Source organism: Enterococcus sp. 6D12_DIV0197 (assembly GCF_002174385.1).
In the GTDB taxonomy this organism is placed as follows: domain Bacteria; phylum Bacillota; class Bacilli; order Lactobacillales; family Enterococcaceae; genus Enterococcus_D; species Enterococcus_D casseliflavus.
The window spans coordinates 1,103,511-1,161,181 of the sequence record NZ_NIBN01000001.1; the positions used below are offsets into that span (position 1 = coordinate 1,103,511).

50 protein-coding genes and 1 tRNA gene (1 of these 51 only partly in view) are annotated in these 57,671 nt (G+C 40.9%); 39 read left to right on the forward strand and 12 right to left on the reverse strand.

Annotated elements, in window-relative coordinates:
* Window positions 1-1,120 precede the first annotated feature (1,120 nt).
* Window positions 1,121-1,193: transfer RNA gene (locus A5867_RS05235), tRNA-Lys, on the reverse strand.
* Between the two features lie 269 nt (window positions 1,194-1,462).
* Between A5867_RS05235 and A5867_RS05240 the strand changes: the two genes are divergently transcribed.
* From A5867_RS05240 to A5867_RS05285, 10 genes are all read left to right on the forward strand, one after another.
* A complete protein-coding gene (locus A5867_RS05240; protein ID WP_087627028.1) occupies window positions 1,463-2,029 on the forward strand; it encodes a DUF1836 domain-containing protein in 567 nt (188 codons plus the stop codon).
* Window positions 2,022-2,882: a DegV family protein gene (locus A5867_RS05245; RefSeq protein ID WP_005225280.1), complete on the forward strand. Its 861-nt coding sequence runs from the start codon at window positions 2,022-2,024 to the stop codon at window positions 2,880-2,882. The genes A5867_RS05240 and A5867_RS05245 overlap by 8 nt, the downstream gene beginning before the upstream one ends.
* A gap of 132 nt (window positions 2,883-3,014) precedes the next feature.
* Window positions 3,015-3,719, forward strand: a complete 705-nt coding sequence (yycF, locus tag A5867_RS05250; RefSeq protein ID WP_010747607.1) for a response regulator YycF — start codon at window positions 3,015-3,017, stop codon at window positions 3,717-3,719.
* A gap of 3 nt (window positions 3,720-3,722) precedes the next feature.
* Entirely contained in the window at window positions 3,723-5,564 is a 1,842-nt protein-coding gene (walK, locus tag A5867_RS05255; RefSeq protein WP_005225283.1) for a cell wall metabolism sensor histidine kinase WalK, read from the forward strand.
* Complete coding sequence (gene yycH / locus A5867_RS05260; RefSeq protein WP_087627029.1) at window positions 5,561-6,871, forward strand: two-component system activity regulator YycH; 1,311 nt, start codon at window positions 5,561-5,563, stop codon at window positions 6,869-6,871. Before walK ends, yycH begins: the two co-directional genes overlap by 4 nt.
* Entirely contained in the window at window positions 6,872-7,726 is an 855-nt protein-coding gene (locus A5867_RS05265; RefSeq protein WP_005225285.1) for a two-component system regulatory protein YycI, read from the forward strand.
* A 55-nt stretch (window positions 7,727-7,781) separates the two neighbouring features.
* Window positions 7,782-8,588 carry an MBL fold metallo-hydrolase gene (locus A5867_RS05270; protein ID WP_005231151.1) on the forward strand — a complete coding sequence of 269 codons (807 nt, stop codon included), beginning with the start codon at window positions 7,782-7,784 and terminating at the stop codon, window positions 8,586-8,588.
* Between the two features lie 42 nt (window positions 8,589-8,630).
* A complete protein-coding gene (locus A5867_RS05275; RefSeq protein WP_087627030.1) occupies window positions 8,631-9,368 on the forward strand; it encodes a MurR/RpiR family transcriptional regulator in 738 nt (245 codons plus the stop codon).
* A gap of 155 nt (window positions 9,369-9,523) precedes the next feature.
* Window positions 9,524-10,816, forward strand: coding sequence for a PTS sugar transporter subunit IIC (locus A5867_RS05280; protein WP_005225288.1), 1,293 nt, complete (start codon window positions 9,524-9,526; stop codon window positions 10,814-10,816).
* A 25-nt stretch (window positions 10,817-10,841) separates the two neighbouring features.
* Window positions 10,842-12,272 (forward strand): 6-phospho-beta-glucosidase, encoded by a 1,431-nt coding sequence (locus A5867_RS05285; RefSeq protein ID WP_087627031.1) that lies wholly within the window; start codon window positions 10,842-10,844, stop codon window positions 12,270-12,272.
* A 42-nt stretch (window positions 12,273-12,314) separates the two neighbouring features.
* On the opposite strand, the gene A5867_RS05290 is transcribed toward A5867_RS05285, so the two are convergent.
* A complete protein-coding gene (locus tag A5867_RS05290) occupies window positions 12,315-12,959 on the reverse strand; it encodes a CPBP family intramembrane glutamic endopeptidase (RefSeq protein WP_005225290.1) in 645 nt (214 codons plus the stop codon).
* 217 nt (window positions 12,960-13,176) lie between these two features.
* On the opposite strand from A5867_RS05290, the gene groES reads away from it, so the two are divergent.
* Entirely contained in the window at window positions 13,177-13,461 is a 285-nt protein-coding gene (groES, locus tag A5867_RS05295; RefSeq protein WP_005225291.1) for a co-chaperone GroES, read from the forward strand.
* A 32-nt stretch (window positions 13,462-13,493) separates the two neighbouring features.
* Entirely contained in the window at window positions 13,494-15,122 is a 1,629-nt protein-coding gene (groL, locus tag A5867_RS05300; protein WP_087627032.1) for a chaperonin GroEL, read from the forward strand.
* 206 nt (window positions 15,123-15,328) lie between these two features.
* On the opposite strand, the gene A5867_RS18070 is transcribed toward groL, so the two are convergent.
* The gene (locus A5867_RS18070) at window positions 15,329-15,526 is read right to left on the reverse strand and encodes a hypothetical protein (RefSeq protein WP_016610551.1); all 198 of its coding nucleotides are present in this window, start codon (window positions 15,524-15,526) and stop codon (window positions 15,329-15,331) included.
* Between the two features lie 399 nt (window positions 15,527-15,925).
* On the opposite strand from A5867_RS18070, the gene A5867_RS05310 reads away from it, so the two are divergent.
* The 3 genes from A5867_RS05310 (at window position 15,926) to A5867_RS05320 (ending at window position 18,593) form a co-directional block, all read left to right on the forward strand.
* On the forward strand, window positions 15,926-16,672 hold the full coding sequence (locus tag A5867_RS05310) for a YcjF family protein (protein ID WP_005225303.1): 747 nt from the start codon (window positions 15,926-15,928) through the stop codon (window positions 16,670-16,672).
* 95 nt (window positions 16,673-16,767) lie between these two features.
* Window positions 16,768-17,274, forward strand: coding sequence for a hypothetical protein (locus tag A5867_RS05315; RefSeq protein WP_060792899.1), 507 nt, complete (start codon window positions 16,768-16,770; stop codon window positions 17,272-17,274).
* A complete protein-coding gene (locus A5867_RS05320; RefSeq protein ID WP_087627033.1) occupies window positions 17,274-18,593 on the forward strand; it encodes a glycosyltransferase family 2 protein in 1,320 nt (439 codons plus the stop codon). The genes A5867_RS05315 and A5867_RS05320 overlap by 1 nt, the downstream gene beginning before the upstream one ends.
* A gap of 64 nt (window positions 18,594-18,657) precedes the next feature.
* Here A5867_RS05320 and A5867_RS05325 read toward each other — a convergent pair whose 3' ends face one another.
* The gene (locus A5867_RS05325; RefSeq protein WP_034868333.1) at window positions 18,658-19,356 is read right to left on the reverse strand and encodes a GntR family transcriptional regulator; all 699 of its coding nucleotides are present in this window, start codon (window positions 19,354-19,356) and stop codon (window positions 18,658-18,660) included.
* Window positions 19,357-19,555: 199 nt separating this feature from the next.
* On the opposite strand from A5867_RS05325, the gene A5867_RS05330 reads away from it, so the two are divergent.
* From A5867_RS05330 to A5867_RS05345, 4 genes are all read left to right on the forward strand, one after another.
* Window positions 19,556-20,935 (forward strand): glycoside hydrolase family 1 protein, encoded by a 1,380-nt coding sequence (locus tag A5867_RS05330; protein WP_087627034.1) that lies wholly within the window; start codon window positions 19,556-19,558, stop codon window positions 20,933-20,935.
* An 11-nt stretch (window positions 20,936-20,946) separates the two neighbouring features.
* Window positions 20,947-22,260 carry a PTS transporter subunit EIIC gene (locus A5867_RS05335; protein WP_087627035.1) on the forward strand — a complete coding sequence of 438 codons (1,314 nt, stop codon included), beginning with the start codon at window positions 20,947-20,949 and terminating at the stop codon, window positions 22,258-22,260.
* A gap of 152 nt (window positions 22,261-22,412) precedes the next feature.
* Window positions 22,413-22,712 carry a MazG-like family protein gene (locus A5867_RS05340; protein WP_016610558.1) on the forward strand — a complete coding sequence of 100 codons (300 nt, stop codon included), beginning with the start codon at window positions 22,413-22,415 and terminating at the stop codon, window positions 22,710-22,712.
* Between the two features lie 72 nt (window positions 22,713-22,784).
* Window positions 22,785-23,243 (forward strand): GNAT family N-acetyltransferase, encoded by a 459-nt coding sequence (locus tag A5867_RS05345; protein ID WP_087627036.1) that lies wholly within the window; start codon window positions 22,785-22,787, stop codon window positions 23,241-23,243.
* A 255-nt stretch (window positions 23,244-23,498) separates the two neighbouring features.
* Here A5867_RS05345 and A5867_RS05350 read toward each other — a convergent pair whose 3' ends face one another.
* Entirely contained in the window at window positions 23,499-24,338 is an 840-nt protein-coding gene (locus A5867_RS05350; RefSeq protein ID WP_074932463.1) for an AraC family transcriptional regulator, read from the reverse strand.
* 114 nt (window positions 24,339-24,452) lie between these two features.
* Between A5867_RS05350 and A5867_RS05355 the strand changes: the two genes are divergently transcribed.
* Window positions 24,453-25,334, forward strand: coding sequence for an EamA family transporter (locus tag A5867_RS05355; RefSeq protein WP_016610561.1), 882 nt, complete (start codon window positions 24,453-24,455; stop codon window positions 25,332-25,334).
* A gap of 150 nt (window positions 25,335-25,484) precedes the next feature.
* Here the strand turns inward: A5867_RS05355 and A5867_RS05360 are convergent, their stop codons facing one another.
* Together A5867_RS05360 and A5867_RS05365 are read right to left on the reverse strand one after the other, a co-directional pair.
* On the reverse strand, window positions 25,485-28,106 hold the full coding sequence (locus tag A5867_RS05360; protein ID WP_087627037.1) for a PRD domain-containing protein: 2,622 nt from the start codon (window positions 28,104-28,106) through the stop codon (window positions 25,485-25,487).
* Between the two features lie 71 nt (window positions 28,107-28,177).
* Window positions 28,178-28,597 carry a DUF3284 domain-containing protein gene (locus tag A5867_RS05365; protein ID WP_087627038.1) on the reverse strand — a complete coding sequence of 140 codons (420 nt, stop codon included), beginning with the start codon at window positions 28,595-28,597 and terminating at the stop codon, window positions 28,178-28,180.
* 305 nt (window positions 28,598-28,902) lie between these two features.
* Here A5867_RS05365 and A5867_RS05370 point away from each other — a divergent pair, with 305 nt between their 5' ends.
* From A5867_RS05370 to A5867_RS05385, 4 genes are read left to right on the forward strand one after another with little or no spacing between them, the layout of a single operon-like run.
* Complete coding sequence (locus tag A5867_RS05370) at window positions 28,903-29,214, forward strand: PTS lactose/cellobiose transporter subunit IIA (RefSeq protein ID WP_005225315.1); 312 nt, start codon at window positions 28,903-28,905, stop codon at window positions 29,212-29,214.
* Window positions 29,215-29,234: 20 nt separating this feature from the next.
* Window positions 29,235-29,543, forward strand: a complete 309-nt coding sequence (locus tag A5867_RS05375) for a PTS sugar transporter subunit IIB (protein ID WP_005225316.1) — start codon at window positions 29,235-29,237, stop codon at window positions 29,541-29,543.
* Between the two features lie 32 nt (window positions 29,544-29,575).
* Window positions 29,576-30,892, forward strand: a complete 1,317-nt coding sequence (locus tag A5867_RS05380) for a PTS transporter subunit EIIC (RefSeq protein WP_170927502.1) — start codon at window positions 29,576-29,578, stop codon at window positions 30,890-30,892.
* A 13-nt stretch (window positions 30,893-30,905) separates the two neighbouring features.
* On the forward strand, window positions 30,906-32,351 hold the full coding sequence (locus tag A5867_RS05385; RefSeq protein WP_087627040.1) for a glycoside hydrolase family 1 protein: 1,446 nt from the start codon (window positions 30,906-30,908) through the stop codon (window positions 32,349-32,351).
* 214 nt (window positions 32,352-32,565) lie between these two features.
* Here the strand turns inward: A5867_RS05385 and A5867_RS17910 are convergent, their stop codons facing one another.
* Window positions 32,566-32,706, reverse strand: a complete 141-nt coding sequence (locus tag A5867_RS17910; protein ID WP_005237363.1) for a hypothetical protein — start codon at window positions 32,704-32,706, stop codon at window positions 32,566-32,568.
* A 610-nt stretch (window positions 32,707-33,316) separates the two neighbouring features.
* Between A5867_RS17910 and A5867_RS05390 the strand changes: the two genes are divergently transcribed.
* Both A5867_RS05390 and A5867_RS05395 read left to right on the forward strand, forming a co-directional pair.
* Window positions 33,317-34,960, forward strand: a complete 1,644-nt coding sequence (locus tag A5867_RS05390) for an SH3 domain-containing protein (protein WP_087627041.1) — start codon at window positions 33,317-33,319, stop codon at window positions 34,958-34,960.
* A 244-nt stretch (window positions 34,961-35,204) separates the two neighbouring features.
* Window positions 35,205-36,977, forward strand: a complete 1,773-nt coding sequence (locus tag A5867_RS05395; RefSeq protein ID WP_087627042.1) for an oleate hydratase — start codon at window positions 35,205-35,207, stop codon at window positions 36,975-36,977.
* Between the two features lie 86 nt (window positions 36,978-37,063).
* Here A5867_RS05395 and A5867_RS05400 read toward each other — a convergent pair whose 3' ends face one another.
* Window positions 37,064-37,852 (reverse strand): MerR family transcriptional regulator, encoded by a 789-nt coding sequence (locus A5867_RS05400; protein WP_087627043.1) that lies wholly within the window; start codon window positions 37,850-37,852, stop codon window positions 37,064-37,066.
* Window positions 37,853-37,925: 73 nt separating this feature from the next.
* On the opposite strand from A5867_RS05400, the gene A5867_RS05405 reads away from it, so the two are divergent.
* The 4 genes from A5867_RS05405 (at window position 37,926) to A5867_RS05420 (ending at window position 42,494) form a co-directional block, all read left to right on the forward strand.
* On the forward strand, window positions 37,926-38,549 hold the full coding sequence (locus tag A5867_RS05405; RefSeq protein WP_087627044.1) for a GNAT family N-acetyltransferase: 624 nt from the start codon (window positions 37,926-37,928) through the stop codon (window positions 38,547-38,549).
* Between the two features lie 156 nt (window positions 38,550-38,705).
* On the forward strand, window positions 38,706-39,545 hold the full coding sequence (locus A5867_RS05410; RefSeq protein ID WP_170927503.1) for a Cof-type HAD-IIB family hydrolase: 840 nt from the start codon (window positions 38,706-38,708) through the stop codon (window positions 39,543-39,545).
* Window positions 39,546-39,653: 108 nt separating this feature from the next.
* Window positions 39,654-40,601 (forward strand): hypothetical protein, encoded by a 948-nt coding sequence (locus A5867_RS05415; protein ID WP_087627046.1) that lies wholly within the window; start codon window positions 39,654-39,656, stop codon window positions 40,599-40,601.
* Window positions 40,602-40,829: 228 nt separating this feature from the next.
* Entirely contained in the window at window positions 40,830-42,494 is a 1,665-nt protein-coding gene (locus A5867_RS05420) for a peptide ABC transporter substrate-binding protein (RefSeq protein ID WP_087627047.1), read from the forward strand.
* A 193-nt stretch (window positions 42,495-42,687) separates the two neighbouring features.
* Here A5867_RS05420 and A5867_RS05425 read toward each other — a convergent pair whose 3' ends face one another.
* Window positions 42,688-43,272 (reverse strand): polymer-forming cytoskeletal protein, encoded by a 585-nt coding sequence (locus A5867_RS05425; RefSeq protein WP_042890028.1) that lies wholly within the window; start codon window positions 43,270-43,272, stop codon window positions 42,688-42,690.
* Window positions 43,273-43,532: 260 nt separating this feature from the next.
* On the opposite strand from A5867_RS05425, the gene A5867_RS05430 reads away from it, so the two are divergent.
* From A5867_RS05430 to A5867_RS05440, 3 genes are all read left to right on the forward strand, one after another.
* Window positions 43,533-44,264, forward strand: coding sequence for a GntR family transcriptional regulator (locus A5867_RS05430; protein WP_087627048.1), 732 nt, complete (start codon window positions 43,533-43,535; stop codon window positions 44,262-44,264).
* A 156-nt stretch (window positions 44,265-44,420) separates the two neighbouring features.
* A complete protein-coding gene (locus tag A5867_RS05435) occupies window positions 44,421-45,833 on the forward strand; it encodes a family 1 glycosylhydrolase (RefSeq protein ID WP_153883406.1) in 1,413 nt (470 codons plus the stop codon).
* Window positions 45,834-45,844: 11 nt separating this feature from the next.
* Window positions 45,845-47,155, forward strand: coding sequence for a PTS transporter subunit EIIC (locus tag A5867_RS05440; protein WP_087627050.1), 1,311 nt, complete (start codon window positions 45,845-45,847; stop codon window positions 47,153-47,155).
* Window positions 47,156-47,243: 88 nt separating this feature from the next.
* On the opposite strand, the gene A5867_RS05445 is transcribed toward A5867_RS05440, so the two are convergent.
* A complete protein-coding gene (locus A5867_RS05445; RefSeq protein ID WP_015509153.1) occupies window positions 47,244-48,053 on the reverse strand; it encodes a MurR/RpiR family transcriptional regulator in 810 nt (269 codons plus the stop codon).
* A 107-nt stretch (window positions 48,054-48,160) separates the two neighbouring features.
* Between A5867_RS05445 and A5867_RS05450 the strand changes: the two genes are divergently transcribed.
* From A5867_RS05450 to A5867_RS05470, 5 genes are all read left to right on the forward strand, one after another.
* A complete protein-coding gene (locus tag A5867_RS05450; RefSeq protein WP_005225328.1) occupies window positions 48,161-50,032 on the forward strand; it encodes a beta-glucoside-specific PTS transporter subunit IIABC in 1,872 nt (623 codons plus the stop codon).
* On the forward strand, window positions 50,029-51,471 hold the full coding sequence (locus A5867_RS05455; protein WP_016610579.1) for a family 1 glycosylhydrolase: 1,443 nt from the start codon (window positions 50,029-50,031) through the stop codon (window positions 51,469-51,471). The genes A5867_RS05450 and A5867_RS05455 overlap by 4 nt, the downstream gene beginning before the upstream one ends.
* Before the next feature lies 1 nt (window position 51,472).
* Window positions 51,473-52,933, forward strand: coding sequence for a 6-phospho-beta-glucosidase (locus A5867_RS05460; RefSeq protein ID WP_074536531.1), 1,461 nt, complete (start codon window positions 51,473-51,475; stop codon window positions 52,931-52,933).
* 247 nt (window positions 52,934-53,180) lie between these two features.
* Window positions 53,181-53,381 (forward strand): cold-shock protein, encoded by a 201-nt coding sequence (locus tag A5867_RS05465; protein ID WP_005225331.1) that lies wholly within the window; start codon window positions 53,181-53,183, stop codon window positions 53,379-53,381.
* A gap of 556 nt (window positions 53,382-53,937) precedes the next feature.
* Entirely contained in the window at window positions 53,938-54,291 is a 354-nt protein-coding gene (locus A5867_RS05470) for a nuclear transport factor 2 family protein (protein ID WP_086338606.1), read from the forward strand.
* Between the two features lie 451 nt (window positions 54,292-54,742).
* Here A5867_RS05470 and A5867_RS05475 read toward each other — a convergent pair whose 3' ends face one another.
* Window positions 54,743-56,143 (reverse strand): metallophosphoesterase, encoded by a 1,401-nt coding sequence (locus A5867_RS05475; RefSeq protein ID WP_087627051.1) that lies wholly within the window; start codon window positions 56,141-56,143, stop codon window positions 54,743-54,745.
* Window positions 56,144-56,534: 391 nt separating this feature from the next.
* Here A5867_RS05475 and A5867_RS05480 point away from each other — a divergent pair, with 391 nt between their 5' ends.
* Window positions 56,535-57,671: the 5' portion of a CHAP domain-containing protein gene (locus A5867_RS05480; RefSeq protein ID WP_060792881.1), read on the forward strand. It continues 240 nt past the right edge of the window; only the first 1,137 of its 1,377 coding nucleotides appear in the window; the start codon lies at window positions 56,535-56,537; its stop codon lies off the right edge, out of view.

Consider the following 57,671-nt stretch of genomic DNA (forward strand, 5'->3'; position numbering starts at 1 on the left):
ATATTAATTTATTTGATCAGAATGTTTTAGGTTAATTTGTATAACTATTGATTGTGTTTTGAAGAATATGCTTAGGAGATAAATTTAGAGTGTTGTTAAAGATAAGTATTTATCTGAGGAAATATTATTAGTTTTTTGATCCCAATAAAATATCGGTCTAGTTTTTCTTCTAAAGATCCGGGGATATTATTAAAAAATCCTAATAGAAATGATAATTACTAGCGTACTCATTTTCCTAGGTAACTTTCTTAATATATTCAAGAGAATTTAATTTGAGAATAATAGAGAAATGGGATGATGAGATCATATTTACTTAGGCTAGTCATAACCTCACTCTTACGGCAAGTTAATTACTACAGCTTTGCGTTGCTACTGTTAACGGAGATGGCACTCATAGTATTGGTAATTATGTGGAATTCCTTATTGTGTTAGAACTTAATTAGTTTAACTTCAACAAGTATGACTTATGGGCCAAAGGCTCATAAAAATGAACAAGCATTTTTGTTAAGCCTTGATCAATTCGTTGCGCCATATCTTAGGATTCCTGATGTCACTGCATATAATTAAGTTATATCTGCTGTAGTTATATTAGTCGATGTAATTGAATCGTAGAAAATGACAATTGCTTAAATAGAAAACAGTAGAAGTAAAATATAATTTTTACTTTTGAAGTGTTCGCATGTATGTGGTCACTTTTTGTTATTGACTGAAGATTCAATTCTGATTCATCAGTCCCATAAATTAAAGAGCCCAAAATCAATCTGGATCAGAATGAACCTCATTCTGACCTAGATTTCTTTGTTTTCTTACTTTGATTAATTGATTGATCAAAAAGATTTTAATTCTCAAGTTCTCAAATGATTTAAATCCGTAGAATGCTCGTTTCGTGATCGGTAAATGAGTCATCGTTTAGTAAGGAAGACCGTCGTATTGAGATACCTTCTTCATCGCTCAAAAGTTTTTGAAGTTTTACACAGACCTCTTCGAATAAGAAATCCTTTTATCAAAAAAATTCCTTTATTTTCAAGATGATAATTATAAACAAAAAAATGGAACAGCATAAATGTTTTCGAAATGCTTTCGCACCAACATTTACCTGTTCCGTGGGTTTGGCACCCAATGGGCCGTGAGGGGCTCGAACCCGCGACCCGCTGATTAAGAGTCAGCTGCTCTACCAACTGAGCTAACGGCCCGTACCAAAAGTACTTCATTATCTTAGCACTCCATTGTTGAAAAATCAATCATTCTTTTGAAAAAAATATGCGCTTTTTTCAGTTGAGAAACTGGCGTTATCTTAATAAAACACCATTTGTTTCCCAAATTCAAATGATAGGAAATTCTTAAAAGATTGATCAGATTGCTTTAAAAACTCAGAAAACCGTGATAAAATGTATCTAGTTATCAAAACTAGATGATTAGTTTGTGATAATCTAACCTTCTGTTCTTCAAAATGGAGGATGACATGGAAAAATTACAAGCAGACATGAAAAATTGGGGCAATTCATTGCTGAAATTCCACCTGCCGAGATGGGAAGAATTGCCAACGCTGGAACTGTATATGGATCAGGTGATCACATTGATCGATCAATATTTATCGCCGGTGATCCAAACGGAAAAGCATCCGCTATTGACCTCTTCCATGGTCAATAATTATGTCAAAAAAGGGATGATTCCAGCACCAGAGAAGAAACGTTACAATCAAAAGCATCTCGCATTTTTGATTGCGATCACGATGCTCAAGCAAGTGCTGACGATTCCTGAAATAAAGACGGGGATCCTTTTTCAAGGGAAAGTTGTCGGCATCAGAAATGCCTACAATGTATTTTGTGAAGAACAAGAAAAAGCGATCCACCTTGTCGGCAAAGAAGCGATGGGAGAACCCGAACAAATAACGTCGGAACCGATCCCAATTGAATTAGTAGCCATGAAAGGTGCGACGCGTTCCTTTGCCAACAAACTATTGGCAGAAAAAACGATTGAATTAGAAGTCATTTATTTAGACACACATAAAGGAGAAGCCCATGAATAAAGAGAAAATTGCCCTATTAGTTGATTCAGGTACCGATGTTCCCGCACAGATCATGGAGCAATACGGCATGTATATGTTGCCATTGCAAATTATCTACAAGGATCGGACCTATACCGATAAAGTTGATATTACTGCGGAAGAAATCTACGAGCGCTTGCCGCAAGAGATCCCTAGTACCTCGTTACCTGACGGTGCTGCGATCGGGGAAATCTTTGATCGGATCAAAGCCGATGGGTATGAGAAAGTCTTTGCCGTAACCATCTCCAGCGGATTGAGCGGAACGTTTAACGTCGTTCGCCTGTTAGGTGAACAACGGACGGATCTTGAGGTTTTCGTGCTTGATACGAAAAATATCGGAATCGGTGCAGGGCTGCAAGCGATTCGTGCAGCAGAACTGTTAGAAAAAGGCGTGACTTGGGAAGAACTGCGGGCACAATTAACGAATGAAGTGCCGAAAAACAAAGTCTTTTTCAACGTAGCTACCTTAGAGTATTTACAAAAAGGCGGCCGCATCGGTCTGGTCGCCTCCATCTTAGGCAATGCCTTGAAATTGAATCCAATTATCTCTTGTAATGAAGAAGGGATCTACTATACGGTCGCAAAATCTCGTGGACGGAAGAAAAGCTTGGACAAAACCGTTGACTTGATCAAGCAATTCATCGGTGATCATCGCCATGTGCGTTTAGCTGTGGCGCAAGGTGATGCACTGCAAGAAGCCAAAGAGATGAAAGCACGATTAGAAGCCGAATTTCCTAAGGTCAAAGAAATCTTATTTGGACAAATCTCTCCCGCATTAGTCGTCCACACGGGTCCTGGGTTGTTAGGGATCGGTATCCAGCTGTTAGAAGAGTAAAAAAGAAAGGCCCCGTGCCTTTCTTTTTTTGTGCTTTCCTTAAGAATAAGGCCGTGGTTTTTGGGAAAGATGAAAAGCCCGTTTAAATAATGTATAATAAGTAAGAAACCAAAAAAAATTGAGGTGACATTTTTGAAAAAGATCCTAGTCGTGGACGATGAGAAACCAATTTCTGATATCGTCAAATTTAATTTAACCAAAGAAGGATATGAAGTATATACCGCCTATGATGGAGAAGAGGCATTAGAAAAAGTAGCCGAGGTCGATCCTGATCTGATTTTGCTTGATTTGATGCTGCCAAAAATGGATGGGTTGGAAGTTGCACGGGAAGTGCGCAAAACCCATGACATGCCGATCATCATGGTCACAGCCAAAGATTCTGAAATCGATAAAGTACTAGGCCTCGAGCTTGGTGCGGACGATTATGTAACCAAACCATTTTCAAACCGGGAATTGGTGGCCCGCGTCAAAGCCAATCTGCGTCGCGGCTCGGCAGCTGCGAAGGAAGCAGACGATAACGCCAACAGCGAATTAACGATTGGTGATTTAACCATTCATCCTGATGCGTACATGGTCACTAAAAATGGTGCAGCCATCGAATTGACGCACCGAGAGTTTGAATTGATGCACTACTTGGCAAAACATCTTGGTCAAGTGATGACCCGGGAGCATTTATTGCAAACGGTTTGGGGTTATGACTACTTTGGTGATGTTCGGACCGTTGACGTGACGGTGCGTCGTTTACGTGAAAAAATCGAAGACAGCCCGAGCCATCCAAATTATTTGGTTACTCGTCGCGGAGTGGGCTATTACTTGCGGAACCCAGAACAGGAATAAGCTATGAAAAATAAAGTTCGCTTTTTTCAATCGGTGAACTTCAAAATCGCCCTGACTTTTATCTTGATCTTATTGATTGCGATCCAGATTATCGGGGCGTATTTTATTCGCGAATTGGAAAGAACAACGGTCGATGCCTTCAAACGCGACATGGAGGCACGTGCCAGCACGTTAGTGGTAACATTAGGCTCTGAATTGAGTCGAATGGATAATGATGACGGTTTAGATTGGGATTCCATGAATGCTTCCTTGAATCGAATCTTAACGAGTACCAACTCATCGGAAATTTTGGAGATGCGGGTGGTGGATGAGCAAGGGATCATTCGTGCAACCACCAATATCAATGATCGTGGCTCGGTGGGAGAAAAAAATGATTACCGTGATTACGATACGAACCGCAGTGAAGTCCTCTATGATGAATCCAGCGGCCAGCGGGTGTTCAATATCGTGCAGTCGATCCAATCACCGACAGGGGATACCGTTTTAGGAACCCTTTATTTACGGAGCAATCTTGAGTCAAAATACAATGAAGTCAGTACGACTGCGGTCATTTTTGTGACAGCCTCACTGATTGCGGCAGTGATTTCGATCATTGTGGCACTATTGGTCTCTCGTTCCATCACCCAACCGATCGGAGAGATGCGCGAACAAGCGATTCGCATCGCCAAAGGAGATTATAGCCGCAAGGTCGCGATTCATGGAAAAGATGAATTGGGGCAACTGGCGGAGACCTTTAATCAACTAGGAGAACGAATCGAAGAGACTCAAGAGGCGATGGAATCTGAGCGAAACCGCTTGGACAGCGTCTTGTCTCACATGACAGATGGCGTTGTTGCCACCGACCGACGAGGCAAAGTCATTACCATCAATGAGATGGCGATGTCCTTGTTAAATGTCAGCAACGAAGAAGCGATCGGGCAGTCGATTTTGACGTTATTGGAAATCGATGAAGAATACACGTTACGAAAGCTTTTGGAAAATCCTGAAGACATGCTGTTGGAGCGTCCTAGCAATGATTTGACGGGAACAAATATGATTTTGCGCATCGATTTCTCCATGATTCGTCGGGAGTCTGGCTTTATTTCTGGGTTAGTTGCGGTGATGCACGATGTTACAGAGCAAGAAAAAAATGAACAGGAACGGCGAGAGTTCGTTTCCAACGTTTCTCATGAGTTACGGACACCATTAACGAGTATGCGCAGCTACATCGAAGCGCTGAGTGAGGGTGCTTGGAAAGACCCGGAAATTGCGCCGAACTTTTTGAAAGTGACGTTGGATGAAACGGATCGAATGATTCGGATGATCAATGACTTGTTGAGTCTGTCACGGATGGATAGCGGCAATTCGCAACTGCAGTTGGAATACATCAACTTTAATGAAATGGTCAATTTCGTGTTGGATCGTTTTGACATGATGGTGACGAATGAAAGCAAAAAATACTTGATTCGTCGGGAGTTCACTAAACGAGAATTATGGGTGGAAGTCGATACCGATAAAATGATCCAAGTGATCGATAACATCATGAATAATGCCATCAAATATTCGCCAGATGGCGGGATCATTACGGTGAAATTGATGGAGACCCATAACAACATCGTACTTAGCATCAATGACCAAGGACTAGGGATTCCGAAAAAAGATCTCACGAAGATCTTTGATCGTTTTTACCGAGTCGACAAAGCTCGTGCCCGTCAGCAAGGAGGTACTGGCTTAGGATTGGCGATCTCAAGAGAAGTCATCAAAGCTCATGGCGGTGCGATTTGGGCGGAAAGTCGAGAAAATCGCGGGTCAACATTTTACATCATGTTGCCGTATGAACCGTATGAGGAGGATTGGTGGGTATGAGAATCTCAGAAAAAATCATTCGTGTAGGCTTGATCGTGATGATCGCCTTGAGTTTTTATTTCTCCTATATGATTTGGCTGAATCCGACTGGGTTCAACAATGCCAGCACGGAAACAGATACCGGCGTCAATCCTTCGGTTCAAACCTACAAACAAAAAAGCGATTTGTTTTTGCCCCTGTATTTGACTTGGAATGACGAGGACGCGATCAAAGAAACCAACTCTGAAGCGGTGATTCGTGAGATCCAAGAGGCGATCAATGAGGCAACGATCAGTGATTTGACGCTGCGAACCTATGGCGAGGAACAAGCTTTTTCAAAAGCCCAAGAAGTCAATCAAGGGGTGTCCTTAAACTACTATACAACGTTTTACTTGAAAGATTATGAGAAAACCTTTGAAAAAGAGCTGTCCTTAGAGGACGATAGTGAAACAGAGGATTTTCCGTTTTCCCGCATCCAGTTTGACCTTGAAGAAAACACGATCCAATTTGTTGATTTTACCCATCAACGAGTGGTGCGAGGCAAAATCGACTGGGACAAAAGCCAAGTAAAACACTTACTAGCAGACAACCCTCGGGAATGGACGACAATGGTGGCAGATGAAGAACGATCCAGCAAGCAATATTATACGCAGGATTCGATCAAGCTGAAAAAATACAGCTACTATTCTTCGACCCAATCTCAGAGCTTGTTTCGAGAAGCCTTTTTCAGCAATCCTAAAAACGTCAAGATCAATGATGAAAGTGTCGATACCTACTATTATGAAGGTGGGCAAAACATGACGGTCTTGCAAGATCAGCAGCAAGTCAAGTTTGAAACTACCACAGACAGTTCCGATGAAACGGACCTGGCGATGTTGAGTGCGGATTATATTATTCGTTTAGGCAACAATTTTGGGACGATCCGCTATTTTGATCAACAAGACAAGCACTTGGATTATCGGGTTTTCGTTGAAGGCTATCCAGTCTTTAGTACTGGTGGTCAAGGGGTGATCAGTGTTGCTTTTTCAGAAAGTGGTCAGACCGGCAGTCGGGAAATGACGATTTCTGCCAGTTTGAACGCGATTCAAGTGCCGATTCCTTCTGAAACCGAGATTGAATTACCCTCTAGTTTGTCGGTCAAAAATGAGCTGATTGCGGCAGGGGCTGATCCTGAATTATTGCAACAGATCATCGTTGGCTATCAATGGGGGGAGATCAAAGATGCACCACTCGTTGATTTGACGCCTGCTTGGTATGTCAATTATGACTCGTCTTGGATCAGTTATGATGCATTAATGACAAAATTAGCAGAAACGGAGGAGAATTAATTGGATTTTAAACGAATCGAATGGATTTTTTTCCTCGCTTTTCTTGGTCTGAACGTCTTTTTATTCAATGTTTACAGTGAGGCTCGCAGCGAGCATCAGATGGTTTCACAATCAAACCAAACGATTCCTATCGAACAACGCCTCGAGTCTGAGGACATTCGGTATTCTGGCGAATTATCAGATGAGGTCTTGAGTGGCTATTATTTGAGCGGTGAACAGACGGATTTTGATGTGGAGCTACGAAATCCGCAACTCAATACGCAGTTCAAAAGAGGGTCGACGGTCAAAGGGCAGCAGTTGATCCATGTCTCAACCAATGGCTTTTACATCAGTGATGATTCCCAAACGGAAGAAACCGTCAATGGTTTTTTGCAACGAAAAGATCAAGTCCTGTTTGGGGATGAATATGACTATTTGGAAAACCTCTCTGTCTTGAACGCCAATCATCCGACCGTGGTGGCGGTTCAATCCTATGAAGGCATTCCTTTCAATGACAGCTCAAGTCGAATCGATATCACCTTAGAACAAACGGATGATCTATTGCAGATTGCTCGTTACACGCAAACACATATCTCCAATATTACGCCTCTAAGGGAAAAGATGACGGTCTATTCAGAAAAAGAAGCAGTAAATACGCTTTATCTAAACAACAAGCTGCCGAGTCACTCGAAAATTCTCTGGACGGAATTAGCCTATACGATGATTTTGAAGGTTAGGGAAAAAAATGTGTACATTCCTGCATGGTTTATTGCGTTCCAATTAGATGGCGATGACACCATCCAAATCGAAACGGTCAATGCCTTTAGCAATCGGATCATCACGAATAATGCCGTTCAAAAGGTAGAAAATCCATAAAAAAGCGGGTATAATGGAACTCGTTGAAACAACCAGAGAGGAAGTCACGTAAACCATGATGAAGGAAAATGCCTTTCAAGTAAGTATTCTAGCCAGCGGAAGCTCAGGAAATTCGCTCTATATCGAAAGCAATAAAAAGCGGATCTTAGTGGATGCCGGTTTGAGCGGCAAGAAGATCACTTCATTATTGGATGAAGTAGGGCGTAAACCAGAAGATTTGGACGCCATTCTTGTGACCCACGAACATCGAGATCATATCCACGGTGTCGGAGTACTGGCGCGAAAATACAAACTTGATGTCTATGCGAATACAAAAACATGGCAAGCGATGGATCCAATGATCGGTAACGTCGCTGTCGAACAAAAACATATCTTTGAAATGGGAAAAGTGCTGACCTTGGGTGACTTGGACATTGAAAGCTTTGGCGTCTCTCACGATGCTGCAGCGCCGCAATTTTATCGTTTCCATAAAGACGGCAAATCATTCGTAATGTTGACGGATACCGGTTATTGCAGCGATCATGTGCGAGGCATTATCAAAGGCGCCGATGCGTACCTTGTGGAAAGCAACCATGACCTAGAAATGCTGCGAATGGGCCCTTACCCATGGAGCCTCAAACAGCGAATTCTTGGAGATCGTGGTCACTTATCGAATGAAGATGGCGCTCTGGTCATGACGGATATCTTGACCGACAATACCAAACGGGTCTATCTTGGTCATTTAAGTAAAGAAAACAACTTGAAAGAGTTGGCGCACTTAACGATGGTCAACACCATGAAAGAACATGATCTAGGTGTTGGAGAAACATTTGAAGTCTATGATACCGATCCTGACAAAGCGACGGAGTTATTTGCAATCTAATCGATCAACAAAGGATAAAATTGTCGGGTGGAGGCAGCGGGTATGTTTGATGAAGAAAAAATCAAGTGTCTGAACGAGCTTGAAATGGCTGTTTATAAGTACATTGTCCAGCATTTTGAAGAGATCGATCAACTGACGATCCGCGAATTGTCAGCTGCATGCCATGTCTCGACCTCGACGATTTTACGATGTATCACGAAATTAGGCTATCGCGGGTATTCAGAGTTAAAGTATGCGATCTGTCAAAAAAAGGAACAAGATGCACGAGCGTTTGATCTTTTCTATGATGCAACGATCCAAGTCAATACATTCTTAAAAAAAGTCAATAATGAAGATTACCGTAAGTTTATCCAGCCAGCGGTAGAACTGATTCTTTCCGCACGCCATGTGGCGTTTTCAGGTATCGGCACTAGTGGTATTCTTGGCACCTATGGCAGCCGCTATTTTGCTAATTTAGGCATCAATGCCTATAGCATCGTCGATCCCTTTTTGCCAGTACCGCCTCGTGGGATGGAAAATACGTTAGCGATCATTTTATCAGTTTCGGGGGAAACCATTCAAATGATCAAGCAAACGGAGGATTTCAAACGGTATGGGGCAAAAGTACTCAGTATCACCAATGATGAAAAATCGACGATCGCCCAAATGGCAGATTACAATATTTCCTACTATATGCCCGTCGTCAGTGGGGGAAAAGAAGTCGATTTGAACCTGACGACGCAAGTCCCGGTGATTACACTGATCGAACTTTTAGCCCATCAAGTCTACAAGCAAATCTAAGTGATCGTAAAAAAACAGCTTCGGCTGTTTTTTTTGTTGGAACATGTTTCATAACTTAGAAAAGCTATAGGCAAGGGGAATATTATCCATTAAGATTTATTTGTAAGCGAATTCACTGGCCAGTGGATAGAATTTTATTTTAGGAGTGATGTGAGATGAACGAATGGATCAATGAGAAATTATTACCCCCAATATTAAAATTTGTCAATACGAAAGCAATCACTGCATTAAGAAACGGTATGCTCTATACGATGCCCTTTTCAATCGTAGGATCGATTTTCCTACTATTAGCAAACTTTCCCGTCCAGTCGATTGCGGATTGGGTAACGAATAGCGGCTTAGGTGAATACTTCAACCAAGCCTATGGCGCCTCTTTTGCAATTATGGCCTTTTTCGCCGTAATGGGCATCGCCTATTCATATGTAAAAGCAGAAGGTTACGAAGGACTCCCTGCAGGAATGATTGGTTTAGTTATTTTCTTATTAACTATGGAGTCAAGTGTGACGGATGCTGAAGCAAATGTGACCATCGCAAATGTCATTGATAAGACGTGGACCGGTGGACAAGGAATGATCAGTGCCATCTTAGTGGGACTTTTTGTGGGTTGGGGCTATACGTGGTTCTTGAAACGCGACATCCGAATCAAATTGCCAGAGCAAGTACCCACCAATGTCGCAAACTCATTTACAGCATTGATTCCAGCCGCCGTTTTGACGACCATCGCATTAGGCATTTATATTTTCTTTGATAAAGTTTTTCAAACAACCGTGGTCGAATGGATCTACACCGTGATTCAAAGTCCAATGCAAGGGGTGACGGATTCCCTTGGTGGTGCAATGATGCTAGGCTTCTTAGTGCCATTCTTGTGGTTCTTTGGGGTTCACGGTTCGACGATCGTGGGCGGGATCATGGGACCAATTTTACAAGCCAATTCACTAGCCAATACGGCTATTCTTGAATCTGGTAAAGCATTGACATTAGAAAATGGCGGACACATCGTGACCCAGCAGTTTTTGGATCAATTTATGACGGTAACTGGCGCAGGAATGACGATTGGGATCGTGCTATACATGGTGGCTTTTGCCCGTTCGGCGCAGTTCAAACAATTAGGACGTCTTTCCTTGATTCCGGCATTCTTTAATATCAATGAACCAATTATTTTTGCGACACCGATCGTCATGAACCCAATCATGGTATTACCATTTATTTTGACACCGATGGTTTCAGGCGTGATCACGTATTTTGCACTTTATACCGGTATCGTACCGCTATTTACTGCTGTGCAAGTTCCCTGGACGACTCCGCCGATCATTTCAGGTTTTCTAGTAGGTGGCATTCGGACCGCTATTTTACAATTTGTTGTTTTAGCAATCGGCTTCTTTATTTACTATCCTTTCATTCGTAAGGTCGATAGTTTGAACTATAAACAAGAAACAGAGATCGTTTAATACCAAGGAAGCAGGTTGAATAGAAATGAATAAACTAAGAAGCGATTTTTTATGGGGTGGCGCAGTCGCTGCTCACCAATTGGAAGGCGGCTATCGTGCGGGTGGAAAAGGCGTGAGTGTCGCTGATGTCATGACTGTCGGAGGCAACGGAATTCCTCGCCGAATCACGGAAGGTATCCAACCGGGCGAAAGCTATCCCAATCATGAAGCGATCGATTTTTATCATCGGTATCCTGAAGACATCAAGCTTTTTGCCGAATTAGGGTTGAAGTGCTTCCGAACATCGATTGCCTGGACCCGTATTTTTCCAAAGGGGGATGAGCGCGAGCCGAATGAGGAAGGCCTGGCCTTTTATGATCAATTATTCGATGAGTGTTTACGCTATGGCATTGAGCCAGTCATTACCCTGTCTCACTTTGAAATGCCTTATCATTTAGTGACCGAATACGGAGGTTGGCGTAACCGTAAGTTGATCGATTTGTTTGTCCGCTTTGCAGAAGTTTGTTTTACGCGCTATCAAAAGAAAGTGAAGTATTGGATGACCTTCAATGAAATCAATAATCAAGCAAACTATAAAGAAGATTTTGCGCCATTTACCAATTCTGGTCTGTTCTTTACGGAAGGAGAAGACCGAGAAAAAGTCATGTACCAAGCAGCTCATTACGAGCTCGTTGCCAGTGCAAAAGCGGTGGCGTTAGGACATGCGATCAATCCTGCGTTTCAAATCGGATCGATGATCGCGATGTGCCCAATCTATCCGTATTCTTGCGATCCCAAAGACATGATGGCAGCCACGGTGGCCATGCAACGGCGCTATTGGTTTTCAGATGTTCATGCCCGTGGGCACTATCCGAGCTATATGCGCAGCTATTTTGAAAGAAAACAATTTGATTTAGATATCACCCCTGAAGATGAAGTAGCTTTGGCAAAAGGTTGTGTTGACTACATTGGTTTTAGCTACTATATGTCTTTTGCGATCAAAGGCAAGGAGAATGATCCAACCTATGACTATGATGAGAGCCAAGATCTGGTGGACAATCCCTATGTCGATGCTTCTGAATGGGGCTGGCAGATTGATCCCGTAGGCTTGCGCTATGCCATGAACTGGTTTAATGAACGCTACGAATTGCCGCTTTTCATTGTAGAAAATGGCTTTGGTGCGGTGGATACGGTGGAAGAGGATGGACAGATCCACGATGACTACCGTATTGACTACCTAAAAGCCCATATCGAAATGATGAAAGAAGCAGTAGCTTATGATGGCGTCGACTTATTAGGTTATACACCGTGGGGCATCATTGACTTGGTTTCTGCGGGGACAGGGGAAATGAAGAAACGCTATGGTGTGATCTATGTGGACAAAGACAATGAAGGAAATGGAACCCTTGCTCGTCAGAAGAAAGATTCATTTGCATGGTATCAGCAAGTGATTACGTCCAATGGCACGAAGGTCTAAAGAAAAAAACGTTACGCAAAATTTCTGCGTAGCGTTTTTTCTTTAGGGCATTTGGATATAGCCGTAATGAAGCAATAACTGAATAATAATAACTAAAGTGTTCATTCCCACATGGGTGATCATGGAAGTCCAAATACTGCCGGTCAAAGCATAAAGCCCAGAAAAGAACAGTCCTAAGAAAATATAGACTAAGAGATGATTGTCATTGTGGGCAAAGGCAAAGGCTACGGCGCTGACCACTACACCAACCCAAACATTGCTGTATTTCCCAATGATGCCAACTAAGGCTCTGCGGAAGACAAATTCCTCCATAATTGGCCCACCGACCATTGCTGCGAGAGCAAAGAGTGGGTTTTGCACCACGATGGCAATGATGTTTTCGGTATTTTGCGAAGCGCTGACTTCTCCGAAAAAGGATTCGATAAAGATGGCTAGATTTTGCAACAAAATCGCTGCGACAATGCCTGTTAGCCCGTAAATAAGAATCGCTGAGACTTTGGTTTTTTTGTGTTCAAACGATAGCGGTTCTGTTTGTTTGAAATACAAGAAAAACATGATCGCTGCACCAGCTAAGTAACCGATCGTTGTTGCTGCTACTTGATGTCCGCTAGGGACGAAGGCGATCGGTAGAAAAAAGACGATGCCGTAAGTAAGAATCGTGGACAAAGAATATTTTGATAAAGACATAGTTGTTTCCTCACACTCCTTTGCTTCATTATAGACTAGGTTGCTTCTAGAAACAAAAAATCCTACTATATTTATCAATCAATTAGAAATGCAAAAAAAATTTAGCAAAAGGCTTGCAAAAATTTGGGAAAATGAGTAATATTGAAACTGTAAGTTAGCACTCGATACAAGAGAGTGCTAATGCTAAATTCTATAACATTCATTGGAGGGATTTATCGTGTTAAGACCATTAGGTGATCGTGTGATTATCGAAGTCGCAAAAGAAGAAGAAAAAACTGTAGGCGGAATCGTGCTTGCATCAGCAGCAAAAGAAAAACCACAAACGGGTACCGTTATTGCAGTCGGCGAAGGACGCACGCTCGAAAACGGTGAAAAAGCTCCTGTTGCTGTCAACGTTGGCGAACAAGTAATGTTCGAAAAATACGCTGGCACAGAAGTGAAATATGAAGGAACAGAATATTTGATCGTTGCTGCAAAAGATATCATTGCAGTAGTAGAATAAGAAAAATAAAAAATACTTGAGGTGATGAAATCATGGCAAAAGAAATCAAATTTGCAGAAGACGCACGCGCAGCAATGCTTCGTGGGGTAGATAAATTAGCAGATACAGTAAAAGTAACCTTAGGCCCTAAAGGTCGTAACGTGGTTTTAGAAAAATCTTACGGTTCACCATTGATCACAAATGACGGTGTAACGATCGCTAAAGAAATCGAATTAGAAGATCATTTTGAAAACATGGGCGCAAAACTTGTTTCTGAAGTCGCTTCAAAAACAAACGATATCGCTGGTGACGGAACAACGACTGCTACGTTATTGACACAAGCAATCGTTCGTGAAGGATTGAAAAATGTCACCGCTGGTGCGAACCCATTAGGTATTCGTCGTGGGATCGAAATGGCAACAAAAGTGGCTGTAGAAGAGCTACACAACATTTCATCAATCGTTGATTCAAAAGAAGCAATCGCACAAGTTGGTGCTGTTTCTTCTGGTAGTGAAAAAGTTGGTCAATACATCGCTGATGCAATGGAAAAAGTCGGCAATGACGGTGTTATCACTATTGAAGAATCAAAAGGGATCGAAACAGAATTAGATGTTGTGGAAGGAATGCAATTTGATCGTGGTTACTTATCACAATACATGGTAACTGACAACGATAAAATGGAAGCAGCGTTAGAAAATCCATACATCTTGATCACTGACAAAAAAATCTCTAACATCCAAGATATCTTGCCATTGTTAGAACAAATCTTACAACAATCAAAACCATTATTGATCATCGCTGATGACGTTGATGGCGAAGCATTACCAACACTTGTATTGAACAAAATCCGTGGAACATTCAATGTTGTTGCAGTGAAAGCACCAGGATTTGGTGACCGTCGTAAAGCAATGCTAGAAGACATTGCGATCTTAACTGGTGGTACAGTGATCACTGAAGACTTAGGTCTTGAGCTGAAAGATGCAACCATCGATAACTTAGGTCAAGCAAGCAAAGTGGTTGTGGATAAAGACAACACAACAATCGTTGAAGGTGCTGGTGAAAAAGAAGCAATTGACGCACGCGTTCAATTGATCAAAAACCAAATCGCTGATACAACTTCTGACTTTGACCGTGAAAAACTACAAGAACGCTTAGCAAAACTTGCTGGTGGGGTTGCTGTGATCAAAGTTGGGGCACCAACTGAAACTGAATTGAAAGAATTGAAATTACGTATTGAAGATGCATTGAATGCAACACGTGCCGCTGTTGAAGAAGGCATGGTCTCAGGTGGGGGAACTGCCTTAGTGAATGTCATCAACAAAGTTGCAGAAATCGAAACAGATGGCGATGCAGCAACAGGTGTCAAAATCGTTTTACGTGCCTTAGAAGAACCAGTTCGTCAAATTGCTGAAAATGCAGGCTACGAAGGTTCAGTCATCATCGACAAATTGAAAAACGCTGACTTAGGCGTTGGTTTCAATGCAGCAACTGGCGAATGGGTAAACATGCTAGAAGCTGGGATCGTTGACCCAACAAAAGTGACGCGTTCTGCATTACAAAACGCAGCTTCTGTTGCCGCATTATTGTTAACAACTGAAGCAGTCGTTGCCGAAAAACCAGAACCAGCAGCGCCAGCAGCTCCTGCAATGGACCCATCAATGGGTATGGGCGGCATGATGTAAGCAAGCCTTGAGAACTCCTCTTTTGAGGGGTTCTTTTTTTGTGCGATCAAAAAATACTTCAACACAGAAAAAGACAAAAAACCTTTCTTCTTAGTATTCTAAGCACCAAAGAATTGGTTCATTGCTTGAATAAAAGGAGAAAGGATTGGTAGATATAAGCTATCTATTTGTCTTGTAAAGGCAGCGAGTTTTGTAAGGAACGTCAATCACAACCGTTCCCAAAATCCCTGCGCAAAACCAGTAATAAATTCGTAGAGAGCCGGCAGTATCACCGAAATACATAAAACGACAAAGACCATTTTCTGAACAGCAGTTAATTGTTTGAGGAAATGGTTTTTTGTGAACAATAAATACGCGATACAGATAACGGCAAGCAGCTGCAATAGATCAAATAAAATGGACAAGAAAATCACCTTTTCTGATTAGATTGAATGGACGATAGAATGATGGATTCTCTCAACATAGAGCAAAGAGTTGAATGATATGGTTCTGAGAAAACGTGAAGATCAACGTTTATAAAGAAACGGTATTTCGACTCCAAAGAATGCGAAGATCCCGCTTAAAAGAAAGTAAGTCAATAAGCCTAGATAAAAAAGGACTTTCCAATTCAATTTCTTTTTCATTCGATCCACTCCTTTTGTGTATCATAGCATAAAAAAACGATAATATAAATAAATAATCTAAAGATGCAAATTTGCATTTTCCAGCAAGTGTAAGCTCTCTCAAGCTACATTTTCGCTATCTTGAAAAACCTGAGCTAAAATAGAAAGAGGAACAAAATCATGGCTCACTTTGATTTTTAAATGAACAACGAGTCGAAAGAAGGAGACATTTCTTTGAAAAAACCGTGGATAAAACGCAAAAAGAAGCAAAACGAAAATGAATTATTAACGGAACAGTCCGTTCAAGTCGAGCAAAGTCAAACGAGAGAAGAGCTGCAAGAAGAAGCGGAGTTTACTTCTTTTTTTGCGGATGTCATGAAGCGAATGCCGAAAAAATCGGCTGCCCTGGTGATGAAAGGCTATGACGGATCAAAAGCCCAGGCGGAAAAAGTGTTAGCGAAAAGCAAGGATCAATTTGATCAGGTGTTTGAGGAGTTTTTGGTTGGCGTAGATGATGAAACGCGGAAAAAAGCCCACCGCACGATCCATGCGGCTTCTTTGACGGCGGCGATTATCGGCTGTTCACCGATTCCCTTTTCAGATGCAGTGTTACTTGTGCCAGTTCAGATGACAATGATGGCCCGTTTGTATCGTATTTTTGGGCGAACATGGCGTGAAGGGTTAGCGAAAAGTATTTCGAAAGAGCTAGTCGTTGTGAGTTTTGGTCGCAGTGCCGTTGGCAATATCTTGAAATTTGTCCCAGCAGTCGGCACCGTTGCTGGAGCTGCAATCAATGCCAGTGTGGCTAGCGGTATTACCGAAGCATTAGGCTGGGTGACTGTCAAGATGCTGAATGATGGGGAAGATGTGTTTGAGCAAGTGATGTCCTTTAAAGGCCAATTTCACACGCTGTTCAATGCGTTGAAAGTTGGCAAGAAATCTAAGTGAGACAAACAGAAGAAGAACGAAGCAGGTCCAGACGACTTGCTTTTGTTGCTTCTTTTTCTTCACAGCAAATAAAAAAAATTTAAGGAGTGAGTAAAATGAAACAACGAGTGACACGGGAAGAAGTCAAAGAACGGTTGGTCACCGATGCGTATTTTCAAAAAGGTCGTTCCGCTTTAAAGACCCGCCAAACGATTTTGACGATTCTTGCTTGGCTGATGGTCTTGGTTCCCTTTGTCTGGCTGGCCATTCCGTTGACGCTGCCGAATCTGGCGGATCGGATCGCCTTTCGGACCTATTTAGAAGAAGCAGTCACTTTCGAATTTTTAGCGTTATTTTTAGGCATTTCTTTTTTGATTTTAGTTCTTACGTTTACTTTGTTGACCTTGAGGAACAACCGCCGCTTCAAACGATTGCTGCAAAAGCAATCGATGCATGATGAAGCTGCCTTGGAAAAACGCAAAGAGTTGCTAGAAGCATTTTACGAAGAACGCTTCGGGACGAAAGAAGAACGCCACGGGGCAAAATACTACGCGGTTGCACCGGAGCAAAACATCGGAGAAAGAGAGATCCAAGAACTTTTCCGTAGAAATGGGGTGGGCTGATGGTTGTCAATTTTGATACTGGGTTCCCATGGTTGGATACATTTTTAACAGTCGTTTTAATGATTCTCTTTACGTATCCAATTTTAGGTGGCTTTGCTTGGTTCATCGGGGTGATCTGCAATCGTTTTTTGTTCCGTTTTCGTCAATTAGAGTGGATACCGATCCCCGAAGAGATCGAGCCGATGATCACGATTATGGTACCAGCTCACAATGAAGAAATCGTTATTGAAGACACGATTCATTATTTAATGAACAATCTGAACTACAGCAATTATGAGGTGTTGGTGACTGATGATGGCTCAACGGATCAAACTCCTGTGATATTAGACCGATTGATGGAACAGTACCCAAATCTAAGAGTGTTGCGCATCGAAAAAAACCAAGGAAAAGCCCATGCCTTTAATATTGGGGGAGGGTTTGCCAAAGGGGAATTGATCTTGAGCAACGATGCAGATACGGTTCCTGAACCTGATGCGTTATGGAAATATGTCAATTATTTCATCCGCCAAGACTCCATCAATATCTCTGCCATTACGGCGAATATGGATGTTCAAAATCGCACAACGATCGTAGGGAAATCACAAACCGTTGAATTTTCAAGTATCGTAGGAATTATCAAACGGACCCAGCAAGCCGTTTTCGGGGTCATCTATGCTTATAGTGGTGCCAATACGATGTATCGCCGCGCGGCATTGATGGACGTGGGGCTGTTTCGACAAAATCGAGCCACAGAAGACATCAGTATTGCCTGGGACCACCAATTCCGAGGTTGGCTGTCTTTATTTGCTTCACGAGTGATGTTTTTCATGGAGGTGCCAGAAACACTCAAGATGCTCTACCGACAACGGAAACGCTGGGCGAAGGGCGGTACAGAAGTATGGCTGACCAACTTTAAAAAGGTCTTTTTGCATCCTTTTGAAAACATTGGTCGAACCGCTATGTTTGTCGATCAAACATTAAGTATCATATGGTCATTCTTTTTCTGGCTTTCATCTGCCTTGTTTGTCTTCTATCTGATCTATTATGGTGCAACTGGGAATTACGAACGGATCTATCATATGTTTACGATGGCCTTTCTCTTCGTTTGTTTCGAGATGATTGCGGGGGTGATGCAGCTATTTACCAGCCTCCTGGCGGATGATAACCGCAGCAAGCTGAAGTATTTCCGCTTTGCCCCTTTTTACATGCTGTTTTACTGGATGATTAATGCCATAACGATCGTCACTACCTTTATTCCAGCCGTCAAAACCATCCTTGGCTACGGTAGCGGCGTTTGGGTCAGTCCCGAGCGAACGGCGAAAAAAAACGAAGAATCTTAACGAGTTCACCTTTCCTAGACAATAAAAACAAGTCTGAGTTTTCTTCAGACTTGTTTTTTTGCAATTAAGGTTCAGAAAGATAGTAAATCTCACGATTTTGGTAAGGATAACGAGTTTGCGAAAATTCGAAGGGCCGCCCGTCGGAGAGGCGAGCAACTTGTTCTAATTCTAAGATCGGATCATTGGGATCAACTTCTAAATATTTGATATCATAGGAATCCGCTTTGTCGGCACGGATTTTACGTATGGCGGGGCCTATTTTGAGGTGTAAGGAATCAGTGATATATCGATAGATCGAGTGTTCAAGGATCGCCATATCAATATCGGGAATGGTTTTGATGGGCATGATCGTGTACTCCAATTCAAAGGGTTCGTTATCAACATAGCGCAGTCGTACGATATCATAAACAGGTTCGTTTTCTCGCAAGGACAAGTAATCCATTTCGTTGGCTTCTGGAAAACGAACATTGAAACTAATGATTTTACTTTGCACTTTATGCCGCCCGCCATATCGGTTGACTAGACCGATATACTCATTGATCTGTCCTTGATAGGTCGCTGAATTGACATAGGTGCCATGACCTCTTTTGGTGGAAATCAGGCCTTCTTGCTTCAGTTGATTTAGCGCTTTTTGGATCGTCATTCGCGAGGTTTGAAATCGTTTGGCTAACGCCGTTTGTTCCGGTAGTTTTGATAAAGCAGGAAAAACTCCTTCATAAATATTCGTCCGCAACTGATCAACGATCTCTTTGTATTTTGTCATAGTCATCACTCCTTATGTAAAGAAATTCATGGACTTGAGTTTTGTTTGAAGGGGTTAAAAACAAGGTCTATCACTAAAGAATCAGCTGAAATTCACATGTATAGAAAAAGCTTTACATGAGTTTTTGAAAAATTTACATGCCTATTTCACCTAATTATAATAGGTTTTGTAAGCGAATACAAATGATGGAGGAATCAATATGACAAAATTTTACTGGGGAAACAGTGTCAGCAGTATGCAGACAGAAGGTGGTTGGAATGAAGGCGGTAAAAGCTTATCCGTTTATGATATACGGGAAGCTTCGGAGCAGGCTAGCGATTGGCATGTAGCAAATGATAACTATCATGCGTATACAGAAGATTTTGATTATATGCAAGATTTGGGGATGAACATGTATCGTTTCCAAATTTCTTGGTCAAGGGTCGTTCACGATGGAGATGGTGCTTTTAATGAAGAAGGGATCGCCTATTACGATCGTTTTATTGATGATCTGTTAGCTCGAGGGATCGAGCCTATGATTTGTTTGTACCATTTTGATATGCCTCTGCATCTGGCGAAAACCTATAACGGGTTCATCATCAAAGAAGTGAAGGACGCATTCATTCGCTTTGGAAAAGAAATGGTGGATCGTTTTGCGGATAAAGTCCATTATTGGTTAACCTTTAACGAACAAAATCTTTTCCACCAAGACCATGGTTTTAAGATCAGCGGCTATTTAGAAGGGGAAGAAACAACAGAAGAATTGTATCAAATTTTCCACAATGTCATGGTTTGCCATGCAGAGATCTGTAACTATCTTCATGAAACAACAAATGCGAAGATTGGCGGTATGCTGGCGTATTCTGAGGCGTATCCAGCGACTTGTCGTCCACAAGACATCAAAGCAGCAAGAGAGTTTGATGAATTTGCGAACTTTACTTTATTAGATTGCTATGCGCACGGCAAGTATTCGGAAGCACAAGACCGATACGTGAAAAATCATCAACTCAATATGAATATTTTACCTGGGGAATTAGAAGCGATCGCAGCGCAGAAAAATGATTACATTGCCTTTAGCTATTATGCTTCTTCTACCTTGAATGCTGAAAAAATTCCTGAAGGAACGCCGCCGAATCGGTACATGACTTTTGGAAAACAAGACAATCCGTATATTAAAACGACGGAATGGAATTGGCAAATTGATCCGCTCGGCTTCCGTGATGTCTTAAATAAAGTCTATCAGCGGTACCGGTTGCCAGTGTTTCCGATTGAAAATGGGATTGGTGTCAGAGAGCATTGGGATGGCAACGAACCGATTCAAGATGATTACCGCATTGCCTATCATCAAGAGCATATTCGAGCGATGTTTGAAGCGATGGTAGAAGATGGAGTGGTCTGTCTTGGGTATCTTGGTTGGGGGCTGATCGACATTTTGAGCTCGCAAGGTGATATGGAGAAACGATACGGACTCGTGTATGTCAATCGTGGCAACCATGAGTTGCGAGATATGAAACGTGTACCGAAAAAATCGTATGAATGGTTCAAAGAAGTGATCAAAACGAATGGTAGTACGATCTATACAAACCCATATACAGAATAGGAGGAACAAAAATGGCAGCAGAAAAGCGCACGTTTTTAGATAAATTTACAGAGTTTTCGGTCCGTCTCGGCAATCAGGTTCATCTCAAAAGTCTTCGTGATGCGTTTGCGACCTTAATGCCTGCCTTTATTATCGCAGGGATCGCTGTGTTGTTTAATAATGTCTTCTTTCCATGGGTTTTAGAAGGGGCTGCCTTGGCGCGAATGCAAGTGTTTGGCAATTCCATCACCAATGGAACATTGAATATCGCCGGTCTGCTGATCGCCCCGATGATCGCTTATTTTCTTTGCCGCAACAAAAACAATCCGAGCGCCATCAATGCAACCTTTGTGGCAACGACTTGCTTAGTGGTCATGTTGGCGATGGCTCATGCCGTGATGCCAGAAGGCGCTCAAGCAGAAGTGACCATCAGTGGTGTGATGCTATTTGACGATGTCGGGACCAAAGGGATGTTTTCTGGAATCATTTGTGGGTTAGTTGCCACGGAATTATTTATTCGACTGTCAGAAAACAAGCACCTAAAAATCAATTTAGGGGATCAAGTTCCTCCTGCCGTCAGCAAATCCTTCAGCACGTTGATCCCTGCTATTTTGGTGATTTCCTTCTTTGCCGTAGTTGCGACCGTGCTAGCAGCCTTTGATACCGACCTGATTCAAATCATTTCAACAGTGATCCAAGAACCACTGCGTTTATTGAACACATCGATTTTTGGGTTCTTGATCATCTATTCAACGGGCAATTTTCTGTTTACTTTAGGCATTCACCAAACCGTCATCAATGGCACCTTGTTAGATCCGTTGCTGTTAGTCAATATGAATGAAAACATGCAAGCAGTGCAAGAAGGCGCTACGCCACCCAATATCTTAAATTCAGCATTCGTGACGGTTTTCGCACAACTAGGCGGGACTGGATTTACGATCAGCTTGATCATTGCAGTGCTCTTATTCGTCCGCAATTACCAACCTTTTCGGGATGTCGTCAATCTATCCCTAGCTCCGGGTATTTTTAATATCAACGAGCCAATCATCTTTGGTTTACCGATCGTCTTCAATTTACCCATGATCATTCCCTTCGTTGCAAGTCCAATTGTGGCGACGTTGATTGGCTACTTTGCTACCGCAGTAGGATTCATTGAGCCACTTTCTGTGATGGTTCCTTGGACGACACCACCAATTCTTAGTGCATTGTTGGCATCAAAAGGGGATTTCAAAGTTGTTTTGGTTCAAGTGATCATCATCGTCGTTTGTGTAGCAATCTATTTTCCATTTCTAAAAATCGCTCAACGGGTTGCAATCAAATCTGCTGAATTGGAGCGGGCAGAATAAACAAAACAGGATGAATCCTATACTAGAGTGACCTACAAAAGTTAGAACAAAATTCTAACGTTTTGGGGGTCACTATTTTTTGAGGTGATTTTTTTACTAAGTTTCTATTTTGAACTTTAATTAAATGGTATACTATCCCAAAAGGAGCGACTATGAAACTTTCAGAAATGCAAAAAGCGATTTATCAAAACAAAATCGATCACCAATTCAATGTCACAAATATTGAAAAAGAGTTTTTGGCTTTATATGGTGAAGTAGGGGAAGCCTTTGACGCGTATCGGAAGCAACAAGAGGTAGGAGAAGAATTGGCGGATGTGGCGATTTATCTTCTTGGGTTAGCAGAAATCCTTTCCATCGATCTTGAAGCTGAGATTCATAAAAAAATGGCCGTCAACCAAAAGCGTCGTTATACGAGTTATGGCAATGGCTATGCCAAACGAATCGATAATTGATACACGCACAAAAACTAGTAGATTCCTCGAGTATAGGCCCTTACCGAAATAGAAATGGAAGCAGGAGATAGGATGGAAAAGAACGTAAGCATGCGTGAATTGACCACGGCAGATTTAGCAGAAGTCGTGGACCACTATATTGCCGTATTTTCAGCAGAACCATGGAATGACCAATTGACAGTGCCGCAAATCACCGACTATGTATCATCAATGATGGCAATGAATACTTTTGTTGGTTATCGACTAACAGACCGAGCATCGAATGAATTGATTGGTCTTTCATTAGGCTTTATCAAGCCCTGGTATCAAGGAAAAGAGTATGTGATCGATACTTTTTTAATTACTGGCACGCACCAAGGAAAAGGCTTGGGTTCCACTTTTTTAGAAAGGATCAAAGAGGATCTGCTCAAGAAAGAGATCCCAACGATCCTGTTAGATACTGAAGAAAGTATGCCAGCAGCGGATTTTTATAAAAAGAATGGCTTTAAACCGCTACCAGATAATGTGAGCTATTATTTATCTCTAGAATAATAATAGCTTGTCAATAAATAAAAAAGTCTGCGAAAAAATCGCAGGCTTTTTAGTTATGCACAGTTTCAATAGGTTTATCCACAATATGTTGTAGGAACATGTTTTCGCCTACTAAATATTGGGTGTGTGGTTTTTAGAAAAGGATTTCAAAGAGATTCTTATGGACCAATGAGCGTAAAAGTGAAAAAAGTACTGAAACGCTTATAGAATATAGCAAAATTTATCTAGATGAGAGGCTTTGTTGGTACCGATCAGCTAATTTCTATCATCTTCGCGATAGGTTTTACGATACTGTAGCGGCGTTAAACCAAATTTACGCTGAAATCTTTTGCTAAAGTAGCTCAAGTGATTGAAGCCAACGTGGTAGCAGATAGTTGAGATCGGCTCATCCGTTTCGATCAATAGGTTTTTGGCTTGAGACAATCGATAATCAATCAGATAGTTGATTGGGGTCAATGTCGTGTATTGCCGAAAAAGGGCGGTACAAGTACGTGTATTGATGGCAGCAGCTTTAGCGATCGCAGGAACCGTTAATGGTTCTTGATAATGCTCATGGACAAATGCCAGCATTAAGTAGATAGTTTCTTTCTTTGGTGAAGCAGGTCTTGCAGCCATTAGCTGTGAAAGGGCAGCTAAAAACAATTCATAGAGAGTAAATCGTTGTTCAATAAGCAGAGGCAGACGCACGGTTTGAACAAATGCTTGATGTTGGGCGGTTAAGGTTAAGCGCCGATAGCTGCGGGTGCGATCGTGGACTAATTGTTCGATCGCTTCTTTAAAAACAGGGTCAGCAATAAAGCCTGAAGAAAAATCAAAGCAGCAATATCGGACGTTTTCTGAAGCTAAAACAGCACCATGGAGTACACGGCTATTAATAATGATCGCCTCATTCTTGCTTAGCAAAATTTGCTCGTCGTCTATCGTATACACGAAGCTACCTTCTTCGACCCATACAATTTGCAGCTCGTCGTGCCAATGCAGAGGCAATTGGTCGCCACGCTTTTGTTGCAAGCAACGTTGATAAATTGCGAAGGAGCGATTTGTAGTTGTATGTTTGGTCGTTTCTTCGTTTTCTTCTGTGCGTTCAAAGTACATACCGCACCACCTTTTTACAGAATAGTGTTAAAAACAATCAGGATATTGACAAAAGTTCACTATCTGATTCGGTATAATACTAACAAAGTAAAGTGAAAGACAAAAGGTGTTTTTATGAAAAAAACAGTTGGGATTGTTTATGCTTGTTCAGCAGCAGCTTTGTGGGCAGTTTCTGGCATCGCTGGACAAATTTTATTTACGAAATATAGTATTTCAGCAAATTGGCTCGTTTCAACACGATTGGTTCTTTCAGGGTGTTTGTTGCTAAGTATTGGGTTAAAGGATCGCGCCCGATTGATTTCCCCATTTCGTGAGAAAAAGGACTTCATTCAGCTGCTCTTGTTTTCTTTCTTAGGCATGTTTCTCGTTCAATTTACCTACTTTAAAACGATTGAGCAAAGCAATGCTTCGTTTGCAACGATTATTCAATATACTGGACCTTTCTTTGTTTTACTCTATGCTGCGATAGCCAAAAGGCAGTTCCCCTCTTTAAAGACATGTTTCTGGTTATTGGTAACCTTACTTGGCGTGACGGCTGTAGCGTCAAAGGGACAGATTGAGCAATTAGCGACTTCCCAATCTGCACTAGGCTGGGGGTTAGCATCAGCGATATCACTAGCTTTTTATTCTATACAGCCGCGTAAACTTTTGCAAAAATATGGGAGTTTACCAATTGTCGGATGGGGGATGTTGATTGGTGGAGGCTTGGGGAATGTGGTTCATCCAATGTGGCAGATCGATAGTCAACTGAACGTTCAAGTGATTCTTTATTTGTTGGTGGTCATTTTATTTGGAACAGCACTAGCGTATTTGATTTTTTTAACAAGTTTACGCTATTTATCCTCAACACTTGCAACAGTTTTAACAGCAGTTGAGCCATTGCTGGCTGCTTTCTTATCGATCATTGTTTTTCATGATCACTTCACAGTGGTGGAGCTAGTAGGATTTATGGCAGTTATAGGGAGCATCATGTGTTTACAAAAAAATATGGAGTGAGTTAAGTAATGAAGTAATAGAATAATGAAATCTCTCTATGATCCTTTATCAATGAAGGAACATAGAGAGTTTTTTTTGTTATACCCATATCAAAAGGGTTACCCACCAAATATTAGGAGAACTTATTTTCGCCTACTAAATATTGTATGTTTAAAGTTTTTTGATGATGAGAAGGATAGTGGAAAGTTCCAAATCGTTGATCAAAACATCGAAGCTTTTTTCTAATTTTCTTAAGATCTTTGCAATAATCAAAGCATCTTGCTTAAATGTTTTCATTACAGCGAGATTTGCTTTGGCAATGTTGGGTGAACGATTTTCTAATAACCGTTCGATCAGACAAGCTAAGTGCATGAATAAGCCAATGGATTGATCAAGGGAAAGAGGATAAAGGGCGCAAATCTCATCAATGACTTCTGGCAAGACCATTTTTAATTTGCCAATGTCGGTATACTTGAACGAATCAGCTAAGTAATTATAGACTTCTGTGTAATCAAAGAATTGCGTCTTTACGGGCTCAAATAAAAGTAAGCGATCGAGTGTTTCCTTTGGTGTCTCAAATACTTTCCCAATTGAGATAAAGGGAATACCGAAAATGTTAGGATCATAAGTCCCGACAAAAGCATGTACTTTATAGACTTTCTTTAAGTTACTCACTTCTTTGATTAGTTCATTTCTCGAAGAGATAGCCAGTGCTTTAACTTTCATACCAAGTTTCGAGTAACTTTCGATGTACCGTTTTAGTTGTTCTGCGCCTCCTTCTCCGGTATGGCATAAAGTAATGATCAATTCATATCCTTTTTCCGCTTTTTGTAACAAGTCGTTCATACTCATACTGACCGTGTGATAGACATAATCAATATCGGTTTCCATTGCACTTTTTCGAGCTGCTTCGATGCCGATAAGAGTTATAGGTAAGTAAATCAGTCGAAGCTTACAATTTAATTCCTCAGCGATCGTTTCAACAATCGTTTTTATTGAACCCATATCATAAAGAACGATCACACCTTGTCCTTGATCAATTCGTTTGATGACTTGTTTAATTTCGATCATCGACTGGCGAGGTGTGCTATCAAGTTTCATGTCGTAGCTATAAATGTTATTTGTCTGAGTCAGCATGTTTGTTGTTTCAGCCAATGAAGAAGCTGTTCGATTTCCATGCATGATATATAACAATACTGGATGACCGGTTAATTGAGTCTGCTCTTGGTTAATCAGAAAAAGTAAAATCAGAATGATCTCATCTTTTGGTAAATTCAAGTTGAGCTGCTTTTTTAATTCAATCGAAAGCTGAACACTTAGCGCATATTCCTCAGGGTATTGTTGAATAAATTGAGTGACTTCCTCTTGCGAGAGGGTTTGTCGATTGGAAGCCAGTGTCAATAAGGAGTTGATATGAAGACAAAGCCCGTAAAATACGCTTGATTTAAATTCTCTGTTGAGTTCCTTTTTACAGGTTTTTAGCCAGAAATCAACAATTTGAATGACTTTAGCATCGACGATTTTTGCTAATTGAGTAATGTTATATTGATCATCAAAGACATTGTAATAGTTGTACTTATTAAAAAGATTTTGCACATACTTGTTCATTAGGGGAGTGATCGTTAATTCATTGATGCCGCTCTCCGAAAGTGATTGATATTGATTGCGAATCTCCTCATAAAGGTATAAGCGTTCATTTTTTCCAAATTCTTTTAAGTAACCCTCATTCTTATCATAAATAATATGCTCAACATTTCCGAATAGCTCGTCGAAAACCATCGCATTTTCTTTCACCCGTAACAAGCTCTGTTTGATTTCTGGTTTGAAATCAGCGAGGGAAAGAGCAATATCTTGGTCACCCTCATTGATTACGCGAACATACCCTTTGGCACAAGCAGCTGTAATATCCATTTTCAGCTCTTTTACTTGATAAGAAAAATTTGCTAACAATAGACCTCGGATCACTTCTGAGGGAACAACGATTGTACGTCTAGAATGAACGGCTTCTCTGGAAAAGAAATGATTGATCAAGTCAAAACGTTCTTTATAGGAGCGCTTCTCTATTTCAGGCAATTCGATCGTCAGTGGAATCGCTTGATTAATTAAAAGTTCTTTTGAAGGCATGATTGATAAGATCACCATCACATTATTCGGCTGAGATTGCTTTTTTTCTTGAAATAGGGGAATTTTGTTGTTTAAAAAATCTAAAATTTTGTTTTGCTGCTTCGTGTTTAATGAATCGTATGCTTCTAGAAAAAGAATACCAGACCAAGCTTTCTCAAATACGCTATTGGCATAATCCTCGTTGGTTCCGAAAAGATCCTCATCAAGCAAATGAGGATCTTTGGAATAATTTCGACAATTAATTTTTATATAAGGAGCTTCTTTAGTCAGCACCTGTCGCTGTTTGGCAAAATCTACTAGTGTATCAACAAAGTAACTAGTACCACAGCCTGGTTTGGCTTGAATCAGCACATTTAATGGATTTTTTGGATATAAGACGGCGGCTTTTGCCAATTGAATCGCATTTTTAAGACTTTGATTGGCACCAATGATGACGTCAAATGCATCCTTTTCAGCGATTGGTTCTGCTAAAGAATAGAGAACAGGTCTCGATGTGGATTTCACTAACTTCTTTTCTTGAACAAGTTGATTAAGAAGGGTGCTGGCATTCGATCTTTGTAGGTTCAATGCCTCAGCAACCTGCTTTGTAGTCAGACCATTCACTTGTTCTTGATTGGTGTAAATTTGATTTTGGATAAAGTCAAATACGATAGCTTTCATTCTACTCATAGTTTTACTCCTTTGAAACATTCTCAATGTATTGGCTTAGAAATCGCCTATCCCCATTCTATGTCAATTCATCAGGACAAATTAGTCCTCCTCTTCTCATGGATTTTTTTTTGGATATCGAATAGAGTATCAGACATTCTTCCTAAATAGACACCTTCGCTAAAGAGCCGCATCAGTCGGTTTTGTTTTTTCATTTCAAAACTTTCGATGTGCTGTTCGAATTGTATCTCTAAACCGTTTTCATTTTCTTGTGTTGTGTACTTAAGAAAATATGTCTCATAGGAAGAGGAGATTTTGACTTCATAAAGTGTGCCACGAATATAGTTGATCACGAAAACTGAAATTTCCATTTGGGTTTTGGAATCAGTTTTTTTGTAATTCAGTCCTTTCTCAATCTTTGTTTTCGTGAGCTGACATTCGCGAATGAGTTCACTTTCAAGATAGTCATAGAAATCGTTTTCGCTTATTTGTAACGTTCGTTTGATTTTCATGAGTGTATTATAGGGGGAATTAATTGAGGGTGCAACCGACGGTATTTTCTAGAAATTGACAAATTTTATACAACTATTTTATAGGATTATACAGTAGGAAGAAATTGATTTACTTCTTTATACACTAGTTATAGAAATGGATGAATGAAGGTATTATTTTGATTTTTTCAGATTTTAAAGGTTGTTTTTGTGAAACTTAGTGTATAAAAAAATTTTTTTCGCAAAATGTAAGCGCTTGATTAAAAAGGTGTTTATGATAGTTTTGATTTTGTAAGTGAGAAAAAAATTGGGAAGGAAGAGTCACTATGGAAAAAATAAACAATACAGAGTCGGCAGCCATGAACTTGATTGCTAACTCAGGAGATGGGCGTTCCTATGCATTCCAAGCATTAGAGGAAGCGCGTAACGGCAATTTGGAAGAATGTAATCTTTTATTGAGAAAATCGGATGATGCGATCAAAAAAGCCCATCAGGCACAAACAGAGCTATTATTTTCAGAAGCAAGGGGGGAAAAGCAAGAAATCAATGTCCTATTGATACACTCACAGGATCATTTTATGACAAGTATGTTAGCCAATGAATTGATCAAAGAAATCATTCGATTCTATCAAAAATAAAATGGAAAGAAGGGAAATTCATGAAGAAGATGAAAATTTTATTGGTTTGTGCTGGAGGTATGTCTACCAGTATTTTGATGCAAAAAATGAGTAAGTACTGGAAAGAAAATGATATGGAGTTAGACATTAAGGCCGTCGGACTATCGGAATATCAGGATGTTTATCAAGAGTATGATGTAGTGATGGTGGGACCACAGGTCTCTTATCGTTTGAAAGAAATCGTGGAAAATACTGGTTTGCCAACTGAAGCCATTCCATCTTTTGATTATGCAATGGCAAATTGCTCGAATATTATGAAGCTCGCAACGAAATTGTATGGTCAAAAGTAAGACACAATAATAAAAGGAGTGTGGATCATAATATGGAAAAACTTTTTGATAGTCCAGTGATGATAAAATTACAAGATTTTGGACAGAAACTCGGGAGTAATAAGTTTCTAGCAGCTTTGCAAGCATGTATGATGTCTTTGATGGGCATCATTATGGTTGGGGCAATCTCTCAAATCACTGTTTCGGTTTTAGGTCCTACGATGTTTCATGTGATCGCTGCGGAAAGTCAGCTCTACGAAATTATTTATCTGCCTTATAAGTTCACAATGGACCTTTTATCTGTATGGGTCGTCATTCTATTTTCTTTTAATTATGCCAAAAACTTAAAAATGAAGTCGCCCATCATGAATGCAGTTGATGCATTGATTTGTTTTTTCTTGGTTGCTGGCACGTTAATGATCAGTGAAGCAGGAGTTACTAGTATCGATATGACTTACTTAGGATCGACTGGTATGTTTATCGGATTTGTTGTTGTCTTCCTTTCTGTTCAAATTGAAAAATATTGTGCGGATCATAATATTCGCATCAAAATGCCAGACGTAGTACCGCCATTTTTACAAGATGGCTTTGCCTCGATCGTACCGTTAGCAATTAGCGCCTGCTTTTTCTTAGCGTGCAGTGCTGCGGTAGATATCTTTACCAACGGCAATTACACGATTGCCTCTGGTTTTATGGCGCTTTTAGGCATTCCATTGTCTGCATTGTCTTCCACCGTTGGGATGTTTATCATGTGTGTATTTGCAGCGTTATTATGGTGTTTTGGGATTCATGGCACGATGATCTTAGTGCCGATTATTATGCCTCTTGGAATCCAAGCTGCAACCGCAAATGGCGCTGCTGCTGCTGCAGGCGAGCCACTCGTTTTTTATCCCGTGGCTTTGTTTGGTGGGATGGCAATTGCCGGAGGAACAGGGAACACGTTACCACTAGCTTTAATGGGTTTAAAATCAAAATCGAAACAAATCAGCGCGATATCAAAAATCGCAGCTGTGCCAGGATGGTTTAACATCAATGAACCGCTGACTTTTGGTATGCCGATTATGTACAATCCTATCATTTGTATTCCATATGTGCTAAATATTCCTGTGGTGATGTTACTGACATTAATTGGCTATCGAACCGGTTTTCTAACACCTGGTTGGATTTCCATTTCTGCTTTGCTGCCAATGGGGATGGCAAGTTATCTTAGTACGCTCAAATGGCAAAATGCTATCTGGGATTATCTAATGTTGATTCCTGCAGGCTTAATTTATTATCCATTTTTCAAAGCATATGAAAAACAATTGATCGCCAAAGAAGAGTTGGCGGAACAAGAGGAACAATTTGGTGTAGTAGCAGAACAAGAATAAAGGAGCGAACAGAATGAATAAACGATTTCCAGATAATTTTTTATGGGGTGGCGCAACTGCCGCGAATCAATTAGAAGGAGCATTTCTTGAAGATGGAAAAGGATGGTCAACTGCGGATACTGCCCTTTACATTGGAAAAGAGGCACGGACGCAAATGCTGTTAGGGGAACCTATGACTAGAGACCAAGTCGAATTTGCTATGAAGGATAAAAAGGGACATTATCCAAAAAGACATGGTATCGATTTTTATCATCGATACAAAGAAGACATCGCGCTTATGGCAGAGATGGGATTTAAAACATTTCGTTTATCAATCTCTTGGCCAAGGATCTTTCCAAATGGCGATGACCAAGAACCCAATGAAGCTGGGTTAGCCTTTTACGATGCAGTCTTTGATGAGTGTCTAAAGCATGGAATCGAACCGTTGGTGACGATCTCACATTACGAGTTCCCATTGCACTTAGCGCTGACTCAAAATGGCTGGCTCTCACGGGATACCATTGATCATTTTGTTCGCTATGCAGAAACGCTGTTTAACCGTTACAAGGATAAAGTCAAATATTGGTTGACGTTTAATGAAATCAATATAATTGGGATGACTGGTTATCTGAGTGGAGGGATTTTGGCAGACGGAATTGATAATATGTTAGCAGCGCAATATCAAGCAGGACATCATCAGTTTCTTGCAAGTGCTTTAACTGTAAAGAAATGCCATGAAATTATCCCAGATGCCAAAATCGGTTGTATGTTGGCTCGAATGGAGGCATATCCTGAAACATGTAATCCGCAAGATGTTTTGGCTTCTGTAAAAGCAGATGAAATGAATTTCTTTTATACTGACGTTCAAATACGTGGAGAATATCCAGCATATATGGATTCATTTTTTGAAGAGAATGGAATTGTGATCGACGTTCAGGAAGGCGATCGTGATATTTTGAGAGAAGGAACAGTGGATTTTCTTTCCTTTAGTTATTATATGTCAATGGTTGTAGGAGAATCAAAAGAAGAAACTGGCGGGAATCTTTTTGGATCCATCAAGAATCCTTACTTAAAAGCAAGTGATTGGGGCTGGCAGATCGATCCAGTAGGTTTACGAATCACCATGAAAAAAATGTATCAGCGTTATCAAGTCCCTCTCTTTATCGTTGAGAATGGTTTAGGTGCTGAAGATGTGGTGACAGAGGATAAACGGATTCACGATGCGTATCGAATCGATTATTTGCGTGACCATATCGAGCAAATCGGTTTAGCGATTCAAGAAGGAGTTGAGGTGATGGGCTATACTCCTTGGGGATGCATCGACTTAGTCAGTGCTAGTACAAGTGAAATGTCGAAGCGTTATGGGTTTATATACGTGGATCTTGATGATGATGGAAAAGGAACCTTGGAAAGAATTCGTAAAGACTCTTTTTATTGGTATCAAAAAGTGATAGCGACCAATGGTGAAGAGCTGGCATGAAAATTTTATCGCTATAATAATCTTAGCTTTCATGGATTCCCACTCTGCATTGGGGAATCCTACAATCTATATCGAACCCAACAAAGTTCAAAAAAAGTGATCGGACTAAGTATTTTTTAGACAAAAATAGTAATCGTCAAAAAAGACGAGATTCGCCAAAATCGGTGAAGTCTCGTCTTTTTTATAAATCAACAGAAAAAGAAAACGCAGGAGTCTACGCTTTCTTTTTCTGTTCTTCTTTTTTCTTGTCTGTGGTCGGTACGGAATCTAGGGCTTTTTTGAAAATCTCTTCTTTTTTCGTTTTATAGTTATGTTGTCGTTCAGCATACACTTTTTCTTTCGTCTTTGTTTTCATACTCGGTCACCTCTTCCTTTTTTTAAGTATAGCATGATTTCACAAACTTATGCAAATCCTTGGTTTTCTCCTTGGTGTTATAATCTTTCTTGTAAAATACATTGTGAAAATATTTCTTTTGCAGAGATGAGGGACTTCTCTATTAAGAAATTCGCATCCGGTTGGAAGCGACGTAACAGGATTTCATCTAAGCGTCGATCACACAGGTGAAAGCAGCGTTCTTTTTGAAACAATTTTTTCACAGAATCCCTCGTGTAAAAAAGGAATGATAAATGGGTGGTTTTAGTATCGATTTTTGAAAAAGGGGATCAGGAAAGAAATGTTATTCAAATAACAGTCTTGTTTTTCAAAAAGTGGGTTTGTTTGCAAAAAAAATCCTGTTTTTATTCGCGAATTAAAATAACGTTGAATGAAATAGCGTTTTTCTCTAGTTTATAAAAATCTTTGTAAATAGAGTGCCATTTAGCAACACCAAAGAGAAAGTGATCAAAAAGAATAACGCAGGAAAATAAATGACACGTTTTATTAAACGTAAAGTAAAAAAATACAAAACGAAAACAATATCAAAAAATATTAATTTTTGTTAAAATGGGGTACAGGGGGTGTTTTATTGGAATCTCGGAAAATCAAACGTAAGCGTTTAGTGAAACAAAAACGGTCCCTTTTTGTACAAAAAGGCTTGGGTATCACAGCAGCGTTAGCATCGACTTCAGGTGTCTTTACGTCTCTTGCTCATGCGACCGAAACGACAAACGCTTCGTCATCAACCAACACAACTGCTACTCTTGCCAGATCGTCAGCTGAAACGGCGATCAATCGACAATTTAAAACAACAGCTTCACTGAATGTTCGTTCAAATGCTTCAACAAGTGCCTCTATCGTAAGTGGCGTAGGAGCAAATACAACAATCACTGCGGTGGCTCAAAAGAACGGTACCTCAGTGAATGGCAATACAACATGGTATAAGCTATCAACAGGCGGCTGGATCTCAGGTGCTTATGTGAAAAGCACCTCAGGCTCTTCTTCTGCCAATACTGGCTCGTCCAATTCGTCGTCGTCTTCATCGGAAAAAGCAATTTCGAAATCAGTGAAAACGACTACTGCATTGAACGTCCGTTCAAATGCAACGACTAGTTCTAGTGTCGTACGTGGACTAGGCAGCAATGCGACGGTGAAAGTCGTTGCACAAAAGAGTGGAACGTCGGTGAATGGCACGACCACTTGGTACAAATTGTCCACAGGCGGTTGGATCACGGCGGCCTATGTCAAAGATGTTTCCAGCAGCTCGACAGGCAATAGTTCTTCTGGCGGCAACACAAGTGTTTCTGCAGAAACGGCTATCAGCAAGAACGTGAAAACAACAGCGGCATTGAATGTCCGTTCGAGTGCCTCAACAAGCGGGAGTGTGGTTGGCAGCCTAAGCAACAGCACGACGGTGAAGGTCGTTGCCCAGAAAAATGGCACATCCGTTGGCGGCACCAATGTTTGGTACAAAGTATCGACTGGTGGCTGGATCACAGCGGCATATGTACGTGACGTCACGTCTAGTTCTGGAAATACAAGTAATAACAATAATTCAAACACAGGTTCAAGCAACACCGGTTCATCAAACGGCTCAAGCAATGCGAGTGAGCAAGCCATCAATAAAACGTTCCAAACAACCACTGGTATGAATGTCCGCTCAAATGCATCGACTTCTGCAAGTGTAGTCAGCAGTTTGGGCAGCAATGCCACCTTCAAAGCAGTCGCTCAAAAACAAGGCACATCAGTCAATGGCAATGCCACTTGGTATAAGTTATCAACGGGTGGCTGGGTATCTGCAGCGTATGTCAAAGAAGTCAGTGCAACGACTCCTGGCAACAATAACAACGCAGGCAATACCAATGTTCCGATGAGCGTGAACGGAGCAGCGATCGTTGCAGAAGCTAGAAAACATATCGGCACTCCTTATCAATGGGGAGGCAAAGGACCAGATGTCTTCGACTGTTCTGGGTTTACACGCTACGTCTTCTTAAAAGTGACGGGCAAAAACATCGGTGATTGGACAGTCCCACAAGAAAGCGCAGGGACGATCATTCCTGTCTCGCAAGCACAAGCTGGCGACTTGCTGTTCTGGGGTCAAAAAGGGAATACCTACCACGTAGCGATCGCTACCAGTAATACAAGCTATATCCATGCGCCAAGCACGGGTTATACAGTCACTGAAGCACAATCAGGCTTTTCGACTGCTAGCTTCGCTCTACGAGTGAAATAAATGTTTCATTGAATAGGCAAAGGGTTTGTCCTTTGTTAGAAACGCCCCTAAGAAAGCTGCTATCAGTTTTCTTAGGGGCGCTTTTTGGGTTGGGCGCAGATCTTTTTAAAAGGTGGGCCTTTGCCCTGTTTTTTTGACAAAAAGGCCGATTTGTCAAAATCACTTGTTTTTACTAGTACAAATTTTTGTCAAAAAAAATAGTTACTGATACCATAAAAACGTACCAATATTAGGAGGGATCTACATGAGATATACGAACGGAAATTACGAAGCTTTTGCAAGAAGCAGAAAACCGAAAGATGTCGAAAAGAAAGAAGCCTATATTGTTGGTGGGGGATTAGCAGGACTTGCTGCGGCAGTCTTCTTGATCCGTGACGGCCATATGGCGGGTGAGAAAATCCACGTCCTTGAAGAACTTTCTTTATCAGGCGGTTCATTAGACGGAAAATTCATTCCCCATGATGGATTTGTGACCCGCGGCGGTCGCGAAATGGAAAATCATTTTGAGTGCCTGTGGGATCTATTTCGCTCGATTCCATCTTTGGAGGTGGAAGATGCTTCGGTGCTAGATGAGTTTTACTGGTTGGACCACGATGATCCAAATTCGTCTAACTGTCGGATTATCCACAATCGAGGCCAACGAGCAGCAGATGATGGAGAATTTACCTTGTCTGCTACAGCACAAAAAGAATTAACCCAATTATTTATGACTTCAGAAGATCAATTGATCGGGAAAAAAATCGAAGATGTTTTTGGCGAAGAATTCTTTGAATCTAATTTTTGGCTATACTGGTGTACGATGTTCGCCTTTGAAAAATGGCATTCGGCGATTGAAATGCGCCGCTATGTGTTGCGTTTTGTGCACCATATCGATGGCTTGCCTGATTTTACTGCGTTAAAATTTACCCGTTACAACCAATATGAGTCATTGGTCAAACCACTACTTGCTTATTTGGAAGAACAAGGAGTTGACTTCCAATATGAATGCACCGTCAGCAATATCGATGTTCGGATCGTGGGCGAGGAAAAAGTTGCTCAAAAACTTGTGCTGGAAAAAGCGGGAGCAATCGAAGAAATTCCTTTATCAGAAGATGACTTGGTCTTTGTTACCAACGGATCGATCACTGAAAGTTCCACGCAAGGGGACCATTATACTCCAGCGCCTATCTCAAAAGCACCTGGTGGCAGCTGGCGTTTATGGAAAAACTTGGCGGCGCAATCGCCTGAGTTTGGTCATCCAGAAGTCTTTTATGAAAACTTACCTGAAGAAAGCTGGTTTGTTTCGGCAACCGTGACTTGGCAAAATTTTGATGTGGAACCTTATTTAGAAAAATTGACCCATCGCAAGTTGCGAACAGGCAGAATCGTCACTGGCGGGATCATCACCATCAAAGATTCCAATTGGATGATGAGCTTTGCGACCCATCGCCAACCGCACTTTAAAGAACAAAAAGACCAACAAACGATCACATGGGTGTATGGCTTGTTGTCAAATACACCAGGGAACTACATCAAAAAACCAATTGAACAATGTTCTGGACAAGAAATCGTGCAAGAACTGCTTTACCATTTAGGCGTGCCAGAAGCAGAAATCCAACGCATTTCAAAAGAATCAAGTGTGGCAGTTCCAGTCTACATGCCGTTTATCACTTCTTACTTCATGCTGCGTGAACCAGGGGATCGGCCATTGGTTATTCCAAATGGCTCCAAAAACTTAGCTTTTATCGGTAATTTCGCAGAGACTGAACGAGACACTGTTTTTACAACAGAATATTCCGTTCGGACTGCAATGGAGGCTGTTTATCAGCTATTAGCTGTGGAACGTGGGGTACCAGAAGTGTTTGCTTCCGCTTATGATCTACGTACTTTGGCCAAAGCTGTCTATTATCTGACCGATAAGAAAAAAATTACGGAAATGGAGCTGCCGTTTATCGAACGGAAACTCTTGGAAGGCTTCGTTAAGAAAACCGAACATACCTACATTGGCGATCTGTTGAAAGAAAACCATTTGATTTAAATAAAACGCAACGACAACGAGGCGAAAGAAGCTGCTCGTTGTCGTTGCGTTTTTTATTTGCTTTTTAGCGCAGTTTGAACGAATCATTATTCCTCAGATAAAATCCGAACTTGGATCTCTGTCAAATAAGCTTGCTCGTTGCTAAGGGTCGTTTCGTGGATCGATCGTTCATAGAAGTAGTCATCGATTTGCCATTGGTGCGTCGCAATCAGCTGCTTGAGTTTTTGATAGAACTGCTTCAATCCTTCGTCATCCCCCTGATAAATGGCGGTTAAATAGCATCCTGCTGGTTTCACGAAGGAAGTCCCTTGCGGCTCTTCTTGCCGCACGTAAACGTAGTCGATGTCTTGCGTATCGTCTTTGTTCGTCCGAATCATAAAACCGTACTCGTTATTCGAGAATAGATAAGGCTGTACCATCAAAAGATCGTAGGCTTGGGTGATCATCTCTGGGATGGAGCTGCCGTTTAATCTAGGACTGAGGGAGAAATATTCCTCTGGCTGTTCCTTCAAGGTGAAGGGGGAAGTTTTTTCTGCAGCCAGGCGCAAATCCGCAGCTTTTCGTTCGATGATTTTTTTGATGTTAGTCAACTGCTGAATTTTTTCATCGATGGTTTGCCGCTTGGCTTCCAATAAGTTTCTCATGGTCTCGGCATCCCCCTGCAGCGCTGTTTGGATCTCTTTTAAGGGCATCGATAATTCTTTCATTGACAGGATCAATCCGAGATCCAAAAGTTGATCAAGGGAATAATACCGATACCCGTTCTCGTCTTTGCTGTTTGGTTGAAATAGCCCAATCTCGTCATAATAGTGGAGTGTCCGAGGATTGATCCGCGCGAAGCGTGCCATTTCCGATACTTTTAATTTGGTTTTCATGGCGTTCCTCCTTGACTTTACAGTTACTGTAAACTTTATACTAAGGATAGTCAACTACTGGGAGGAAGATAGAATGAATAAAAAAGTAACGTATCGACCATTTAAACGAGAAGATCTGCCTGCGCTTGTGCAAGTAATTATTGATAGCTGGAACTACGACAAGCAATTTGACAAGAAGACCGCCAAGCACTTTGCTCATGTCTTTTTGTGTTATGAACTTGCTCGTGCGACCTATTCGCGGGTGGCTCTTTTAAATGGTGAAGCTGTCGGTATCTTATTAGCAGATAGTAAGAGAGGGAAGAAGCTTCATCCAGCGCGCTATTGGGGGAAAACGATTTGGCATGCTGGCTGCTTACTGCTTACGAAAGAAGGGAGAAATACGCTGCTGCATTATGCCAAAGAGGTGGCTGAGTTAAATCAAGCGATGTTGAAAGACTTACAAACTCCTTTTCAGACCGAAGTTGGTTTGTTTGCCGTTAGTCCCAAAACACAAGGATTGGGTGTAGGGAAGCAGCTGTTTACTTCCTTTTTAGCGATGGTCCAGCAGGAAAAAACGGCTCCGTTTTTCCTTTATACCGATACCACCTGTAATTACGGTTTTTACGAGCATATGGGCTTGAAGCGGGCAGCTGCTGTGAAACGCTGGATCAAAAAACCGATCAAGAAGGAAATCGAGTTTTATATCTATACTTCCTAAGAGTGCAGCGATGCACTCTTTTTTCATTGGCTAGTATGGTAAACTGGAAGCAAAGAAGGTCAAGGAAGCTGTTTTCGTTTTATGGAAACGGCGCTTATTTTGGTCGAAAGCGATGGCTCAATCCGCTTTCGTAAAAAGGATGGGGAATGGGAAAGGATGGTTTATTTGGAAAAAAAGCAGATAGGGTTTATTTTAAGTGATATTGATGGGACGATCTTGGATCATAAGCATCAAATCGATCTGGATTTGATTGAAGAAATCAAACGATTGAAGCAGCAAGTGATTCCTTTTGTTTTGGCTTCCGCTCGCTCCCCGAAAGGAATGCTACCGATAGCTCAAGAATTAGGGATAGAAGACTGGCCCTTGGCTTGTTACAACGGTGCCCTGATTGGAGGGTACGATCAAAAGGGCACACTGGTACCGATTTTCAGTCGTGAGGTCAAAAAAGCAGAAGCAAAAACTTTGGTTGCGCGCATCAAAGCTGATTTTCCTAGTGTTTCCATCAATGTCTACTCTGGTGATCAGTGGTATTGCGAAAGAGTGGACCAATGGGCACGAGCAGAAGCGGCGATCACCAAAGAGACTCCTGTAGAAACTTCATTAGAACAACTGTTGGCACAAGAAGCTTTTGAGGTTCATAAGTTTCTTTTGATCGGCACAACGGCAGAAATCCAAGCGCTTCATGCTGCCTGCCAGAAAGCTGGATTTTTAGAAAGCGCCTTTTACTTATCCAAAGAGAATTATTTGGAAGTCACTCATCAAGCTGTGGGAAAAGATAAGGCGCTAAATGAATTGGCGGCCTATTTTCAAGTGCCGCTGGCGCAAACCTTAGCGATTGGCGATAATTTTAACGACCTGCCAATGATTGCTTCAGCTGGTATTGGTGTTGCGATGGAGAATGCGCCCGAATTGGTCAAAGCAAAAGCTGATTTTGTGACGACTAGCAATACAGACCATGGGGTTGCTGATGCGTTGCGGCGATTTGTCACAGAATAGATAAAAAAACTAGGTTTTTTGAACAAATTGATTGACTTTCATTTCTACTCTCCTTAAACTTTTAGCTATACCTAAAAAGGTAAGTGTTTGTTGGAAAGAAGGAGAAAAATGAATAAGAAGATCGAGAAGACATTGACCAAATTTGCCGAGCCGTTGGGGCTCTCCGTTGATACTTCCACTGGGGTGATTTATGGAACGTATCATAGTTATAAACTTTTTTTAGTTCAAGAGAATAACAATAGTTATTCTCTAGTGGCTCATTTTTCACTTAGCAAAGATGGCGAACTTCCCAACCAAGAAGAAGTCAAAGAAGTTTTAAGTGAGTCAAAAGAGATCATCGACTGTGTGATCCAAGGATATCAAGTTGCCTATACTTTACGCGGAGCGATGACTGCAGGGAAAACCGTGGACAAGTTACGTACTGCGTTGGACCAGTTGACGAATTTTTTGAAGACGAAAGGCTTCCAAAATGCTTGTACCTTCTGCGGCGCGGTCACTGAGCCGGTTTCGCTGTATGCTATTGGCGGTGCTCCCGTCATTGCCTGTGAAACTTGCTTTAAGAAACAACAAGAAGCAGTCCTTGCGCAAGAACGGGAAAAAGGGCAGAAAAAAGAAAATTGGTTAGCTGGAACCGTGGGTGCGTTTCTTGGCTCACTGATTGGTGCCGGCGCAATTATTTTATTAGGACAACTGGGGTATGTTGCTGCATTGTCTGGGATCGCGATGGCGATCTGTGCCATCAAAGGGTATGAATTATTAGGTGGAAAACTCAGCACAAAAGGTATTATTAGTAGTATTATCGTCATGATCATCATGGTCTATGTCGGGAATCGTATCGACTGGTCGATCAGTGTAGCGAATTATTACACGGACGTTGATGTCTTCTATGCCTTCCGTATTTTACCTGATTTGATTCGTGAAGGATATTTGGAAGCGAGTCAATATTACGGGAACTTAGGTCTGGTCTATCTCTTTACGGCGATTGGGGCTGTGCCAACTATTATCGCTACGGTACGAGAGGGGAAAGTGACGCGTCAAAGCTATAAAATGGAGTAATCCACGTTTCTATCCAAAGATAAAAAAACACAAAGTGAGATCTTTTTCGCTTTGTGTTTTTTGTTTTTGTGTCATAAATAATAACATGCAGTGTTAACATAAAAAATAAATAATAATAAAATGAGAAAAATAGCTTGCTTTTATAATTAATATTTATTAAAATCTTATTTACATTCAGAGTTTTGTAATAATTCTGAAAATTTTGGATTTTCATAAGGGGTAGGTAAGATGAAGAAAAAATGGGGATATGGTGTCGTCGCTGTTTGTGGAATCGTATTAGCAGGTTGCTCAACAGGAGGGACATCAAGTACAGGTGAAAGTTCAAGTGGTAGTGGGACAGCAGCTGCCGAACAAATTTTTAATGTTGTGGTTCAACAAGAAATGCCGAGTGCCGATCTATCCTTAGCCACCGATACGATCAGTTTCAGTGCTTTAAATAATGTGTATGAAGGGTTGTACCGCTTAGATGCTGATAGTAAGCCCGAACCAGCAGGTGCCGCCGAATTAGCGGAAGTCAGTGAAGATGGTCTGACCTATAAATTGAAACTACGAGAAGATGCCAAATGGTCAAATGGAGAAACAGTAACGGCAGCGGATTATGTGTTTGGTTGGCAACGCACCGTAAGTGCGGAAACAGGTTCTGAGTATGCGTACTTATTTGCGCCCGTAACCAATGCCGAAGCGATAACAGCAGGTGAAAAAGATGCCTCAGAATTAGGGATCAAAGCAGTCAGTGACTATGAATTAGAAATCACGCTGACGACACCTACGCCATACTTCCAATACTTATTGGCATTTCCATCCTTCTTCCCACAAAGCCAAGCAGTCGTAGAAGACAACGGCGATCAATATGCTTCAACGAGCGACAATGCCGTTTACAATGGACCCTTTGTGTTGGCTGGCTTTGATGGGCCAGGAACCGATACAGAATGGTCATATGAAAAGAACGACCAATATTGGGACAAAGAGACGGTGAAACTTGATACCATCAATGTTAGTGTCGTAAAAGAATCATCGACCTCCTTGAATCTATTCCAAGATGGGCAAGCAGACGACGTCATCTTAACAGGAGAATTGGCACAGCAAATGGCCAATGATGAAGCGTTTGTTTCAGAACCATTAGCCCGTACTTCCTATATCGAGTTGAATCAGCGCGAAGAAGATTCGCCATTCCGCAATGAGGATCTGCGTAAAGCAATCTCTTATGCCATCGATCGTGATGCATTAGTGACGTCGATTTTAGGGGACGGTTCATTGGCTTCCACAGGATTGATACCAAAAGGAATGACCTTTAACCCAACTGATAATACTGATTTTGTCGATGAAGCGGAAAGTGTCATTGAATACGATCAAGAAAAAGCCAAAGAACATTGGGAAAAAGCCAAAGAGGCTTTGGGAATCGATTCTTTAAGTTTTGAAATTTTGGCCTCTGACACAGACTCAACCAAAAAAGCCATTGAATATATTCAAAGTGCGATTCAAGATACGCTTGATGGGGTGAAAGTTAGCCTAAGTCCAGTACCTTTCTCTGTTCGCCTTGACCGTTCAAACTCAGGTGATTTTGATGTCGTTATGGGTGGCTGGGGTGCTGACTATGCGGATGCCAGCAGTTTTACAGATCTATTTGTAACCGATAATTCATACAACCGAGGTCGTTGGACAAGCGATGAGTACGATGCAGCAGTGAAATCATCTGCCACGACAAATGCTGGCAATCCAGATGCCCGCTGGCAAGATTTGTTGGATGCAGAGAAAATCATTATGGATCAACAAGGGGTTATCCCTGTGTACCAAAACGTTGAAGCTCATTTACGTGCACCAAAAGTAAAAGGGGTCGTTTCTCACGGTGCCGGTGCGCAATACGATTACAAGTGGGCAGTTATTGAAGAATAAGCGCCTAAAGAAGAAGCTGGTTTTGCGTAAGCAAGCCAGTTTTTTTCTTGTGCTTTGTTCTTACTTACACAATGTTAGTAATGAGAGCGGATGCAATTGTTTATAAAAAAACAAAAAAAAGTTGACAAGGATCAATGATCAACTTGTCAACCTCGTTTTTTCTTCATCTATTTCACAGAAATCCAGTGAAAGATTATTCGCTAACTGTTACGTCGCCTGTTACAGAAGCGCCATCTTCGTCAAGTGTTGCTGAATCTTGGAATTCTTTTGAAGTGAATGTTACGTTACCTTCAACTTTTGCACCGTTCAATACAAAGCCGTTTGCATTCACTTCAACGTCACCTTTGATTACACCGTGAACGATGTTGAAGTTTTCTGAGTTAACGATCAATTTAGGAACAGTTACTGTGTACTCAGCTGTTACGTTGCGGTCTTCATCTTGTGAGTACAATGCAAATTTACGGTAGATATCAGCTGAGTCATCGCCTTTATCATGGAATTCGCCATCAACGGTTACATCGTTATCAAATGTCATGTCAGCAGTTACAGCAACGATCCAGTTACCATCTGCACCCAATGCTTTTTCAATGACTGAAGTTTGGTCACTGATAGAAGCAGTTGAAACAACATCATCTGATGATTCAGTTGATGCAGCAGTTGAAGCTGCTGTTGATGATGATGAGCTTGCAGCTGTGTCGTTATCTGAACTACATGCAGCTAAAAGAGTGCCTCCCATAAGCAATGATGCAGCGATTAAAGTGATTTTAGTTTTTTTCATGTTTCCTTCTCCTTTGTATTCCCATAGTTTTCTTAAAAACAAAATGATTATACCATACCGAAGTGAAGTTTGTGAAACAAAAAACATAAATGAGGAGAAATTTAATAAATAGCAGCCTAGTATTAAAAAAATTTCAAATTCACAGATGGGGGAGGTAGGAAAATTTCTGTAGGTTAAAAAATCGTAGGTGGCTTGTTGACAAAGATTAATGCTAAAATTTGAAGGAAGCTACAGTCTGAAAAGGGGAGGAGGAAAAAAGAATGAGTAAAGCTGAGTTTATTGTGGAGGATTTATTAAGCAAAATCTATCAAAAGAAGAGCAAACCCTCCCAAAAAATTCTTTCAGAAAGAAATCTCGCGGAAAAATATGAAGTATCGCGAAATACTGTTAGAAAAGCGTTAAAAAAATTGATCGATATAGGTGTTTTGGAAGCTGTCCCTAAAAAAGGTTATCTAATCAAGAAGACAAAAGTAAACCCAAGCTTGATCTACAGCTCGGTAACTGAAAAAAAATCGAATCAAATAGAATCAAAAGTCCTTTTATTAAAAGAACGAGAAATGACAAAAAGAGAAGCGAATATCTTTGATGCCCAATTGATTGGATCTGTTTGGGAGTTGAAGCGTTTACGCATTCTTGATCAAAAGGTAACGGAGATTCAAGAGTCGATTTTTCCTAAAAAAGTATTTCCTTATTTTGATGAAGAGATGGGGAAAGGTTCGATTCAGAAACTATTGATTGATGCTGGTTATTATATCTCTCATAGTTTGACGAGTTTTGAAGCTGTAAATCTCTCGGAGCAAGATGCGCAAGTCTTTCATCTTAAAAAAAACAGTGCTGCAATGAAAGTCACCAGTCGAACGATTACTACTGAGGGACTGATCGTTGAGTTAACTTCAAGAATTGCTGTAGATTATAAAGGGACTTTCCGTTTGCCATTTAATAAAGAAACCTTCGATTTTCGACATCAAAAAGATAAACTGCATGATTTTTGATTTTTCTGGTACTTTTTATAGATGGATTTCTATCTTTAAAAGGTACCAGATTTTTTGTGAAACCTTTTTAAATCAAAAATTGTAAGCCTTTTTATAAAATTGTGCTTTTCTTTTTCTATGATAAATTTTAGCTATCAAGAAAGAGGAGTGATAGTTATGAGCAAAGGATTTCCCGACAAGTTTTTATTTGGCGGAGCCATTGCAGCAAACCAAGCGGAAGGAGCCTACCAAGAGGGGCTCAAGGGATTGGGAATCTGCGACATTTTACCGGTGGGGAAAGAACGATTACTGACGATTGATCCTCAGTTAAAAAAAGATCACTATTATCCTTCCCACAAGGCAATTGATTTTTATCATCATGTTGAAGAAGACATTGCTTTGTTAAAAGAAATGGGTCTACAATGCTTTCGTTTTTCAATCAACTGGGCACGACTTTTTCCACGTGGCGATGAGAAAGAAGCGAACCAAGAAGGAATAGACTTTTACCATCGCTTGATTGATGGACTAATAGCTGCCAAGATCGAACCAATCGTGACCATCTCTCATTATGAAACACCATTATTCTTGGCGACAGAATACGGTGGCTGGAAAAATCGGCAACTGATTTCTTTTTTTCTCAATTATTGTGAGGTGATTTTTTCAGAATATGGTAAAAAGGTCACTTATTGGATGAGCTTTAATGAAATCAATAATATTGTAAAAATTCCGTGGTTTGCGGGCGCTTTAAGAACGGAGGAAGACGAAAATCCTGCACAAGCGCAATATCAAGCAGCTCATCATATGTTCGTTGCCCATTCTTTAGCAAACAAATCATTGAAGAAGATAAATCCTAAAGCAAAAATGGGCTGTATGCTTTCACTTAGTGGTGTGTACCCTGATACACCCAATCCGAAAGATATATTTGGTAGTTATGAGTTTCGCAGAAAATCTTTGTTTTTTTCAGACGTGATGATCCGAGGTGCCTATCCAGCATATTCTAAACGATTATTTGAAGAGTTATCTATCAATCTTGAAATAGAAAAAGGCGATTTAGAAACGATTCAATCCTATACGAGTGACTATTTAGCATTCAGTTACTACTTAACGACAGTCTACTCTCATGATTTAAAGATGAAGACGGGAACTGGCGGTCCACAAGGGAAAAAAAATCCCTATTTAGAAACTTCGCCTTGGGGCTGGCAAATTGATCCTTTGGGATTGCGGTATGTTTGTAACGAATTGTATGATCGCTATCAAATTCCATTAATGATTGCTGAAAATGGCCTCGGCATGGAAGATCACATAGACGCTAATGGCAAGATTATTGATAAAGAACGCCAAAACTATTTAAGAGATCATTTGCTTGCCTTATCTGAAGCCATCCATGATGGCTGTGAAATCCTTGCTTATACGTGGTGGGGAATCATAGATATTGTAAGTGCAGGCACAGGAGAAATGAATAAAAGATACGGTTTTATCCACGTAGATGTTGATAATGAAGGAAACGGAACATTTGAGCGTCGCAAGAAAGACAGCTTTGCGTATTACAAAAAAATAATCGAACAAAATAAAAATCTAGCTGATATGTAGGAGGGGAAATCATGTCTTTTTTTGATTCTTTTGCGAATAAAATCGGCCACACTGCCGAAGCGATCAATCAGAATAAATATCTTTACAGTATTAAAACAGCCTTTACCGTTTATATGCCATTTATTATTGTTGGCTCGTTCGCAACTTTATTTAACACCATTCTTTGTTCTGAAGAAGTCGGTCTTGCGCAATTTGCAGCTTTTTCTTTTTTAAGCGCTATCGGTCCAGCTTTTACAGCAATTAATTATGCAACTATGTCGACGATGAGTATTGCCATTGCCTTTTTGATTGGGAAAATTATTGGGCAAAGAAATGGTGTGGATGAAAACTATAGTGCGTTAGTAGCAGTCGTTTCATTTTTGACGATCGTGCCACAAACGATCGTAACAGTGGTGGAAGGAATGGAGGACATTTTAACCAGTGGTATTGCAACAACAAGTATCAATGCACAAGGCTTGTTTGTAGCGATGCTAATTGCTATTCTTTCAGTGGAACTTTTTTCTTGGTTAATGAAAAAAGAAAAATTGAAAATCCGAATGCCAGAAAGTGTACCAAGCGGAATTGCTCGGTCTTTTAATTCTTTGATACCAGTACTACTCGTTCTTCTAGTATTTTCAATTATTAGTACCGTTATTTTCAATTGGACGGGCAATTATTTAAGTGACATTATCTATAATACATTGCAAGTACCGATGCAAAAAGTGATGCAAAACGGTCCTGTTGGAATCATTTTATTGGCTTTTGCTTCAGCCATTTTTTGGGTCTTTGGTCTGCATGGCAATATGGTGATCATGCCTATCTTAAGTCCATTGGCGTTAGCAGGTCTTGCAGACAATATTGCGCAAGTTCAAGCAGGAGAAGCTGCGACAAATCCATTGACCATGACATTCTTTCGAGTATATGTGGTAATGGGTGGGGCTGGAGTGACGATTGCCTTGATTCTCTCTTTACTGGTTTTTTCAAAAAGGGAAGATCAAAAACTCATTTCAAAACTAGCTTTGATTCCAGGGATTTTCGGTATAAATGAACCGTTAGTCTATGGATTACCGATCGTTATGAATCCAATTTTTGCGATTCCATTTATCCTTTCGCAATTGATGGCTACCGTTGTTGCTTACATTGCTACAGTGACCCAGATTATTCCAGCAGCTAGTGTGGAAGTGCCGTTTGGATTGCCCTTATTTGTCAATGCGTTTGTAGGTTATCAAAGTTTTGCGGCCATTTTGGTTCAAGTAGTTATTTTGGTGCTAGCCTTTTTGATCTATTCACCATTTGTTTTAGCTTCGAACCGTATGAGAGGTAGCGAAACGGGCAACAAATAAGCAGATTTTTCCTATAAAAAACAAACACACGTCCAGTCATGTGAGCGGAAGCTTCTTTCCGCTATCGGCTGTGCGTGTGTTTTTTGTGCTACATGCGCTTTCGATCCGTCAACTGCTTGAACTTCGATACGATCAAATCCATGATGAACTGATACATAAAAGCATGGGTTTGAAAATGGGTTTGATGAGGGAAGATGATTGCTTCTTGGACAAAGGGCAGTTCCGAGATCTGTGGATTAGCGGTGATCACGATGACTTTGGCTTTGGTTCGATCGAAGAAATCTTTCCGTGGTGTTCCATTTCGAATTTGCTGTTTCGTTAGGTAGTCACCGGAGTTGGTAAAAATGATAAACAGCGATTCTTCATCAGCGGTCTTGATGATTTCTTCCTGTACAAGATCGTCTTGGAAGGTCCGAATGAACTTGCCGTTGTATGCTAGTTTGATCTGGAAATCAATAGCAGCCGATTCTGAGAATAAAATTCCAAAAGCAAAGACATTTTTATGCGTCACAATGGCTTTTGCGACCCGTTCGATGGCTGGCAGATCAAGATGATGACGCAGATAATCGATGTCTTGTACAACTGCGTCAAAATAGGAGTCTACGCCCTCTTGCTCTAAGGCAGACAAAATATTCGAACGATAATTCAGGGGATTGTTGAAGCGGTTTTCGATAAAGGCAGCGTTGTCTTTTAGATCGCCATAATCATCAAAGCCCAAGGTGCGAGCGAATTTTGAAACGGTTGACTTTGACACATGGCAAAGAGCAGCGAATTCACCAATGCTTAGAGTTTGGATCTGATCATAATGGTTGATCATGGTCAAACCGATATAGTAGTTGGTGGAATCAGTGGGTGCATTATTTAAAAGATTCAATAAACGAATGATTAAGAGGCCCATTTTCTTTCCTTTCTTGTAAGCAGTTTCCAAATTGCGAACTTTCGCAGGTGAGAGAAAAAAATCTGCTATAGTAACGCCATAAAGCGCTTTATAAATCAAACACGGGAGTGAGTCATTTGGCAAAAGATTATTCAAAACTTGCTAGTGAAATTATAGCACAGGTCGGTGGGGAACAAAATATCGTTAGCCTGTATCATTGCATCACTAGATTGCGTTTTAAGTTGAAAGATGTCGAGTTGGCACGAAAAAATAAGGATAAGATTCAGCAGCTTGATGGGGTATTGTCTGTCATTGAAGGAAATGGCCAGTTTCAAGTCGTGATCGGTAATCATGTAGCGGATGTTTTTCAAACGATCATGAGTAAGTATTCGATCCAAAATGCTTTGGAAAGTGATGGGGATGCCGAAGAATCAACAGAAAAACAAGGCAATGTATTTATCCGATTCTTCAATGTATTGTCTGCGATCTTTAATCCAATCATTGTTGCGCTTGCAGGGGCAGGGATGTTGAAAGCTTTGCTAGTTGTTTTTACAACCTATCATTTGATGGATGCGGAAGGAAGCACCTATAAAATATTAGCTGCTGCTGGCAATAGTGTCTTTTATTTCTTGCCTTTATTTTTAGCGATCAGTGCAGCGCGGATTTTCAAAGTCAATATGTTTATTGCTTTAGCAATCGTTGGGGCGTTGCTGGAGCCGAATTTTACAGCAATGGTGACGGAAAACGGTGTGACGGTCGATTTCTTTGGCATCCCAGCTGTGTTGATGGGGTATTCGGGTACCGTGATTCCAGCGATCGTTTCGATCTATATCTACTCGCACTTGGAACGACTACTCAAACGGATCATTCCTAAGAGTATCGAGATTTTTGCTCTATCACTAGTAGCTCTTTTGATCATGGTGCCTTTGACCGTTTTGATCATTGGACCGGTCGGTGTAATGCTTGGGGACGGTTTAGGCAATGCCATGAACTTTATCAGCGACAAGAGCGGGCTGTTGGCTGGCTTGTTGATCGGTGGCGGTTGGACATTCTTAGTAATGATCGGGATCCATTGGGGAGTTGTACCGATTATGGTCAATAACCTAGCGGTATATGGCTATGATACGCTGCGCCCGATGATCGCAGCAGCAACATTTGCGAGTGCTGGGGTTGCTTTAGGTGTGTTTTTACGCTCTCGCAGAAAAGAAACCAAAGGCCTGGCGCTATCTTCTTTGCTTCCAGCATTGCTTGGAGGAATTACAGAGCCAATCGTCTATGGACTTTCGGTAAAATTTAAAAAGCCGTTGATTGCTCAAACCATCGTTGGTGCCCTTGCTGGTGCGTTTATGGGAATGATGCAAACCAAGGCCATCGTCTATGTTTTCCCAGCATTGACGACATTGCCAGCTTTCTTTGGGGACACCTTTGTGTACTATTTGATCGGCATTGCCTTTGCGTTCTTCGGTACTGCTATTTTGACCTATGTATTAGGATTTGAAGAAACGGTAGAACCTGTTTTAGAAGAAGGTGCAGGGCTGCAAGTGATGACACCAGTTGCTGGTGAAGCGATCACGCTTGATGATGTCAAAGATGAAGTATTTTCTTCTCGAGCAATGGGGGATGGGTTAGCCGTTTATCCATCAGCCGGCGATATTTATGCGCCACTTACTGGTACGGTTGTGACAGTTTTTCCAACTGGACATGCTTTTGGGATCCAATCAGCTGCTGGGACGGAAGTGTTGGTTCATATCGGCTTAGACACGGTTGATTTAGCAAAAGGCGTGTTTGAGATTTCGGTGAAACAAGGGGATCAAGTCGTGAAGGGGCAAAAAATTGGCACCTTTGACTTAGCAAAAATTATTGAAAAAGGATATGATCCGACAACCATGTTGGTCTTTACCAGTGTGATCAAAGAAGATGCATTGACAGTTGTGGATCAAGCGAAAAAAGACGTTACCGCTTTGGTAGCAAATGATTTATTAAAAGGAGCGATTTCATGAGTGTATTTCCAAAAAATTTCCTATGGGGCGGCGCGATCGCCGCAAATCAAGCCGAAGGAGCTTATTTGGAAGGAGGAAAAGGATTAAGTGTAGCAGATATTTTACCAGTTGGTGAAAAACGTATTGAGCAAGTTTCACTGCAGCTTGAAGAGGATAACTTTTATCCGAGCCATGAAGCCATCGACTTTTATCATCGGTACCCAGAAGACATTGAACTGTTTGCGGAAATGGGCTTGAAGTGTTTGCGTACCTCAATTGCTTGGAGTCGCATTTTTCCGAATGGGGATGAGACGGAACCCAATGAAGCAGGTTTACAATTTTATGATGATTTATTTGATGCCTTGAATGAAAAAGGGATCCAACCAGTTGTTACATTAGCTCATTTTGAGACGCCACTGCATTTGGTGACGAAATATGGTGGTTGGCAAAATCGTGCACTGATCGATTTTTTTGATCGGTATACAAAAGTGGTTTTTGCACGCTACAAAGGGAAAGTGAAATATTGGATGACTTTCAATGAAATCAACCATACCCATACGATCCCGTTACTCGCAGCAGGTATCGATGTGTTTTCTTTCGAGACTGAAGAAGAAAAATTACAGGCACTTTATCAAGCAAGTCATAATATGTTTGTTGCAAGTGCCAAAGCAGTTCTGAATGGGAAGGCAGTAGATGAAAACAATCAGATTGGCTGTATGCTGTCACTGAGCCCGATTTACCCTGCGACGTGCAACCCGCAAGATGTTTTTGAATCGTATCAACTGCGCCGTCGTTCCTTGTTCTATAGTGATGTGCAATTGCGAGGAGCCTATCCGGAATACTTCGACCGCATCGTGAAGGATAATCATCTGTTGCTGGACATTACAGAAGAAGATCTAGCGATCATTAAAGCGGGGACCTGCGATTATTTAGGCTTTAGTTTTTACCGCAGCTCATTGCATGAAGCAGGCATGAAAATTTTAGGCAATACTGGCGGATTACTAGGGAAAAAGAATCCTTACCTAAAAGAAACTGCTTGGGGATGGCCGATCGATCCGCTGGCATTACGCTATGTTTGCAGCGAATTGACTGATCGCTATCAAAAACCATTATTTATCGTTGAAAATGGAATTGGTTTAAAGGATGTTGTCAATGAAGATGGATCGATCGTCGATGAAGAACGGATGGCCTATTTGAAAGACCATGTAGAAGCAATGGCGGAATCGATCAAAGATGGCGCAACGATTCTAGGCTATACATGGTGGGGACCGATCGATATCGTTTCTGCGGGGACAGGAGAGATGGAAAAACGATACGGCTTTATCTATGTTGATAAGCAAAATGATGGTAGCGGAGATCTTTCCCGCAAGAAAAAAGCTAGTTTTGCGTATTATCAGCAAGTGATCGCCACGAATGGGGAAGCGTTGGCGTACGAATCATTTTTGAAAGGCGGCAAGTAAAATGAAAAGTTATTTTCCAAAAGATTTCCTCTGGGGAGGAGCAACAGCTGCCAACCAAGTTGAAGGAGGTTCTGGAATCGATGGAAAAGGCTTGTCGGTTTCTGATGTCTATCTATTCGATTCCTCAATGCCGAAAGAACGATGGACTGACCAATGGCATATGATGACTCATCAGCAAGTTGCAGAAGCACAGGATCCAAACAGCACGAAATACTATCCGAAAAGACAGGGAATCGATTTTTATCATCACTTTAAAGAAGATATTCGTTTATTTGCTGAGATGGGCTTCAAAGCCTATCGGATGTCAATTGCCTGGACACGGATCTTTCCAAAGGGGGATGAGGTAGAGCCAAACGAAGCTGGATTGGCATTTTACGACGCAGTCTTTGATGAGTGTTTGAAGTATGGGATCGAACCAGTGGTATCACTATCCCATTATGAGATGCCTTTGTATTTAGTGACTGAGTATGGAGGATGGCCAAACCGGCAAGTGATCGACTTTTACGTCCGTTTTGCCAAGACGGTGATTGAGCGATACCAAAAGAAAGTCAAATACTGGGTGACTTTTAATGAAATCAATTGTGTCAAACACCATCCATATGTTAGTGTCGGGATCATTGAAGAAGGTCATCCTAATATTGAACAAGACAAGTACCAAGGGGCGCACCATCAATTTGTCGCCAGCGCAATCGTGACTGACTATTGCCATCGATTGATTCCCGATGCCAAGGTCGGCTGCATGATCAGCTATCAATTATTAACGCCGTACAGCTGTGATCCAGACGATGTCCAAAAAACAGTTGAAAGTCAACGTACCTCACTCTTTTTCAGTGATGTGCAGGCAAGAGGCTATTATCCAGCATATGCCAACCGCATGTTTGAAGAAAAAGGAGTGGAATTGGTGATCGAACCAGGAGACTTAGAAGTCATCCGAGAAAACCCTGTTGATTTTGTTTCCTTTAGTTACTATATGTCCAGTGCAGTCAGCGCACATCCAGAACGATTGGAAAGTGCTGTTGGGAATCTGATCACTGGTGGGATTAAAAATCCCTATTTGCCAAGCAGTAAATGGGGCTGGCAGATCGATCCCAAAGGGTTGCGAACAGCATTGAATCAACTCTATGACCGCTACCAAAAACCTTTGTTTATTGCCGAAAACGGTTTGGGAGCAGAAGATGTCGTAAACGAAGATGGCACCATCGATGATTTTTATCGAATCGACTATCTGCGTCAGCATATTGAACAAATCAATGAAGCGTTGCATGATGGCGTCGAGGTCTTTGGCTATACGGCATGGGGCTGTATCGATATCATTAGTGCCTCAACCTCACAAATGTCGAAACGTTATGGCTTTATCTATGTTGACCAAGACGATGAAGGCAATGGCACAAAGAAACGCATCAAGAAAGCGTCATTTGATTGGTACAAAAAAGTAATTGCTTCAAACGGCGCAACTCTTTGATTTTTGATTCTTCCAGATAAAGCAATTGCTAGGCTTAATCATAAGGTTTCTTAACAATTTAGCTTTTTATCAAGAAAAAAAGCCAACTTTATTTGCTATTTTATTTTAACCATGCTATGATGAATAGGTAAAGTTCTGATATGTTAATACTTGTTTATCTTTTCTATTGATACACACTTCAATTACACATCATTTTCTATTACAAACAAATAAACACAGTCGATGTGTAATATGGAGGTATACGTTTATGAATAACGGTACAGTAAAATGGTTTAATGCAGATAAAGGTTTTGGATTTATTACAGGTGAAGACGGCAATGATGTATTTGCTCACTTCTCAGCTATCCAAGGCGACGGCTTCAAAACTTTAGAAGAAGGTCAAGCAGTGACTTTCGACGTTGAAGAAGGCCAACGTGGCTTACAAGCAACAAACATCGTTAAAGGTTAATTGACGTTAACAAGCGAGAATCCATTGGGTTCTCGCTTTTTTTGTTTTATTTTATATAAATATTGAAATGGATCGGGTGTTGATGATCTGCTACAAGAGAATAGTTGCAGGTTTTGAGGACCTGACATGGTAAATAGTACATCTTTGATTTCACTATTCAACTAGCCCTAAGCGTCGCGGTTTACTTACCTATGATTTCTCATTCGATGATAAGCGTATAAAAAGAAAGAGGGGCTGTATACCGTATTCAATAAATTAATAAAGTGGTTGAATAGGTTTAGTGGCGTTGCTACCATTAAAAGCAATGATTACTAGTGATTCAAATGGCATGACTCATGTGAATGGAATAAAGAAACAGGTAAAGCAAAACATGCTACGATTCAATATATGGTACCCCGTACTTATACAAGAGTAATCGATGTGAAAGATCGATATTTCTTATTCGTCTCATCGATATTGTCTTGAATGAATTGTAAAAGTAGAATATATTGGTACAAATTAGCTGCTTTTTTATTGCGATTGGAACAAAGATGATTACATTTCGAGGGGGATTTATATGAAGCCAAAAGAAATACTTTGCCAATGGGTTGATGCGTTTAATCAGGCAGATGTAGGATGTATTTCAGAATTATATGATGAGAATGCAATAAACCACCAGGTTGCCAATGAGCCAGTTGTTGGGAAAGAAGCGATCAAGCAGATGTTTGAGCAAGATTTTTCTAACGCAAACATGGTTTGTATCGTTGAGAACATTTTCGAAGATGGACAATGGGCAATTTTAGAGTGGCGTGACCCCTTAGGTTTGAGAGGCTGCGGTTTTTTTCAAATAGTAAATGATAAAATTTTATTTCAAAGAGGCTACTGGGATAAATTATCTTTCTTAAAACAGCACGACTTGCCTATTGAATAAAAGGAATTCCCTTATAGGAATGGTTAGCAGATATGCATGACAGGAAGGTTGATCGCTTCACGTAGAATTCTTAAAGGAGCAACACTGTTTGAAAACAATACCTTTTGTTTAAGTAATGATTAAGAATAAGCTAGTTTACTTCCGTCGGCGCCTTGTTGTGTGGTATAGTTATTGATAAGCGACAAATATTTTTGTACCACACGTTACTTGTTTTGAAGAAATTTATTCAAACCTGGCGTAACTTCAGAGTTACAAGGATACAATAGAGGTTAGGGATTGTATCGTTTAAATGAGAAATAAATAATAGTAGTAATAGTATGCTGCACTTTCAAAGAATAAATATTGACTCGTCAGATAGCCTTCTCGTTTACCCAAACGAGAGGGCTATCGTTCATTAGAAAAGAAAAAAGTGTCTTTTTCCTAAAAGAAAGGAAGAAGACACTTTTTAGCTTTATTCTGCTGTGAGGGGGATCGTCAGCTTGCGATCATCGGTTTGATCGTCCAGCATTGAATCGACATATTGCTTCAAAAAGTAAGAATAGGTCGCTAACCACTGATACTCCTCGGAGTCTTTGATGGCAGCTTTTTCTTCGGCTGAGTAAGTATCATTGCCAGTAAAAAGGGCAGTGTTCAACTTCGTGACAAACGTGCAAAGTTTTGTCATCTGGGCATCTGACAGTTCAGACACTGCGGACAATTGGTCACGGACCAGTTGGTCGGTGTCTTTTTCAAAAATACTTTTCTGGTAGTTTTGATAGTTCAGCAACTGTTCATCAGTTTGCTTCGTTTCAGCCGCCCAAGCATCGAGATCAATCTGCCGAGCTTCATAGTTGATTTCCTTGTCAGAAAGAGAAAGGACGCCGTAGCCTAATTCTGCCGTTGAATAAGACCCAGTGACTGCTTCATAAAGCGAATCATTCCCTTCGTTAATGTCTTGAATGTGGATATGACCAGAGAAAACGGCTGGCACGTTGAAGCGTTCCAACAAAGCGACAGTCTCAGAGGCGTTGTCGAGAACATAACCGTCTTGTAAGAGTTCATTATGACCAAACAAGTTATGGTGCAAAAAGACCAGTGGTACTTGCTCCGCTTCTTTCGTCAGGGTTAACTGCTCCTCCAACCAAGTTAGAGTAGCCGGTTTCAACTCACCATTCGTAGTAGGGTCATCCCAATTAACCTCAGAATCGTAGATACATGAATCGAGCAAAAAGAGACGATACTTGTCGTTTAACTGAATGCTGTAGCTAAGGGAAGACTTGTCGATACTGTTGGATTTTTCGTAACCTTCAGTAAAAATCGTTTGAAAATCCTCAGGACTGATTTGATCTGCGTAGTATTCCTTTTCACCTTTAAATGCTCGCGCCCAACCATTGTAAATCTCGTGGTTGCCAGGTAATGCTAAAACCATAATGTCAGCTTCTTGCAATGGTTCAAGCAATCTTGCCAACTCTTGAGCACTTGCTTTCTCGCCATTGAGCGTCATATCACCGGTCAAAATAATTCCCGTGGGTTTCTCTTTTAAGGCTTGAGCGGTGAAGGCCTCGATCGATTGTTCTTGATACGTCATCTCTTTGCCAGCAGCTCCCTTTGTGAAGGTCTGAAAGGCTGCGCCGTTATCATGGAGCGTGGAGGAAAGAAAATGAATATCACTTAAGAGCCAAAACTCACTGTTGCTCGCCTGTTGCAATGGAGTATCGGCTTCATGCACCTTACGAAATTGAAAGAATAACAGGAAACAGGTGACAAAAAGTGTAAGTAGTGCCAATGGCCAAAACCATTTTTTGTGTGTACGAATCGCGATTCCCTCCTCGCTTGTTTTATTTATTATAGAAAGGAATAGGGATCTTGTCACATAAATGGTCTTTTTTTGAATGATTTCTTGTTTTCATAGTTTTTCTTATTAAAAAAAGTGTGATCAAGCTTTAAACCCTGACGAATTAGCTTTACTTTCGATAAAGATAACATGAATTGATTTTATTTTTGATGATGAAAATGAAAAGAAAACGCGGTAATTTATTCAGAAACGTTGATTTAACGGTCTTTAATTGTCCTGTTATTTATCGTTGAGATAAAGGGAGCGTTAGATTGAAACATTTTTGTAACATTTCCTTTATCTGTGTGTCATATCATTATGGTAGAATTCATTTGTCGTTAAATCGAACATTAAACTTTCTTAGACAAAATTAAGTTTTTATAAAGGCAGTTCATCTGTCAAATCAACCAGCTAGTCGGAGGAAAAACGAGTGAAGAATAGTTTGTTATCAGCATTAATGGTGTGTTCACTAACATTAACAGCAGTTGCAGCACCTGCATTAGCATTTGCAGATTCCATTGATGATCAAATCGAGCAGCAAGACCAAAAAATCAATTCTCTTAAAGGTCAGCAAGCTGACGCCCAATCACAAATCGATTCTCTAGAAGCAGAAATTGAAACAGTGAGTGCAAAAGTTGCTTCATTAGAAGCGAAACAAGTTGAGTTAGGTCAAGAAGCTGAGAAATTGCAAGACAAAATCGCAACATTGAAATTGCGTATTGCCAAACGTGAAGAAGCAATCCAAAAGCAAGCCCGTGATGTACAAGTTAACGGTCAAAGCACCAATTTCATTGATGCTGTTTTAGAAGCAGATTCTTTAACGGATGTTATCGGTCGCGTACAAGCGATGACAACGATCGTCAATGCAAACAATGATTTAGTTGAACAACAAAAACAAGACAAACAAGATGTTGAAGACAAAGTCAAAGAAAACGAAAGCAAGATCCAAGAAGTTGCTGCGAACCAAGCAGAACTTAGCCAACAAAGAGATGCCATTGCAGCAAAACAAGCTGATTTAAATGTCTTGAAAGCAAACTTAGCAGCAGAACAAGCGACTGCTGAAAAAGACAAAGATGCATTGAATAAGAAAAAACAAGAAGCAGAAGCTGAAAAAGCCCGTATCTTGAAAGAACAACAAGAAGCTGCTGCTGCTCAAAAAGCAGAAGAAGAAAGACAAGCTGCTGCTTTGAAAGAAGCACAACAAGAAGCTGCTGCTCAATCAACTGAAAGCACGACAGAGAATACAACAGCTTCTACTGAAACAGCAACAAGTAGTTCTTCAAGCAACACAAGCTCAAGCAATACCAGCAGTTCTAACAGCTCAAGTTCATCGAACGCAGGCTCTTCAAACACTGGTTCAAGCAATTCAAGCTCAAGTAACTCAGATTCAAACTCTTCATCAAACAATAATTCTACAGGAAGTATTTCTACTGGCGGTGGAAAAGATCATTCAAGCTCAGGTAACATGTATGCTTGGGGTCAATGTACTTGGTACGTGAAAAACCGCGCTCCTTGGGTAGGTACTTACTGGGGTAATGGTGCACAATGGGGTGCGTCAGCTGCAGCT

Bases quoted from the DNA above. Each gene is read 5' to 3' on its own strand.
- A5867_RS05240 (WP_087627028.1), top strand. From the start codon at position 1,463: ATGGAAAAATTACAAGCAGACATGAAAAATTGGGGCAATTCATTGCTG.
- A5867_RS05245 (WP_005225280.1), top strand. From the start codon at position 2,022: ATGAATAAAGAGAAAATTGCCCTATTAGTTGATTCAGGTACCGATGTT.
- walK (WP_005225283.1), top strand. From the start codon at position 3,723: ATGAAAAATAAAGTTCGCTTTTTTCAATCGGTGAACTTCAAAATCGCC.
- yycH (WP_087627029.1), top strand. From the start codon at position 5,561: ATGAGAATCTCAGAAAAAATCATTCGTGTAGGCTTGATCGTGATGATC.
- A5867_RS05270 (WP_005231151.1), top strand. From the start codon at position 7,782: ATGATGAAGGAAAATGCCTTTCAAGTAAGTATTCTAGCCAGCGGAAGC.
- A5867_RS05275 (WP_087627030.1), top strand. From the start codon at position 8,631: ATGTTTGATGAAGAAAAAATCAAGTGTCTGAACGAGCTTGAAATGGCT.
- A5867_RS05280 (WP_005225288.1), top strand. From the start codon at position 9,524: ATGAACGAATGGATCAATGAGAAATTATTACCCCCAATATTAAAATTT.
- A5867_RS05285 (WP_087627031.1), top strand. From the start codon at position 10,842: ATGAATAAACTAAGAAGCGATTTTTTATGGGGTGGCGCAGTCGCTGCT.
- A5867_RS05290 (WP_005225290.1), bottom strand. From the start codon at position 12,959: ATGTCTTTATCAAAATATTCTTTGTCCACGATTCTTACTTACGGCATC.
- groL (WP_087627032.1), top strand. From the start codon at position 13,494: ATGGCAAAAGAAATCAAATTTGCAGAAGACGCACGCGCAGCAATGCTT.
- A5867_RS05310 (WP_005225303.1), top strand. From the start codon at position 15,926: ATGAACAACGAGTCGAAAGAAGGAGACATTTCTTTGAAAAAACCGTGG.
- A5867_RS05315 (WP_060792899.1), top strand. From the start codon at position 16,768: ATGAAACAACGAGTGACACGGGAAGAAGTCAAAGAACGGTTGGTCACC.
- A5867_RS05320 (WP_087627033.1), top strand. From the start codon at position 17,274: ATGGTTGTCAATTTTGATACTGGGTTCCCATGGTTGGATACATTTTTA.
- A5867_RS05325 (WP_034868333.1), bottom strand. From the start codon at position 19,356: ATGACAAAATACAAAGAGATCGTTGATCAGTTGCGGACGAATATTTAT.
- A5867_RS05330 (WP_087627034.1), top strand. From the start codon at position 19,556: ATGACAAAATTTTACTGGGGAAACAGTGTCAGCAGTATGCAGACAGAA.
- A5867_RS05335 (WP_087627035.1), top strand. From the start codon at position 20,947: ATGGCAGCAGAAAAGCGCACGTTTTTAGATAAATTTACAGAGTTTTCG.
- A5867_RS05340 (WP_016610558.1), top strand. From the start codon at position 22,413: ATGAAACTTTCAGAAATGCAAAAAGCGATTTATCAAAACAAAATCGAT.
- A5867_RS05345 (WP_087627036.1), top strand. From the start codon at position 22,785: ATGGAAAAGAACGTAAGCATGCGTGAATTGACCACGGCAGATTTAGCA.
- A5867_RS05350 (WP_074932463.1), bottom strand. From the start codon at position 24,338: ATGTACTTTGAACGCACAGAAGAAAACGAAGAAACGACCAAACATACA.
- A5867_RS05355 (WP_016610561.1), top strand. From the start codon at position 24,453: ATGAAAAAAACAGTTGGGATTGTTTATGCTTGTTCAGCAGCAGCTTTG.
- A5867_RS05360 (WP_087627037.1), bottom strand. From the start codon at position 28,106: ATGAGTAGAATGAAAGCTATCGTATTTGACTTTATCCAAAATCAAATT.
- A5867_RS05365 (WP_087627038.1), bottom strand. From the start codon at position 28,597: ATGAAAATCAAACGAACGTTACAAATAAGCGAAAACGATTTCTATGAC.
- A5867_RS05370 (WP_005225315.1), top strand. From the start codon at position 28,903: ATGGAAAAAATAAACAATACAGAGTCGGCAGCCATGAACTTGATTGCT.
- A5867_RS05375 (WP_005225316.1), top strand. From the start codon at position 29,235: ATGAAGAAGATGAAAATTTTATTGGTTTGTGCTGGAGGTATGTCTACC.
- A5867_RS05380 (WP_170927502.1), top strand. From the start codon at position 29,576: ATGGAAAAACTTTTTGATAGTCCAGTGATGATAAAATTACAAGATTTT.
- A5867_RS05385 (WP_087627040.1), top strand. From the start codon at position 30,906: ATGAATAAACGATTTCCAGATAATTTTTTATGGGGTGGCGCAACTGCC.
- A5867_RS17910 (WP_005237363.1), bottom strand. From the start codon at position 32,706: ATGAAAACAAAGACGAAAGAAAAAGTGTATGCTGAACGACAACATAAC.
- A5867_RS05395 (WP_087627042.1), top strand. From the start codon at position 35,205: ATGAGATATACGAACGGAAATTACGAAGCTTTTGCAAGAAGCAGAAAA.
- A5867_RS05400 (WP_087627043.1), bottom strand. From the start codon at position 37,852: ATGAAAACCAAATTAAAAGTATCGGAAATGGCACGCTTCGCGCGGATC.
- A5867_RS05405 (WP_087627044.1), top strand. From the start codon at position 37,926: ATGAATAAAAAAGTAACGTATCGACCATTTAAACGAGAAGATCTGCCT.
- A5867_RS05410 (WP_170927503.1), top strand. From the start codon at position 38,706: ATGGTTTATTTGGAAAAAAAGCAGATAGGGTTTATTTTAAGTGATATT.
- A5867_RS05415 (WP_087627046.1), top strand. From the start codon at position 39,654: ATGAATAAGAAGATCGAGAAGACATTGACCAAATTTGCCGAGCCGTTG.
- A5867_RS05420 (WP_087627047.1), top strand. From the start codon at position 40,830: ATGAAGAAAAAATGGGGATATGGTGTCGTCGCTGTTTGTGGAATCGTA.
- A5867_RS05425 (WP_042890028.1), bottom strand. From the start codon at position 43,272: ATGAAAAAAACTAAAATCACTTTAATCGCTGCATCATTGCTTATGGGA.
- A5867_RS05430 (WP_087627048.1), top strand. From the start codon at position 43,533: ATGAGTAAAGCTGAGTTTATTGTGGAGGATTTATTAAGCAAAATCTAT.
- A5867_RS05435 (WP_153883406.1), top strand. From the start codon at position 44,421: ATGAGCAAAGGATTTCCCGACAAGTTTTTATTTGGCGGAGCCATTGCA.
- A5867_RS05440 (WP_087627050.1), top strand. From the start codon at position 45,845: ATGTCTTTTTTTGATTCTTTTGCGAATAAAATCGGCCACACTGCCGAA.
- A5867_RS05445 (WP_015509153.1), bottom strand. From the start codon at position 48,053: ATGGGCCTCTTAATCATTCGTTTATTGAATCTTTTAAATAATGCACCC.
- A5867_RS05455 (WP_016610579.1), top strand. From the start codon at position 50,029: ATGAGTGTATTTCCAAAAAATTTCCTATGGGGCGGCGCGATCGCCGCA.
- A5867_RS05460 (WP_074536531.1), top strand. From the start codon at position 51,473: ATGAAAAGTTATTTTCCAAAAGATTTCCTCTGGGGAGGAGCAACAGCT.
- A5867_RS05465 (WP_005225331.1), top strand. From the start codon at position 53,181: ATGAATAACGGTACAGTAAAATGGTTTAATGCAGATAAAGGTTTTGGA.
- A5867_RS05470 (WP_086338606.1), top strand. From the start codon at position 53,938: ATGAAGCCAAAAGAAATACTTTGCCAATGGGTTGATGCGTTTAATCAG.